Origin of the sequence: Goodfellowiella coeruleoviolacea (assembly GCF_024171785.1) — a bacterium.
GTDB classification, from domain to species: Bacteria; Actinomycetota; Actinomycetes; order Mycobacteriales; family Pseudonocardiaceae; genus Goodfellowiella; species Goodfellowiella coeruleoviolacea.
Map to the genome: position 1 here is coordinate 1 of NZ_JAMTCK010000027.1, position 56950 is coordinate 56950.

Consider the following 56950-nt stretch of genomic DNA (forward strand, 5'->3'; position numbering starts at 1 on the left):
GTGGTCGGTGAGGTGACCACGGATGCGTACGTGGACATCCCCAGCATTGTGCGGGATGTGATCCTGCGGATCGGGTATGACTCGTCGGCCAAGGGGTTTGACGGCAACTCGTGCGGGGTGAACGTGGCCATCGGGTCGCAGTCGCCGGACATCGCGCAGGGGGTGGACGCCGCGTACGAGGCGCGGGTGGACAACGCGATCGATGAGATCGACCGGCAGGGTGCTGGTGACCAGGGGTTGATGTTCGGGTACGCGTGCACGGACACGCCGGAGTTGATGCCGTTGCCGATCGCGTTGGCGCATCGGTTGTCGCGGCGGTTGACGGCGGTGCGCAACAGTGGGGTGTTGCCGTATCTGCGGCCGGATGGCAAGACGCAGGTGACGATCGAGTACGCGGGGGATCAGCCGGTGCGGTTGGACACGGTGGTGGTGTCCACGCAGCACGCGGATGGGATTGATCTGGAGCGGATGTTGGGTGTGGACGTGCGGGAGCACGTGGTGGCGCCGGAGGTCGCGGAGTTGGGGTTGGAGACCGGGGATGTGCGGTTGTTGGTGAATCCGACGGGGCGGTTCGTGATCGGTGGTCCGATGGGGGATGCGGGTCTGACGGGTCGGAAGATCATTGTGGATACCTATGGCGGGATGGCTCGGCATGGGGGTGGGGCGTTTTCGGGTAAGGATCCGTCGAAGGTGGACCGGTCGGCGGCGTATGCGATGCGGTGGGTGGCCAAGAACGCGGTGGCGGCGGGGTTGGCGGGTCGGATCGAGGTGCAGGTGGCGTACGCGATTGGGAAGGCGGCGCCGGTGGGGTTGTTCGTGGAGACGTTCGGGACGGAGACGGTGGATCCGGTGAAGATCCAGGCGGCGATCGGTGAGGTGTTCGATCTGCGGCCGGCGGCGATCATTCGGGATCTGGATCTGTTGCGGCCGATCTACGCGCAGACGGCGGCGTATGGTCATTTCGGTCGTCCGGAGTTGGATCTGCCGTGGGAGCGCACGGATCGGGCTGAGGCGCTCAAGGCCGCAGCCGGAGCGTGATCGGACGCTGATCGTCGGTGCCATCCGGCCCGACAGGACAGCGCCCGTCTGTGGCCTGTGGATAACCGGGCCGCACGAATGGGCCGGATGAACCGCCGCCCCCGGAGTTGTCCACAGCCAGCGAGCACACCGCGATTCCCCCGTCTGACGCCGATAGGCTGGACCTGGGGTCGCCCCCCTGGGAGGGCGGGGGCTGGGTGCGTGTGGCTGGGCACGCCGGCGTGCTCGGGCCGTGCCGGGGCGTCGGGTGGCGCCGGAGGGGCGGTCGTGCGGGTGGTGCGCGCGTCGGTCGCTGTCACCGTGCTGTGGTAGACCAGCGGTGTGGCCAGGGGAAAGACTCAGACGCGGCGAGGTGAGCGGCAGCCGGCGGCCGTGCTGCCGATCGCCAGGGTGTGCGTGGACGTTCCACTGGCTCACCTGGACCGGCCGTTCGACTACCAGGTGCCCGACCAGTTCGCCGACACCGCCGTGCCCGGCTGCCGGGTTCGCGTCCGCTTCGCCGGACAACTGGTGGACGGGTTCGTCCTGGACCGCGTGGCCACCTCCGAGGTGCCGGCCGCGCGGCTGATGTTCCTCGAACGCGTGGTCTCGGCCGAGCCCGCGCTGTCCCCGGAGATCGCCACCCTGGCCCGGGTGGTCGCCGACCGGTACGCGGGCACCCTGATCGACGTGCTCCGGCTGGCCGTGCCGCCCCGGCACGCCCGAGCGGAGGGCCAGGCCCCGGCCGCCCCGGCGCCCGTGCCGGACCCGCCGGACAACCTCGACGCCTGGTCCCGCTACCCCCGGGGCCAGTCCTACCTGGAGGCGCTGCGGGCCGGTCGGCCCGCGCACGCCGTGTGGCAGGCCCTGCCCGACGAGGACTGGCCGGCCCGGCTGGCCGAGGCGGCAGCCGTGGTCGCCGCCACCGGCCGCGGCGTGGTCCTGGTGGTGCCCGACTACCGGGATGTGGCGCGGGTGCACGCCGCGTGCGTCGCGCTGCTCGGCGCGGACGGGGTGGTCGCGCTGTCCGCCGGACTCGGCCCGGCCGAGCGGTACCGGCGCTGGCTGGCGGTGCGGCGCGGCGCCGCCCGCGTGGTCGTCGGCACCAGGGCGGCGGCCTTCGCGCCCGTTGCCGACCCCGGGCTGTTCGTGATCTGGGACGACGGCGACGACCTGCACGCCGAACCCCGGTCGCCCTACCCGCACGTGCGCGACGTGCTCGTGCAGCGCGCCCACCTGACCGGGGCGGCGCTGCTGGTCGCCGGGTTCGTCCGCACCGCCGAGGCCGCGCTGCTGATCGAGACCGGCTGGGCCCACGAGGTGGTGGCCGACCGGGCGGCCGTCCGAGCCACCGCGCCTCGGGTGACCGCCATCGGCGAGGACGACGAACAGCTGGCCAGGGACCCGGCCGCCCGGGCAGCCCGGCTGCCCTCGGTGGCCTTCACCGCGGCCAGGCAGGCGCTCCAGGCCGGCGCGCCCGTGCTGGTGCAGGTGCCCCGGCGCGGGTACGTGCCCGCACTGACCTGCGGCACCTGCCGGGCGCCGGCCCGCTGCCGCCGCTGCGCCGGGCCACTGGCCCTGCCCGGCGTCAGCGCGGACGGCCTGCCCCGACCGCCGGCCTGCCGGTGGTGCGGCACGGCCGAGGCCGCCTACCACTGCCCCGCCTGTGGATCGCGGCGGCTGCGGGCCGTGGTCATCGGCGCCCGGCGCACCGCCGAGGAACTGGGCCGGGCCTTCGCCGGGGTGGCCGTGCGCACCTCCGGGGGCGACGAGGTGCTGGCCACCGTGCCCGCCCGGCCCGCCCTGGTGGTGTCCACCCCCGGCGCCGAGCCAGTGGCCGAGGGCGGCTACGGCGCGGCCCTGCTGCTGGACGGGTGGGCCCTGCTCGGTCGGGCCGACCTGCGCGCGGCCGAGGAGACCCTGCGGCGGTGGACGACCGCCGCGGCCCTGGTCCGCCCCGCCGGGCAGGGCGGCCGGGTGGTGGTCGTCGCCGACTCGTCGCTGGCCCCGGTGCAGGCGCTCATCCGCTGGGACCCGGCCTGGCACGCCGGGCTGGAACTGGCCGGCCGCACCGAACTGGGGTTCCCGCCCGCGGTGCGGATGGCCACCGCGGACGGAACACCCCAGGCGCTGGCCGGGCTGCTGGACGAACTGCGCCTGCCCGAGACCGGCGAGGTGCTCGGCCCGGTGCCGCTGGGGGAGATCGCCGAGGACGGCACGGCCGAACGGGAACGGGTGCTGATCCGGGTGGTCCGGGCCGAAGGGCGGGCCCTGGCCGCCGCGCTGGCCGCCGCCCAGGCCGTGCGCACCGCCCGCAAGGAAGCCGACCCGGTGCGGATCCGGTTGGACCCCGTCGACCTGGTGTGAGGCCGGCCGGGCCGGCGCTCAGCGGCGGATCACCGGCGTGCCCTCGTAGAGCAGGTTGCCGGCCGCGTCAAAGGCGCGCAGCACGTTGCGGGTCTCCCACCCCGCGGCGTCGGTCACCCCGGCCAGCTGCACCGCGAACGTGCCGTCGACCACCTCGCCGGTCGCGGTGGTGTTCTCCCCGACCAGTTCCACCCGGGCCACCCGGGGTCCGACCGCGCCCCACACCGTGAGGAACCGCCAGGACAGGTCCACGGCCGTCACCGGCACGTCCGGGTTGGCCGTCCGGTCCGGCGCGAAGATCCTGGTGGCCAGCTGGAGTTCGGCGCCGTGCTGGTCGGCCAGCGCACACGCCACGAGCTGCCCGTCGTCGCGGTGGGCCACCAGCACCCCCTCCTGGTCGGCGGCCGAGCCGACGCGCGCGCCCGGCTGCCAGCCCTCGGCGTCGGTCCCGGGCAAGCCGTTGACCAGGGCGCGGTCCAGACAGCGGTCGAGCTGGTTGCGCCGGCTGGTGGGGTCGGAATCACCGCTGGGCCACACGTCCACCGTCGTGCCCTGCCACACCCGTCCGTCCGGCACCGGGCCCGAGCCGGTGAGCGTCCCGGTCGGCGTCGTCGCGCTGAGCAGCAGCCGGCCGCCCTGGGCGGCACCGCGCTCCGACAGCGGCAGATTGGCCACGAACACCCCGTCCATCAGGGCGGCGCGCCCGAGCACCCCGTTGCTGCCGTCGGCGTTGGCGAGCCCCAGTTCGAGCCCGGTGACCTGGCTGTCCACCGTGCCCGCGAGGGTGTGGTTCGCCGTCTGGAACAGACTGGTCACCCTGGCCGCGCTGGCCGGGGCCGACACGTCCAGCACCTGCGGTGCCGCGACCGCCGGGGACACCGTGACCGTGGTGCGGGTGAGTTCGCAGAACACCGGCCCGGCCGCGTCGAAGACCGCGACCTCCCGCCCGGGCAGCGACACCGAGAACCGCGGCCGCCACCGGTCGGGCTCGGCGTAGTCGCCCGGCGTGGTCTGGGCGAACGCCACCGCCTGGCACTTGTCCACCGCGCTCTGGGCCACCCCGGGGACCAGGAGCGGACCGAGCTGCTGACTCGGCCGGGTGGTGGTGGCCTGACCGCCCGCCGTGGGCTGCCCGCCACCGCCCTGCACCGACTGGAGCAGGGTGACGCCACCGGCCACCAGCACCACCACGGCGGCGGCCACCGCGATCGGCGCCCGGCCGCGCACCGTCACCGTCCACCGGGGCCGCTGGTCCGGCTCACCCAGCCCCTCCCACACCCGGGTCCGCATCCGCTGCCTGATCTCGTCGGGCAGCCGGCGGCGCGGTGGCAGCTCGAACTTGTCGTTCATCAGATGGCCTCCTCTGCAAGCAGGACCCGGAGTCGGCTGCGGGCTCGGGATATCCGCGATCGCACGCTGGTCTCGGCCACCCCGAGCACCTTGGCGGCGTCGGCCGTGGACAGCTCGCCCAGCAGGCACAGCCGCACGGCTTCCCGCTCCGACCGGGGCAACCGGTCCACGGCGGCGAGCACCGCGCGCAGGCGGCGGTCCCCGTCCAGGCGACCCACCACCTGGTCGGCGTGGTCGGGCTCGGTGCGCTCGGCCGGCAGCCGGCGCAGCAGCCGGGCGAACCGGGTGGCCGTGCGGTGCTCACCGCGCACCAGGTTGGTGGCCACCGCGTAAAGCCAGGGCAGGGCGCTGTCCCGGACCAGGGTGATCTCCGCCCGGCGCCGCCACGCGATGAGGAACGTGTTCGACGCGATGTCCTCGGCCTGCGACCAGGAGGCGGTGAGCCGGTAGGCGTGGTTCCACAACGCCTCGACGTGTCGGTTGAACAGCTCACCGAACGCGGCGCGGTCGCCGTTCTGGGCGCGCTCCCACAGCTCCGCGTCGGTTCGGGCCGCCGGTCTGGCGGTTGGCTCGACCACCGGTCCGGCCTCCCCCTCGGTCTTGACGATGACCTTCATGCCCTACAGGTGTCCGACACCGCACCGTGGTTGCCTGCCCGCCGGGTTTCTTGGCCGGGTTGCAACCTGGCGGGGTGGGCAGTAGACCGGGGACGCAGGTGACCCGTATCGGCTCCCGCCGGCCCCGGCGGCCGCTAGGACGGAGCGAGTCGGGGCGGGTCGGGGCGAGCAGGCGGAGGTGAGCCGTGCGGGCGGTGGTGCGGTGGTGCGTCGCGGTGGTGAGCCTGGCCGCACTGGTCGTCGCGGCCCCGCCGGGCAGCGCCGGGGCCGCCCCGGCGGCGGGCAAGGCCGCCACGGCCGTCGGCCACGGCGGGGCGGTGGCCACCGTCGACCAGGACGCCACCGCCGCCGGCGTCGAGGTGCTCCGGCAGGGCGGCAACGCGGTCGACGCGGCCGTGGCCGCCGCCGCGGCACTGGGCGTGACCGAGCCGTACTCCGCCGGCGTGGGCGGCGGCGGGTTCCTCGTGTACTACGAGGCCGCCACCGGCCGGGTGCACACCGTGGACGGCCGGGAGACCGCGCCCAGCGCCGCCACCGAGAACCTGTTCCTGGAGGACGGCACACCCATCCCGTTCGCCGAGGCGGTCACCAGCGGACTGGGCGTCGGCGTGCCAGGCACGCCCCTGCTGTGGCAGCACGTGCTGGACCAGTGGGGCCGGCGCCGGCTCGACCAGGTGCTGCGCCCGGCCCGGGAGCTGGCCGAGCACGGGTTCGTGGTCGACCAGACCTTCCAGGACCAGACCGCGGCCAACGCCCAGCGGTTCGCCGCGTTCCCCGCGACCCGACAGCTGTTCCTGCCCGGCGGCGCGCCACCGGCCGTGGGCAGCGTGCTGCGCAACCCCGACCTGGCCGCCACCTACGCGCTGCTGGCCGACAAGGGGCCGGCCGCGCTCTACCAGGGCGAGATCGGCCGGGACCTGGTGGCCGCGGTGCGCCGGCCGCCGGTGGACCCCGCCGCCGGCCAGCGGGTGCGGCCCGGCCTGCTCACCGAGCAGGACCTGCGCGGCTACCGGATCGTGGACCGGGCGCCCACCCACATCCGCTACCGCGGCCTGGACGTGTACGGCATGGCGCCGCCGGCCTCCGGTGGCACCACCGTGGGCGAGGCGCTGAACATCCTGGAGCACACCGACCTGGCCGCCGCCGGGCAGACCCAGTACCTGCACCACTACCTGGAGGCGAGCCGGCTCGCCTTCGCCGACCGCAACCGCTGGGTCGGCGACCCGGCCGAGGTGGACGTGCCCACCGGCGCACTGCTGTCCCAGCGCTTCGCCGCCACCAGGGCCTGCCTGATCAGCCCGGGCGCGGTGCTGGCCAGCCCGGCCCCCGCCGGTGACCCGCGGGCCCCGCGCGCCTGCCAGGGCGGCGGCGCGGGCGTGCCCTCCGCGCCGGAGGGCCCCAACACCACCCACCTGACCGTGGCCGACCAGTGGGGCAACGTGGTCGCCTACACCCTGACCATCGAACAGACCGGCGGCAGCGGGATCGTGGTGCCCGGACGCGGGTTCCTGCTCAACAACGAGCTGACCGACTTCTCGTTCACCCCGGTCAGCCCTGGCCTGCCCGACCCGAACCTGCCCGGCCCCGGCAAGCGGCCCCGCTCGTCCATGGCCCCCACCGTCGTGCTGGCGCACGGCCGGCCGGTGCTGGCCCTGGGCTCACCCGGCGGCGCCACCATCATCAGCACCGTGACCCAGGTGCTGCTCAACCGGCTGGACCGGCGACTGCCCCTGGCCGAGGCGATCGCCGCGCCCAGGGCGTCCCAGCGCAACGCCGCCAGCACCGAGGCCGAACCGGGCTTCCTGGCCACCCCGGCCGCCGCCGACCTGGCCGCGCTCGGGCACCGGTTCACCCGCATCGCGGAGATCGGCGCGGCCACCGGCGTGGAGCGGCTGCCCGACGGCCGGTGGCTGGCCGCGGCCGAACCCGCCCGGCGCGGCGGCGGCGCGGCCATGGTGGTGCACCCGGCCCCGCGGTAGCGGCGAGGGCGCGCGGCCGCCGCCCTGGGGGTTTTGGGAGGATGGGCGGCGGCGGTGACCGACGGTCACCACGCCGAAGACGAGTCTGGGAGGAGACTGGCGTGACGGTTCAGCCCGTTCGGTTGTTCGGTGACCCGGTCCTGCGCACCAGGGCCGCCGAGGTGACCGACTTCGACCGGGAGCTCCGCAACCTGGTCAAGGACCTGTGGGACACCATGGAGGACCAGGGCGGGGCCGGGTTGGCCGCCCCACAGCTGGGCGTGAGCCTGCGGGTGTTCACCTACCACTGCGACGGCTTTGCCGGACACCTGGTCAACCCCACCTTCGACGTGGTCGGCGACGAGTACCAGGACGGCCCCGAGGGCTGCCTGTCCATCCCCGGCATGAGCTGGGACTGCCGCCGGCACCTGAACGTGGTGGCCAAGGGCTGGAACATGCACGGCGAGCCGGTCGAGGTGGAGGGCAGCCACCTGCTGGCGCGGTGCATCCAGCACGAGACCGACCACCTGGACGGCGTGCTGTTCGTGGACCGGCTCGACGCGCAGACGCGCAAGGCCGCCATGAAGGCCATCCGCGAGGCCGAGTGGTTCGATGGGGCGATGCCCACGATCAAACAGGACCCGCACCCGCTCTTCGGTGGAGCGCACTGATGAAACTGGTCTTCGCGGGAACCCCGCAGGCGGCCGTGCCCGCGCTGCGCGCGCTGATCGACTCGTCCCGGCACGAGGTGGCCGCCGTGGTCACCCGGCCGGACGCCCCGGCCGGCCGGGGTCGGCGCCTGGTCCGCTCCCCGGTGGGCGCCCTGGCCGACGAGCACGGCATCGAGGTGCTCACCCCGCAGCGGGTGCGCGACCCCGAGTTCCTGGCCCGGCTCACCGAGATCGGCCCGGACTGCTGCCCGGTGGTCGCCTACGGCGCGCTGCTGCCGCAACGGGCGCTGGACATCCCCCGGCACGGCTGGGTGAACCTGCACTTCTCCCTGCTGCCGGCCTGGCGCGGCGCGGCGCCGGTGCAGGCCGCGGTGCGCGCCGGTGACGAGATCACCGGGGCCAGCACCTTCCGCATCGTGCGGGAACTCGACGCCGGGCCGGTGTTCGGGGTGATCACCGAGGCGATCAAGCCCAGGGACACCGCCGGCGAGCTGCTGGACCGGCTCGCCGTGTCCGGGGCGGGTCTGCTGGTGTCCACACTGGACGGCATCGAGGACGGCACGCTGCGCGCGGTGGACCAGCCCGCCGAGGGGATCAGCTACGCGGGCAAGGTCACCGTGGACGACGCGCGGGTGGACTTCACCGAACCCGCCTTCGCCGTGGACCGGCTGGTCCGCGCGGTCACCCCCGACCCGGGGGCGTGGACCGAGTTCCGCGGTGAACGGCTCAAGCTCGGTCCGGTGGAACCGGTGTCCGGGGAGCGGCTGGCGGCCGGGGAGATCCGGGTGGAGCGCCGGCAGGTGCTGGTGGGCACGGCCACCGACCCGGTGCGCCTGGGCCAGGTGCAGGCCCAGGGCAAGAAGCAGATGGCGGCGACGGACTGGGCGCGGGGCAGCCGCATCGCGCCAGGGGAGCGGGTGCGGTGAACGACAGGGCACGCCGATCGTCCGGGCCGGCCGGCCCACGCCGCCCCCGGCCGGGCGGCCGGCGACCGGGGCCGGCCCGGCCACCCGTGGTGGACCCGGCGCGCGAGGCCGCGCTGGACACGCTGATCGCGGTGCGGGAGCGGGACGCCTACGCCAACCTGGTGCTGCCCGGTCTGCTGCGGCAGCGCCGGATCAGCGGCCGCGACGCCGGACTGGCCACCGAACTCGCCTACGGCTCGGCCCGCGCCAGGGGACTGCTGGACGCGGTGCTGGACGCCTGCGTGGACCGGCCACTGTCCCAGGTGGACGGTCTGCTGCTGGACGCGCTGCGCCTGGGCACCTACCAGTTGCTGCGCACCAGGATTCCGGTGCACGCGGCCGTGGACTCCACAGTGGACCTGGTGCGCGCCAGGCAGGGTTCCGGACCGGCCGGCTTCGTCAACGCGGTGCTGCGCCGGGTGGCCGAGCAGGACGAGGCGGCCTGGGTGGCCCAGCTGGCCCCGGACGAGCAGGCCGACCCCGTCGGCCACCTCGCGCTGCGCAGCGCCCACCCGCGCTGGATCGCGCAGGCGTTCGCCGAGGCGCTGGGCAGCAAGGGTGAGCCGTTGGCCGCGGCGCTGGCCGCGGACGACGCCCGGCCCGCCGTGCACCTGACCGCCCGGCCCGGCGAGGTCAGCGCGGACGAGCTGGCCGCCATGACCGGTGGCGAGCCCGCGCCGTACTCGCCGTACGGGGTGCGGCTGGACGCCGGCGCCGGCGACCCGGGCGAGCTGGACCCGGTGCGGGAGAAGCTGGCCGCGGTGCAGGACGAGGGCAGCCAGCTGTGCGCGCTCGCCCTGACCCGGGTGCCCCCGACCGACGGCGAGGGCGAGCGCTGGCTGGACCTGTGCGCTGGCCCCGGGGGCAAGGCCACGCTGCTCGGCGCCCTGGTCGGGCTGTCCGGCGGCACACTGGACGCGGTGGAGAAGGCCCCGCACCGCGCCGAACTGGTCCGACGCGCCACCGAGGGGCTGCCGGTCACCGTGCACGTCGGCGACGGCCGCGACCCCGGGCTGGCCGAGTCCAGCTACGACCGGGTGCTGGTGGACGCGCCGTGCACCGGGTTGGGCGCGCTGCGCCGCCGGCCCGAGGCGCGCTGGCGGCGCCAGCCCTCGGACCTGCCCGAACTCACCAGGCTGCAACGCGAGCTGCTGGCCTCGGCGCTGCGCCTGGTGCGGCCCGGCGGGGTGGTCGGCTACGTGGTGTGCTCGCCGCACCTGTCCGAGACCGTGGGCGTGGTCTCCGACGCCGTCCGGCGCGGCCTGGCCGAACCCCTGGACACCCGTGAGTTCTTCCCGGGCGTGCCCGACCTGGGCGCGGGGCCGCACGTGCAGCTGTGGCCGCACCTGCACGGCACGGACGGCATGTTCTGCGCGCTGCTGCGCCGCCCCTAACCGCCGCCGGCGCGGCGCCCGCCCGCCGCTGACGCATCCCCGGCCGCGGTCAGGGAGGACCCGGAGATGATTCCAGGCGCCTCCCAGGGGTATCCCCGACTCGGCGCGGCACACGATCGACCACCCTGGGTGATGGACGATCCGAGGTGACCGGGGAGCGGCTAGTGGGCGGGTTCTTCAACGATCTGGTGGCGCGGTTCGACGCGGTGCCGCCGGCGGTGGTGGTGGTCCTGGTGCTGGGCATCATGGTGCTGGAGACCTCCGTGCTGGTCGGCCTGGTGGTGCCCGGCGATGTCGCGGTGGTGTTCGCCGCCGCGGTGCTGCCGGTGCGCTGGGCCGTGCTGATCGCCGCCGTCGCGTTCGCCGGCACCCTGCTCGGCCAGAGCGGCGGCTACCTGCTCGGCCGCACCGTGGGGCCGGCCATCAGGGCCGGCTGGCTGGGCCGGCGCATCGGCCCGGACCGGTGGCGGCGAGCCGAGGAGCTGGCCAACGGCCCGGCCGCCAGGGCCATGGTCAGCACCAGGTTCGTGGCCGTGCTGCACTCGCTGGTGCCGATCATGGCCGGCTGCGTCGGCATGGGCTACGCCCGGTTCCTGCGCATCACCACGCTCGGCGCGGCCGTGTGGGCGGTGCTCTGGACCGGGGTCGGCGTGCTGGCCAGGCAGGCCGGCCTGGCGTCCGGCCACCCCGGTCTCGGCCTGGTGTTCGCGCTGCTCGGGCTGGCCGTGTCCGCGGTCATCGCCCACCGGGTGGTGCGCGCCGAACGCGCCCGCGCGGCGGCTGTCCAGCGTGGGGTGATCACGAGAAGCAAAGAGGACGTACTAAGGTGATCAGTAATCTGAACTACCCGGTTAAATAGCCGCGTCGCGGGTGCCGCGAGCGGTGGCGAGAGGCGGCGGGCTGACATGGTCGAGATTCACGGGGACGTCACACCGGGCTTCGGCGCGGTGGCCGACGCGTTCGCCGAGAACTTCGCCCGGCACGGGGAGGTGGGCGCCGGGGTGGCCATCTACCTGGACGGCCACCCCGTCGTCGAGCTGTGGGGCGGCAGCGACGCGGTCCGCGCCCGTCCGTTCACCGAGGACTCGTTGGTGGTCGTCCAGTCCGCCACCAAGGGCGCCACCGCCACCTGCCTGGCCCTGCTGGTGCAGCGCGGCCTGCTCGACCCCGACGCGCCGGTGGCCGCCTACTGGCCGGAGTTCGGCCAGGCGGGAAAGCAGGACATCCCGGTCAGGTGGGTGCTCGGCCACCTGGCCGGCCTGCCCGACGTGGACCCGTCGGCGGGCCTGCGCGGCCTGGCCACGATGACCGGCCCGGCCCTGGTCGACGCCCTGGCCGGGGCCGAGCCCTGGTGGGTGCCGGGCACCGCCTGGGCCTATCACGCCACCACGTTCGGCACCCTGGCCGGTGAACTGGTGCGCCGGGTCACCGGCACCTCGATCGGCCAGTTCCTCGCCACTGAGATCGCCGCACCGCTCGGCCTGGACTTCTGGATCGGCCTGCCCGAGCGGCACCACCACCGGGTGGCGCCGGCCGGGCCGCCCGCCGGCGCCGGCGGCCCGGATCTGGCGGCGGTCGAGCCGGGCACCGTCCGGCACCGGATCGCCCAGGCCGCGCTGGCCTCGTTCGCGGCCTTCCACGCGGCCACCGACCCCGCTGATCCGCGCGCGTGGCGGGCCTACCTCGCGGCGGAGATCCCGGCGGCCGGCGGGGTGACCAACGCCCGGTCGCTGGCCCGGATGTACGCGGCCACGGTGAGCGAGGTCGACGGTGTCCGGCTGCTCACCGACGCCACCGTGGACCGGGCTCGCGCGCCGCAGACCGACGGCGTGGCCAACGTGGGTTTGTTCGGCGCCCAGTTCCGCTACGGCTGGGGCTTCCAACTGCCCAGCCCCACCATGCCCGGGCTGACCGCGCGTTCCTTCGGCCATCCCGGGGCCGGCGGCCACCTGGGTTTCGCCGACCCGCAGCACCGCGTCGGCTTCGGCTACGTGTGCACCAGCCCGCGCTGGCCCGGCGCGGACAGCGACCCCCGCTGGTTGAACCTCCTCGCGGCGCTGCGGGCGGCACTGGCCTGACAGGATCGCCGGCACGTGTGGTGATCGGGGTGAGGAGGCGGCGTGCCCGGTGTGCTCGGCGTGGTGGCTTCGGGGGCCGGTGGCGTGGAACAGCGGTTGCGCGTCGAACTGGTGGCGCCGGCCGTGCGGCGGGGTTGGCGGGTGGCGGTCACGCTGACCCCGACCGCGGCCAGGTGGCTGGCGGACAACGGTGAACTGGACCGGCTGGCCGAACTGTCCGACCTGCCGGTGCGCAGCACGTCCCGGCTGCCCAACCAGCCCAAGCCGCACCCGGTGCCCGACTGCTTCCTGTTCGCCCCGGCCACCGCCAACTCGGTGGCCAAGCTCGCCCTGGGCATCGCCGACAACCAGGCGCTGACCGTGCTGTGCGAGGCGCTGGGCACGCCGGGGCTGCCAGTGGTGCTGCACCCCCAGGTCAACCAGGCGCACGCGGCGCATCCCGCCTACCCGGGACACCTGGCCGTGCTGGCCGCGGCCGGGGTGCGGATCGTGTCCGGAGAGTCGGCCCAGCCGTGGCAGCGGCTGCTGGACGTGGTCGACGAGGTGACCGGGCGCGCTCACCGGGGTGTGTGAGGCGTTGGGCACACCCGGCCCGCCCCTGGTGGGGCGGCCCCGGGCCGACGCGGCGGTGCCACCGGGCGGGTACCTAGACTGGCGGACGTGGTCCACCAGCCGATGATCGCCCCCAGCATCCTGTCCGCGGACTTCGCGCGCCTGGCCGAGGAGGCGGCCGCGGTCGCCCGAGGCGAGGGCCGACCCGGCTCGGACTGGCTGCACGTCGACGTGATGGACGGGCACTTCGTGCCCAACCTGACGCTGGGCCTGCCCGTGGTCCGGTCGCTGCTGGCGGCCACCGACATCCCGCTCGACTGCCACCTGATGATCGAGGACCCGGACCGCTGGGCGGTCGGCTACGCCGAGGCCGGCGCGCACAACGTCACCGTGCACGTGGAGGCCGCGGCCGACCCGGTGCGGCTGGCCAAGGACATCCGTGCGGCCGGCGCCAGGGCCGGGCTGTCGATCAAGCCGGGCACGCCGCTGGAGCCGTACCTCGACGTGCTCCGGCACTACGACACACTGCTGGTGATGTCGGTCGAACCGGGCTTCGGCGGACAGAGCTTCATCCCCGACGTGCTGGACAAGGTGCGCACCGCGCGCCGACTCGTCGACACCGGCCACCTGAAGCTGCTGGTGGAGATCGACGGCGGCATCAACGCCGACACCATCGCCGCCGCGGCCGAGGCCGGCGTGGACTGCTTCGTGGCCGGGTCGGCCGTGTACGACGCGGACGACCCCGGGCGCGCCGTCGAGCGGCTGCGTCAGGCCGCGCTGGCCGCGGGCCACCGGTCGGAGTGGACCGCGGCGGACGCGGACGGCACGTCGTCGCCGTGACCGGCGTGGCGCCGCTGCCCGGAGCCGGTGTCCGGGCAGGGTTCCCGGTGCACGGGGATGTGCCCGCCAGGACTAGCGCCCGTCGCCAGCGGCCGACGGGCGCACCAGATCACCAGGCCGGAGCAGCGGCGCAGCGCCCGCTCCGGCGGTAGCCAGGAGGAGGGCGTCGTGTTCACCGGGATCGTCGAAGAGGTGGGCGAGATCACCGCCGTGGAGTCGCGACAGGAGGCCGCCCGGGTCAGCATCCGGGGGCCGCTGGTCACGTCGGACGCGCGGCACGGGGACTCGATCGCGGTCAACGGCGTGTGCCTGACCGTGGTCGAGGTGGTGGGGGACACCTTCGTGGTGGACGCGGTCTACGAGACGCTGCGCCGCAGCAGCCTGGACAAGGTGCACGTGGGCGACCGGGTCAACCTGGAGCGGGCCGCCGCGGTGGGTCAGCGGCTGGGCGGCCACGTGGTGCAGGGGCACGTGGACGGCACGGGCCGGCTGGTGTCCAGGGACGCCTCCGGGCTCACCCGGTTCGCCATCCCCCAGCGCCTGGCCCGCTACCTGGTGGAGAAGGGCTCCATCGCGGTCGACGGGGTCTCGCTGACCGTGGTCGAGGTCACCGACGACGAGTTCACCGTCGCGCTCATCCCGACCACCCTGGCCGACACCACCCTGGGGGCCCTCGATCCGGGCGCCGTGGTCAACATCGAGGTGGACGTGCTCGCCAAGTACGTGGAGAAGCTCACGGCCGCCCGGCTGGCCGGTCTGACCGCCGCCCCGGTGGAGGACAATGGCGCGGGGACCAAGGAGGCCCAGTGACCGAACCAGCCGAACCCGTCGAGCCCGCCGAGCCCGCCGAGCCAGTTGAACCGCCGGCCGCCGCCGCGCCGAGCCGTGACCAGGCGCCGCAGCGCGACTTCCGGGAGATCGAGCGCGCCATCGCCGACATCGCGGCCGGCCGCCCCGTGATCGTGGTCGACGACGAGGACCGGGAGAACGAGGGTGACCTGATCTTCGCCGCCGAGAAGGCCACACCCGAGCTGATCGCCTTCATGGTCCGCTACACGTCGGGCTACATCTGCGTGCCGCTCACCGAGGCCGACTGCGACCGGCTCGACCTGCCGCCGATGTACCACACCTACCAGGACCAGCGGCAGACCGCGTACGCCGTGACCGTGGACGCCAGGCAGGGGGTGAGCACCGGCATCTCCGCCGCCGACCGGGCCCGCACCATCCGGCTGCTGGCCGCGGCGGACACCGTGCCCGGCGACCTGGTCCGGCCCGGACACGTGGTGCCGCTGCGCGCCAAGGACGGCGGGGTGCTGCGCCGCTGCGGCCACACCGAGGCCGCCGTGGACCTGGCCCGGATGGCCGGGCTGCGGCCGGCCGGCGTGCTCTGCGAGATCGTCTCGCAGAAGGACGAGAGCGGCATGGCCCGCCGGGACGAGCTGGCGGTCTTCGCCGAGGAACACGACCTGCGGCTGATCACCATCGCCGACCTGGTCGCCTACCGGCGCCGCACCGAGAAGCAGGTGCAGCGGGTGGCCGAGGCCCGCATCCCCACCGCGCACGGCAACTTCCGCGCGGTCGGCTACGACAGCCTGCTGGACGGCATCGAGCACATCGCGCTGGTCTACGGCGACCTGGGCGACGGGGAGGACGTGCTGGTCCGGGTGCACTCGGAGTGCCTGACCGGCGACGTGTTCGGCTCGCTGCGCTGCGACTGCGGCCCGCAGTTGGACGCCGCCCTGGAGGCGGTGGCGGCCGAGGGCCGGGGCGTGGTGCTCTACATGCGCGGCCACGAGGGGCGCGGCATCGGGCTGATCCACAAGCTGCAGGCCTACCAGTTACAGGACAGCGGCGCCGACACGGTGGACGCCAACCTGGCGCTGGGCATGCCCGCGGACGCCAGGGACTACGGCACGGGCGCGCAGATCCTGGTCGACCTGGGCATCCGGTCGATGCGGCTGCTGACCAACAACCCGGCCAAGCGGGTCGGCCTGGAGGGCTACGGCCTGCGCGTGGTGGACCGGGTCCCGCTGTCGGTGTGGCCCAACCCCGAGAACCTGCGCTACCTGCGCACCAAACGGGACCGGATGGGCCATGACCTCGCCCACCTGGACCAGTACGTGACCAGGGAGAACACAACGTGAGTGGAACTGGACGACCTGAGATCGCGGTGCCGGACGCCACCGGGCTGCGCCTGGCCGTCGTCGCCACCCGGTGGCACGCCACCATCACCGACGCGCTGCTGGAGCGCGCGCTGGCCGCGGCCGGCAAGGCCGGGATCAGCGACCCGACCGTGGTCCGGGTGGCCGGCTCGGTCGAACTCCCCGTGGTGTGTCAGGAACTGGCGCGCAGCCACGACGCGGTGGTCGCGCTCGGCGTGGTGATCCGCGGTGGCACCCCGCACTTCGAGTACGTGTGCGACGCGGTGACCGCCGGACTGACCAGGGTCAGCCTCGACGAGTCCACGCCGATCGGCAACGGGGTGCTCACCTGTGACACCGAGCAGCAGGCCGTGGACCGCTGCGGGCTGCCGGGCTCGACGGAGGACAAGGGCTTCGAGGCGTGCGCGGCGGCCCTGGACACCGCCCTGACCCTGCGGGAACTGCGTGCGGCCGACCCGGGGCGGAGGACGCTGTGATGACCGAGACCGAACCGTCGGCGGACCTCGCCGGCGAGCAGCCGCTGACCGTCCGGCCGCGGCGCGCCCGCGTGGTGGCCGGCTGCGTGGCCGTGCTGCTGGTCGTGGTGTTCGCCGTGGTGGCCGTGCTGCTGCGGGCACCGGACGGGGAGAAGTCCTCGACCGGGGTGTACTTCCGCCCCTCCGACCAGGTGGCCATGCTGGGCCTCGGCGTGCTGCTGGCGGTCGGGGCGCTGTTGTTCACCCGGCCCCGGGTCCGCGCCGACGCCACCGGCATCGAGGTGCGCAACATCTTCACCACCCAGCGCTTCGCCTGGACCGACGTGCTGTACCTGAGCTTCCCGGACGGGGCTGCCTGGGCCCGGCTGGAACTGCCCGACGACGAGTACATCTCGGTGATGGCCGTGCAGGCCGCCGACCGCGAGCACGCCGTCCAGGCCATGCGGTCACTGCGCGGGTTGCACCGCAAGGCAACCGAGGCGTAGCCGAGGGCGCCTTGCGTCAGGTGTCTTGTAAGGGGCGCGGCAACCGGGGCGTAGCCGAGGGCGCCTTGCGTCAGGTGTTTTGAAGGGGGCGCGGCAACCGGGGCGTAGCCGAGGGCGCCTTGCGTCAGGTGTTTTGAAGGGGGCGCGGCGACCGGGGCGTAGCCGAGGGCGCCTTGCGTCAGGTGTCTTGTAAAGGGCGCGGCGACCGGGGCGTAGTCGAGGGCGCCTTGCGTGGTGCAACGCGCTGCTGGTCAGCGGTCCAGGTGCCGCAGCGCCGCGACGATCCGGCCAGCGCCGTCCTCGGCCCGGACCCGCTCGGCGACCGCCTGGGCGCGGCGCCGGTGTGACTCGTCGGTGACGGCCCGCCGGATCAGCTCGGCCAGGCGGTCGGCGGTGAGCCCGCGCAGGGGTAGCCACCCGGGGCTCACACCCAGCTTGACCAGCCGGCGCGCCCAGAACGGCTGGTCGCCGAGGACCGCCACGGGCACCGCGGGCACGCCGGCGCGCAGTCCCGCACCGGTGGTGCCCGCGCCGGCGTGGTGCACCACCGCGGCCATCCGGGGGAACAGCCACTCGTGCGGCACGTCGCCGACGGAGCACACGTCGTCGCCGCTGCCGGCCAGGCCCGACCAGCCGGCCTGGACCACCGCGCGCACCCGTGCCCGGCGCAGTGCCGAGGTCACGGTCTCGGCCAGGGCGGCGCCGTCCGGGTGGGACATGCTGCCGAAGCCGACGAACACCGGGGGCGGGCCGGCGGCCAGGAAGTCGGCCAGTTCCGCCGGCGGCCGCCAGTCCTCGGGTGGGGCCGGTGGCCACCAGTACCCGTCCACGGTCACACCGGGCCGCCAGTCCGCCGGCCGGGGCACGATGGCCTGGCTGAAGCCGTGGCGGATCGGCCAGGCCGGGTCGTCGAGCATGGCCGCCCGGACCGCGGCCAGGCTGGTGCGTGGCAGGCCCAGTTCCCGCTGGAGGTCGCGCACGGTGTCGTCCAGCGGGGTGCGCACCAGCTTGCCCAGGCCGAAGGCCAGGCGCGGGAGGGCGCGGTTGCCCCACCGGCCGAACAGTTCGACGCCCAGCGAGGGCAGGGCGAAGTCGGCGCTGGGCACGCCGGGGAACAGTTCCAGGGCCATGCCGGGAACGCCCGTGGCCGTGGCGACCAGGTAGCCGTGCACCAGGGCGGTGCGCTGCAACAACAGCACGTCCGCGCCCTCGGCCGCGGCCACGACCCCCCGACCCACGTCGGCCAGCAACTGCCGGCCCATCTCGATGTTGGTGCGCAACGCGCCGAGCCGGCCGGTGCCGCGGCGCTGCCAGTCCTGGCCCCGCGTGGAGGCCAGGTCGGCGCGCACGTCCCCGGGGACCAGCCGGAACTCGCACCCGGCCGCGCGCACCAGGTCGGCGAACGCCGCCTGGGTGGCGATGGCCACGTCGTGGCCGGCGGCGCGCAGCCGAGCGGCCAGGCCGGTGAACGGCGCGATGTCACCGCGTGAGCCGGTGGTGATGATGACGGCCTTCATGTCCGTGCTGCTTTCTGCGAGGTCACCTCGCGGGTGGGCCGGGGCCCGCGTTCACTCCTCGGCGCGGGCCCCGGCTGCCTGCTGTGCCTGTTCGACCGAGTCGACAAGCAGGGCGATCGACTTCTGGGCGGAGCGGATGCGCCTGGTGCGCGCCTCGGTCAGGCCGCGAAGGCGCAGCGCCTCCTCGGCCACGTCGTGGAACGCGGCGAACGCGGCCAGGCGCTGTCGGACGACCTTCTCCCAGGCGTCGTCCTCCATCCGGTAGTAGGCGGTGCGCTCGCCCGACCTGGTGTGCCTGCGCACCAGCCGCATGGCGGTGAGCAGCCGCAGGTTGGCGGTGAGCGAGGCCCGGCTGGCGCCGATCGCGTCGGCGATGTCACCGGCGGACTGCTCGGGCGGGTCGCAGATCATCAGCCAGCCGAGGATGCGTCCGGTGATCGGCGCCAGCCCCCACGCCTCGTTGCAGAACGTCGCCACCCGCTCGACCCAGCGCAGTGCCTCGTCGCGCTCCAGGTTCCCGGCGTTGTCGCGGCCGGGGTCGCGGGTGTGGTCGGCGGCGTCGTGCCGGTCGGCGGGCATGCGGGTGCTCCTTCGCGATCAGGGACGGTGCCGTGCCCACCCGGTCGGGCCGGGCGAGTGGCGGCTGGCGGTCACTGATCCTCGCCGACGGGCAGGTCGTCGGTGGGAGCGGGCGTCGGCCGGACCAGGTGCAGGTCACCGGCCCGGCGGACGCCCCCGCTGGGGAACATCACCTGCTCGACCCGAACGGCCGACTGCGAGGACACCACAAGTCACAACCTTCCGAAGTTGCTAGGAATTTCAGGCTAAACTAAAATTCGTGGCAACAGCAAGGGCCGGTGATCGTCGAGAGCGTCGAGTCCCGGCTCAGCCGCCCCGGTCCAGCGCGGACCAGCCGGGTCAGCTCAGCTCACTCCAGGTCAGGTCAGGTCAGTCCAGGCGAGGTCAGGACAGGCGAGGTCAGTCGCGGGCGGCGCCGGCGGGCCAGACGACCCGCACCGGCAGCCCGGCCGCCCTGGCGCGCGCCACCACGTCGCCGGTGCCCCCGGCACCGCCGGCCGGCTGGCCGTCCCACACCGCGACCAGGTGGTCGACCCGGTCGAGGACGCGCTGGTTGGCGGCCACGTAGGCGCGCCGGCCGGACCGCGCGAACGGCAGCACCGTCACTGCCGAGGCGGCGGCGCGCAGCGCGTCGAAGTCGGCCACGTGCTCGGGGGCCAGCCGGTCCCGGTAGTCCAACGCCGGCAGCACCACCTCCAGTCGCCCGCCCAGTTCCAGCAGCACCCTGGCGAACACCTGGTCGGCGCCGGGCGCCAGGCAGCTCACCCCGGTCAGCGCGCCGGACGCCGCACCGAGTTCGCGCAGTGCCGCCCCCAGTTCGGCGGCCACCACCGGCAGGCACGCCGGGGCCAGGTTGGAGTGCCCGGTGACGCCCACGGTGCTCGTTGTCACCCGGGAACCCTCGTGGAGCAAGCCGACCACCGCGACTCCCTTGCCTAGGCCGTCCGCACCGTGCGGATGGCGTCCCTGGTCTCCCGCACCGCGGGCAGCTGCCGGTGCCGCGCCGACTCCCTGGCGAAGTCCTGGAGCTTGCGCAGCACCCGGCCGGAGCGCAGTTTCACGGCGGTCGGCAGCACGCTCTTGATCAGCGCGCACGCCTCCTCCGGATCACCGGCCACCACCCTGGTCCTGGCCAGCCCGATCACGTCGAACGCGCGGTTGCGCAGCCGGGACGGGTCGCGCAGCGCCAGGGCCCGGCGGATGTGCTGCTCGGCCAGTGGTGCCTGGCGCGGGTCGTGGGCGGCCAGGTCGCGCAGGCGAGCGCCGATCACGCCCTCCAGCTCGGCCTCGTCGAAGTTGTGCAGCCAGTGCGGCTCGGCGCTGGCGTTGCGGTTGGTGAAGCACTCCTGGGCCATGCCGATCGCGCGGTGGAACTCCCGGACCTGGCCCATCTGCGCGTACGCCCACGCCTCCCTGGTCAGCAGCACCGCGCGCAGCGTCGGCGTCGCCGTGCGCCTGGTCCCGTACTGGCCCAGCTGCACCAGGTCCAGGCCGTCCTCGGGGCGGCCCAGGTCGAACATCTGGCGCGCCATGGCCGCCAGGCACATGGCGGCGAACGGGTCGTTGCGGCCGGCCTTGGCCATCCGCACGGCCAGCACGTAGTAGCGCTGGGCCGCGTCGTGCAGGCCGGCGTCCCAGGACATGCTCGCCGCCACCTTGGCCAGCTCCGCCCCGATGAAGAACGCGCGCTCGGTGGTGGGGCCGGCCGGCGCCCGCTGCAGTCGCTCGGCCAGTTCGTCGAGCTGCCCGAGCACGGCCTTGCGGGCCAGCCCGGCACCACCCCGGCCGCCCCAGCCGCGCAGCCCCTCGCTGACGCGCTGGAGCGCGGCGAGTTCGTCCTCGGAGACGGCCGCCCCGGAGGACCAGCGGGACATGGACGGGACCGGGTTGAGCCACCGCTGCAGCGGTTCCACCAGGGCGGAGCCCACTGTGACCGCGGCCGCCCCGGTGAGCGCGGCCCTTCTGCTGATTGCCAAGTCGCTCCTTGTCGTCTCCTCAACCGACCGAGCGATGCTCGGCGCGTCCCAGGCCGCGCTGAACACGTCGGGCGCCGGGTCTCGGTCGGCATCGGCTCTGCCCGTGGCACCGGTCCGGTCGAACCACAGCCGGTCGGCGGGCACGCGCAGCACCTCGGCGAAGTGCTTGAGCTTGTCCATCCGGTCGATCGGGTTCTCACCGGTCTCGTAGCGGCTCAGCTGCGCCTGGCTGATGCCCAGCCAGGTCGCCAGCCGGTCCTGGGTGATCCGGTTGACGTGGTGCGGGTGGTGCCGGTAGGCCGCCAGCAGCGCGCCCATGTCCCGGTCGGCGAACGCGCCGGCCAGCACCGAGTGGCTCCAGAACGACTCGGGCACCTCGGGTGGGCCGAAGACCTGTGGGCGCGCGTTGCGGCGGCAGCGGTTGCACAACCGGTCCGAGTTGTCGGAAGCGATCAGGGCCCCGCACGGGCAGGCGCGCCGGATGCTGGACCCCCGTAATCCGAACGATTCCATGGCCTCGCCCCCGTCACTGAGCGTGCTGGCAGTGTAATCACTGGTTACCGGCTGTCCATGCAGCTCACGTATAAAAACGCGGACCTGGGCGCACCGAAATACGCCGATCGCATGAGGTTCACTCGTTCGAGGAGTGGTATCCGGCCCGGGCCAGCCGGACGCTGTGCGGCAGCGCCACTCGGGACGATCCGCACACCGAGCCTGCCCGCCGCTGGCGGACCGCCGGACCGGAAGGACGTGGAGTCCGAATGACCATCACATCGATCAGCGAGCGTGACGTGCGACCCGAGCCGGGCCCCCGGCGAGCCCTGGGCGAGGCCCTGGCCGGCTACCGGGTGCTCGGCTGGCAGGTGAGCGCCTCCGAACAGGGGGTGTTCCTCCCCCTCGGCCCGGCCACCACCGGGCTGGTCATGCCGGCCCGCACCGGCTCCCGCGTGCTCGCCGACCTCAAGGCGCGGATGCTGGCCGGGCCGGTGATCGCCATCCCCGGCCCCCGGGAGCAGTGGATCTTCCTGGCCGAGCTGGTCGCCCTGCTGCCCGCCCACCTGCGCGCGCCCGCCCAGGTGCAGTTCGTCCGCTCCCCGCAGCGCGTGGTGCTGCCGCCGACCGCCACCCGCTACGGGCCGGTGCGCTGGGCCAACCCGCCGTCACCCAGCCGGCACTGGTTCCCGCCGTTCACCGCGGTGCTGGCGCTGGCCAGGAGCGCGGCCAACGCCGACCAGGACTGACGCCGCACGCCCCCGCCGGACGGCCCGAGCGGGTGCCCCGCCCCGGATACTCCCAGCTCACCTGGTGCATGTGAGGATGGCGTCCACTCGCAGACCAGGGAGGCCAGAGTGGACGACACCACGACCGGGCCGGCGCGCCGGTCCGTGCTGTGCGGGCTGGCGGTGGGGCTGCTCGCGCCCGGCGTGCTGGCCGCGTGCGGCACGAGCCCGGCCACGAACACCGGGACCACGAGCACCGGCACGGGCAAGCCGGGCGACCAGGTCGCCGCGCTCGCCGACGTGCCGGTGGGCGGTGGGCTGCTGGTCAACATGGCCGGCAACGGCCGGCTGCTGGTGGTCCGCCCGACCGACAACGAGGTCAGGGCCTACAACCCGACCTGCCCGCACCTGGGCAGCACGGTGAGCCCGCCGGCCGGCGGCGTGATCACCTGCCCGACCCACGGCAGCCAGTTCGACCCGGCCACCGGCGCGGTCCGCAAGGGCCCGGCGACCACCGGCCTGACCGAGGTCAAGGTGCGCGTCGACGGCGATCGGGTGCTGCTGGTCTGAGCCGGAACCGGCGCCGATCGCCGTCGTTCTAGCCAGCGGGAATGCCGTCGGCGCCCCAGCGCACCCAGTTCGTCAACCCGGAACTGGGCCACGTGGGCGTGCAGTTCCTGGTGCTCGGCCTGAGCGCGGTGCTGGTCGGGTTGAGCACCGACGGCTCGATCGGCCTGCTGGCCGGCCGGATCGGCGGCCTGTTGCGGCGCAGCCGCCGGTTCGCCCGCTGGCTGAACCTGTTCGCCGGCACCGTGTTCGCCGCCCTGGCCGCACGCCTGGTCGCGGCACCCGAACAGGACGGTGCATCCCCCGCCCGCCCGCCCGGCTGGTGCCGGGCGACGGTGGCATTGCGGCTCTCGCCGCCCGGCGATGGTGGGATTCGCGGATCGCCAGGCTGGCGCCGGGCAATCCGCGGTGTCGGTGGGGAAACGTAGGCTTGCGGGGTGGCCGACCCGTCAACCTATCGACCCGCACCAGGGACCATCCCCGACGCACCCGGTGTGTACAAGTTCCGGGACGCCGGCGGCAGGGTGATCTACGTCGGCAAGGCGAAAAGCCTGCGCAGCCGGCTGTCGTCGTACTTCGCCGACCTCGCCACCCTGCACCCGCGCACCCGGCAGATGGTGACCACCGCCGCCGGGGTCGAGTGGACCGTGGTCGGCACCGAGGTCGAGGCGCTGCAGCTGGAGTACTCCTGGATCAAGGAGTTCGACCCCAGGTTCAACGTCCGCTACCGGGACGACAAGTCCTACCCGGTGCTCGCGGTCACGCTCAACGAGGAGGTGCCGCGGATCTCGGTCACCCGGGGCGCGCGGCGCAAGGGGGTGCGCTACTTCGGCCCCTACTCGCACGCCTGGGCCATCCGCGAGACCGTGGACCTGCTGCTGCGCGTGTTCCCGGCGCGCACCTGCAAGGACAGCGAGTTCAAGCAGTGCGCCCAGCGGGGCCGGCCCTGCCTGCTCGGCGACATCGGCAAGTGCTCGGCGCCCTGCGTCGGCCGGGTCTCGCCCGGCGAGCACCGGGAGATCGTGAACTCGTTCTGCGAGTTCATGGCCGGCCGCACCGACGTCATGGTGCGCCGGCTGGAGCGGGAGATGACCGAGGCGGCCGAGCAACTGGAGTTCGAGCGGGCCGCCCGGCTGCGCGACGACCTGACCGCGCTGCGCCGGGCCATGGAGAAGCAGGCCGTGGTGTTCGGCGACGGCACCGACGCCGACGTGGTGGCCTTCGCCCAGGACGAGCTGGAGGCCGCCGTCCAGGTCTTCCACGTGCGCGGCGGCCGGGTGCGCGGCCAGCGCGGCTGGGTGGTCGAGAAGGTCGAGGACATGGACGTGCCCGGCCTGGTCGACCAGTTCATCACCCAGTTCTACGGCGAGCAGGTCGAGTCGTCCGAGGCGGGCTCGCCCGGCACGCCGGACGCGGTCGGGGCCGAGCCGGCCGGTCCGGTGCCGCGCGAGGTGCTGGTCCCGGAGCTGCCCACCGACGTCGAGGCGCTCACCGACTGGCTGTCCGGCCTGCGTGGCGCCCGGGTGCACATCCGCGTGCCGCAGCGCGGCGACAAGCGGGCCCTGATGGAGACGGTCGCCCGCAACGCGGCCGAGGCGTTCGTGCAGCACAAGCTGCGCCGGGCCGGCGACCTGACCGCGCGCTCGGCCGCGCTGGAGGAACTGCAGCAGGCACTGGACCTGGACACCGCGCCACTGCGCATCGAGTGCGTCGACGTCAGCCACGTGCAGGGCACCGACGTGGTGGCCTCCCTGGTGGTCTTCGAGGACGGCCTGCCGCGCAAGTCCGAGTACCGCAAGTTCGCCGTGCGCGAGGGCGCGCAGCGCGGTGACGTCGGCTCCATCGCCGAGGTGGTGCGCCGTCGCTTCGCCCGCTACCGCGCCGAGACCGGCCTGGCCGCGACCACCCCGACCGACCCCGCGTCGACCGACGTCATGCCCGGCGACCAGGTGTCACCAGGTGACCCCGCGCCGGTCGACACAGCACCAGTCGACACAGCACCGGTCGACACAGCACCGACCGGAGAGGCGGTCGGCGGCACCCCGCCCGGCATCGACCCGGAGACCGGGCGGCCCCGCAAGTTCGCCTACCGGCCCAACCTGCTGGTGGTCGACGGCGGCGCGCCGCAGGCCGCGGCGGCTGCCGAGGTGCTCGCCGACCTCGGGGTGACCGACATCGCGGTGATCGGCCTGGCCAAGCGGATGGAGGAGGTGTGGGTGCCGGGCGAGCCCGATCCGGTGATCCTGCCCCGCAACAGCGAGGCCATGTACCTGATGCAGCGGGTGCGTGACGAGTCGCACAACTTCGCCATCCGCTACCACCGGCAGAAGCGGTCCAAGCGGATGGTCGCCTCCGAACTGGACGCCGTGCCCGGCCTCGGCCAGGCCCGGAAAACCGCGCTGCTCAAGCACTTCGGCTCGGTGCGGCGGCTGCGCGAGGCCAGTGTGGCGGAGATCGCGGCGGTGCCCGGGTTCGGGCAGCGGACCGCGGAGACCGTGCACGCGGCCCTGGCCGGAGGGCAGCCCGGTGCGGCCCCGGGCGAGCCCGCTGGAAACAATGGTGGGCACGGGGTCGAGCAGTTGACTAAGGGGGAACAGACGTGACGAGACAAGCCGGGGCGAGCACCACCGGCATCGAGGTGGCCGTGGTCACCGGCCTGTCCGGGGCCGGCCGCAGCACCGCCGCCAAGTGCCTGGAGGATCTCGGCTGGTTCGTGGTGGACAACCTGCCGCCCGAGCTGATCGCCACCATGGTGGAACTCGGCGCGCAGGCCAGGGGCGCGATCACCAGGGTCGCCGTGGTGATGGACGTGCGCAGCCGGGCGTTCACCGACGACCTGGCCTCCATCATCAAGGACCTGGACGCGCGCGGCTACAAGCCGAGGGTGCTCTTCCTGGAGGCCACCGACGAGGTGCTGATCCGGCGCTTCGAGCAGGTCCGGCGCTCCCACCCGATGCAGGGCGACGGCCGGCTGGCCGACGGCATCAAGGCCGAGCGGCACCTGCTCACGCCGCTGCGCGAGGAGGCCGACCTGGTGCTGGACAGCTCGGCGCTGTCCGTGCACCAGTTGCGCGCCAAGATCGAGGACGCGTTCGGCACCGAGTCGGCCACCCGCACCAGGGTCACCGTGCTGTCCTTCGGCTACAAGTACGGCCTGCCCATGGACGCGGACCTGGTGATGGACGTGCGGTTCCTGCCCAACCCGTTCTGGATACCCGAGCTGCGGGAACAGACCGGGCTGGACGCGGAGGTGCGCAACTACGTGCTCAGCCAGGAGGGCGCCGAGGAGTTCCTGGACCGCTACCACGACCTGCTGCGGCTGATCGGCGCCGGCTACCACCGCGAGGGCAAGCGCTACCTCACCCTCGCCGTCGGCTGCACCGGCGGCAAGCACCGCAGCGTGGCCATCTCCGAGGACCTGGCGGCCCGGCTGGCCAACGAGGACGGCATGGCGGTCAAGGTCGTGCACCGGGACCTGGGGCGGGAGTGACGGACACAGCACCGACAGGCACCACCGCACCGGCCGCGTCGCCGACACCGGCCGGCGCGGGCCTGGGCGAGAGGGCGAACGGGAGCACCGAGGCGGACGCGCCGCTGCGCGCGGTCGCGCTCGGCGGCGGGCACGGGCTGCAGGCCACGCTCACCGCGCTGCGGCGGATCACCACCGCGGTGACCGCCGTGGTGACCGTGGCCGACGACGGCGGCTCCTCCGGGCGGCTGCGCCGCGAACTGGGCCTGCTGCCACCGGGCGACCTGCGCAAGGCACTGGAGGCGCTGGCCGCCGCCGACGACGAGGGCCAGCTGTGGCGGCGGGTGTTCCAACGCCGCTTCGGCGGCAACGGGGCACTGGCCGGGCACGCCGTGGGCAACCTGCTGCTGGCCGGGCTGCTGGAGGAGCTGGGCGACCCGGTCGCCGCGCTGGACCAGGCCCGCCAGCTGCTCGGCGTGCGCGGCCGGGTGCTGCCCATGTGCACCGACCCGCTGGACATCGAGGCCGACGTGGTCGGCCTGGACGAGGACGCCTCGGCGGTGCGCCGCATCCGCGGCCAGGTCGCCGTGGCCACCACACCCGGGCTGGTGCGCCGCATCCGGCTGCACACCGCCGGTCGACCCGGCCAGCTGCCCAGGGCCTGCCCGCAGGCGGTGGCCGCGGTGCGGGAGGCCGACGTGGTGCTGCTCGGTCCGGGCTCGTGGTTCACCAGCGTGCTGCCGCACCTGCTGGTGCCCGAACTGCACGAGGCGCTGGTGGACACCTCGGCCCGCAAGGTCGTCGTGCTCAACCTCGTGCCGCAGCCGGGGGAGACCGCCGGGTTCTCCCCGGAACGGCACCTGGACGTGCTGTGCGAGCACGCGCCCCGGCTGCGGGTGGACGCGGTCATCGCCGACACCGACTCGGTGCCCACGCCCGACCGGCTGCGCCGGGCGGCGGCGGAACTCGGCGCCCAGGCCCACCTGGCCAGGATCGCCACCCGGCAGGCGCCGGACCGGCATGACCCGGAAGCGTTGGCTGTCAGCCTTCTGGCCGCGCTCGGCAGGCGAACCAGCGCCCCGAGCAGCACACTGATCGGCGCCAAGGTCAAGACCGCCGAGCGCGACACCGCCGTCGCCCCCGGTGAGCGCCAGGGCCGAGGCAGTACCGATTCCGAACGGAGAGGGGAGGACCCGTGGCGATGACCGCGGCGGTCAAGGACGAGTTGAGCCGCTTGGCGGTGTCCAAGACCTGTTGTCGCCGGGCCGAGGTCTCCTCCTTGCTGCGGTTCGCCGGTGGTCTGCACATCGTGGCCGGACGGGTGGTCGTGGAGGCCGAGCTGGACATGGGCTCGGCGGCCAGGCGACTGCGCAAGGAGATCCACGAGCTGTTCGGCCACCACTCGGAGGTACACATGATCACCTCCGGCGGGCTGCGCAAGGGCACCCGCTACGTGGTCAGGGTGGCCAAGGACGGCGAGGGGCTGGCCAGACAGACCGGCCTGCTCGACCTGCGCGGCCGCCCGGTGCGCGGCCTGCCCGCGGCCGTGGTCTCCGGCGGCACCTGCGACGCCGAGGCGGCCTGGCGGGGCGCGTTCCTGGCGCACGGCTCGCTCACCGAGCCGGGGCGCTCCTCCGCGCTGGAGGTCACCTGCCCCGGGCCGGAGGCGGCGCTCGCGCTGGTCGGTGCGGCCCGGCGGCTGAGCATCCAGGCCAAGTCCCGGGAGGTGCGCGGCGCCGACCGGGTGGTGGTGCGCGACGGTGACGCCATCGGCGCCATGCTCACCAGGCTCGGCGCCCACGACAGCGTGCTGGCCTGGGAGGAGCGGCGGATGCGCCGCGAGGTGCGGGCCACCGCCAACCGGCTGGCCAACTTCGACGACGCCAACCTGCGCCGCTCGGCCAGGGCCGCGGTGGCCGCCGCCGCCCGGGTGGAGCGGGCCCTGGACATCCTCGGCTCGGAGGCGCCCCGGCACCTGGTCGCGGCCGGGCAGCTGCGGCTGGCCCACCGCCAGGCGTCCCTGGAGGAACTGGGCCAGCTGTCCGACCCGCAGATGACCAAGGACGCGGTGGCCGGCCGCATCCGCCGGCTGCTCGCCATGGCGGACAAGCGGGCCAGGGAACTCGGCCTGCCCGACACCGAGTCCGCGGTCACCCCGGAGATGCTGGAAGCCGAGGTCTGAGCGCCCGAGCGGCGGCTCGCCCCGGCCGGGCCCGCGCGTCGGTCCGGACCAGCCCAGTCCAGCCCGTCCCCGGCGGCTGGGTCCAGTGCGGTCATCCGCGCCGCGGATAGCGGTGATGCGGGTCCCCGCATGCGGTTGACCCGGCCGCCGCGTGGTGTCCGGTCCCGGCCGCCCCCACCCTGGCCTGGCCACGGGCCGCTGTCCGGGACAGCCCTGCCCGGCGGCAGCACGCGACGCCGCGAGCGGCCAGGGAGGACGAGGCCATGCCGGAGCAGCCGGGGCACGGGGGAGACCACGCGGACCGGGGCGGGACGGGCGGGGCCGCCGCGCCCGCCGACCTCGCCGCCCGGGCCGGCGAGTACGGGCAGCGGCTGGGCTGGCCGACCCGGCTGGCCGGCACCGAGCTGCACCTGCTGCTCGGTCGCGGGCTGGTCGGCGTGGCCCTGGCCAACCCCGGGGTGGCCGAGGAGATCCTCGGCGTGCTCACCCGCCGCGGCCTGGACGGCCCGGTGGTGGTGCTCCCCGGATCCCCGGCCCGGTGGGTGTTCCTGGCCGGGGCGGACCCGGCGGTCGACCACACCGCCGCGCTGGTGCCACCCGGCGTCGACCTGGTGCGCGACCAGGTGGCCCTGCCGCCCAGCCGGACCCCGCACGGCCGGGTCGCCTGGGCGCGTCCGCCCAGCCCGCACCGGGCGCTGCCCAGCGCGTTGGTGGTGCTGGCGGCGGCCCGGCTGACCATCGGCTGAAGCGCGGATCGCTGACTCGATAAAGAAAATCGCCCGCCCCTCTGACCAGGGACGGACCGTGAGCGCTAGGGTTGCGACCGATAGGAGAAACAACTCTTGCATGCCCCGGTAACACCGGGTGGAGCCACGAGGAGACGCATCGTGACAGTTCGCGTAGGTGTCAACGGCTTCGGTCGCATCGGTCGCAACTTCTGGCGTGCGGTGCAGGCCAGCGACCACGACATCGAGATCGTGGCCTTCAACGACCTGGGCGACGTGGCGACCATGGCGCACCTGCTCAAGTACGACAGCGTGCTGGGCAAGCTGGCCGAGGACGTCCGGGCGACCGACGAGGGCATCGAGGTCAACGGCAAGACCATCAAGGCGCTGGCCGAGCGCGACCCGGGCAAGCTGCCGTGGAAGGACCTCGGCGTCGACGTGGTGGTCGAGTCGACCGGCTTCTTCACCAAGGCCGACGACGCCCGCCGGCACGTGGACGAGGGTGGCGCCAAGAAGGTCATCATCTCCGCGCCGGCCAAGGGCGAGGACCTGACCGTCGTGCTCGGGGCCAACGAGAACAAGTACGACGGCTCGCAGACGGTCATCTCCAACGCGTCCTGCACCACCAACTGCCTGGCCCCGCTGGCCAAGGTGCTGCACGACAGCTTCACCGTCGAGCGCGGCCTGATGACCACCATCCACGCCTACACCCAGGACCAGAACCTGCAGGACGGTCCGCACAAGGACCTGCGCAGGGCCAGGGCCGCCGCGCTGAACATCGTGCCGACCAGCACGGGCGCGGCCAAGGCGATCGGCCTGGTGCTGCCCGAGCTGAACGGCAAGCTGGACGGGTACGCGCTGCGCGTGCCGGTGCCCACCGGCTCGGCCACCGACCTCACCGTCACCGTGGCGCGGGAGACCACGGTGGACGAGGTCAACGCCGCCTTCCGGGCCGCGGCTGACGGGCCGCTCAAGGGCATCCTCCGCTACAACGAGGACCCGATCGTGTCCACCGACATCGTCACCGACCCGGCGTCCTGCATCTACGACGCGCCGCTGACCAAGGTGATCGGCAACCAGGTCAAGGTGGTCGGCTGGTACGACAACGAGTGGGGCTACTCCAACCGCCTGGCCGACCTGGTCGCCCTGGTCGGCTCGAAGCTGGCCTGAACCGGCGGGGAGCTGGATCAGACGTGAAGACACTCGACGACCTGCTCGCCGAGGGTGTCTCGGGTCGGCGCGTGCTGGTGCGCGCCGACCTGAACGTCCCCCTGGACGGCGACAGGATCACCGACGACGGCCGGGTCCGGGCCTCGCTGCCGACGCTGCGGGCGCTGACCCAGGCCGGCGCCCGGGTCGTGGTGGCCGCGCACCTGGGCCGCCCCAAGGGCGCACCCGACCCGAAGTACTCGCTGGCCCCGGTCGCCGCGCGGCTGGGTGAGCTGCTGGACGGCCCGGTCACCCTCGCCTCGGACGTGGTGGGCGACGGCGCCCGCGCCGCGGTGGACGCGCTGGCCGACGGCGGCGTGGTGCTGCTGGAGAACGTGCGCTTCGACGCCCGCGAGACCAGCAAGGACGCGGCCGAGCGCGGCGCGCTGGCCGACGAGCTGGCCGCGCTGGTCGGCGGTGCGGCATCCGGCGCGTTCGTCTCCGACGGCTTCGGTGTGGTGCACCGCAAGCAGGCCTCGGTCTACGACGTGGCCCAGCGGCTGCCGCACTACGCGGGCGGGCTGGTGCTGGCCGAGGTCGAGGTGCTGCGCAAGCTCACCGGTGAGCCGGAGCGGCCCTACGTGGTGGTGCTCGGCGGGGCCAAGGTCTCGGACAAGCTGGGCGTGATCGCCAACCTGCTGACCAAGGTCGACCGGCTGATCATCGGCGGCGGCATGGCCTACACCTTCCTCAAGGCCAAGGGCTACGAGGTGGGCCGGTCGCTGCTGCAGGAGGACCAGCTGGAGCAGGTCGCCGGTTTCCTCGCCGAGGCGGACAAGCGCGGCGTGGAGCTGGTGCTGCCGGTGGACGTGCTGGCCGCCACCACCTTCGCCGCCGACGCCGAGCACGAGGCGGTCGCGGTGGACGCCATCCCGGCCGACCGGGAGGGGCTGGACATCGGCCCGCGCACCCGGGAGCTGTTCGCGGCCAAGCTCGCGGACGCGGCCACGGTGTTCTGGAACGGCCCGATGGGCGTGTTCGAGTTCGCGGCGTTCGCCGGCGGCACCAGGGCGGTGGCCGAGGCGATCGTGGCCTCGTCGGCGTACAGCGTGGTCGGCGGCGGTGACTCGGCCGCGGCCGTGCGCCAGCTGGGCCTGCCCGAGGACGGCTTCTCGCACATCTCCACCGGTGGCGGGGCGTCCCTGGAGTTCCTGGAGGGCAAGGAACTCCCGGGCGTGGCCGTGTTGGAGGAGGACTGATGGCCACGCGCCAGCCGCTGATCGCCGGCAACTGGAAGATGAACCTCAACCACCTTGAGGCCATCGCGCTGGTCCAGAAGATCGCCTTCGCGCTGCCGGAGAAGTACTTCGCCAAGGTCGAGGTGGCGGTGCTGCCGCCGTTCACCGACATCCGCAGCGTGCAGACGCTGGTGGACGGGGACAAGCTGCTGCTCCGCTACGGCGCGCAGGACCTGTCCCCGCACGACTCGGGCGCGCACACCGGTGACGTGTCCGGTCCGATGCTGGCCAAGCTCGGCTGCACGTACGTGACCGTGGGCCACTCCGAGCGCCGCGAGCACCACGGCGAGGACGACGACCTGGTCAACCGCAAGGTCCGGGCCGCGCTCAAGCACGGCATCACCCCGATCCTGTGCGTGGGTGAGCAGCTGGAGGTGCGCGAGCAGGGCGGACACGTCGAGCACTGCAACAGCCAGCTGATCGCCGGCCTCAAGGGCCTCAAGGCCGAGCAGGTGCGCGACGTGGTGATCGCCTACGAGCCGGTGTGGGCGATCGGCACCGGCCGGGTGGCCACCCCGGCCGACGCCCAGGAGGTCTGCGCCGCGCTGCGGGCCAGGCTGGCCGAGAAGTACGGCGACGAGATCGCCGGCGGCGTGCGCATCCTCTACGGCGGCTCGGTGAAGTCCGGCAACATCGGCGATCTGGTCAAGCAGGATGATGTTGACGGGGCGCTCGTCGGCGGTGCCAGCCTGGACGGCGAGGAGTTCGCCAAGCTCTGCGCGCTCGCTGCGGGCGGCCCCCTGCCCTAAGCAGATCCACCTGGCGGTCCACTCTCGGCACCGGAACCGGTACCCTGTGACGTCGACCGCCCGACAGCGAGGAAGAAATGAAGCTGTTTCTACAGATACTGGTGATCGTCTCCAGTGTGCTGCTGGCGCTGCTCGTGTTGTTGCACCGTGGCCGAGGAGGCGGGTTGTCCTCGCTGTTCGGTGGCGGCATGCAGTCCAGCCTGGCCGGGTCCAGCGTCGTCGAGAAGAACTTGGATCGGATGACCCTGTTCGTCGGCGTGGTCTGGCTGATCTCCATCGTGGGGATCGGCCTGCTGGTCAAGGTTGGATAGGCACCGGCCGAGAGTGAGTCGATCGAACACTAGGGGCAACCACGTGGTGGGGGTGTAAGGGTCGATGTCAGGTGGCAACGCGATTCGCGGAACCCGCGTCGGCGCAGGCCCGATGGGAGAGTCGGAGCGCGGCGAGTCCGCGCCCCGGCGCCGGGTTTCGTACTGGTGCGCCAACGGGCACGAGTCACGCCCGTCGTTCGCACTGGATGCGGAAGAACCAGAGCACTGGGACTGCCCGCGCTGCGGGTTCCCGGCCGGGCGGAACGAGCAGAGTCCGCCGGCTCCACCGCGCAACGAGCCCTACAAGACGCACCTGGCGTACGTGAAGGAGCGCCGGTCCGACGCCGATGGCGAGGCCATCCTGCAGGAGGCGTTGGCCAAGCTCCGCAAGCAGCGCGAGGGCGACTTCTAGGGATTCTGGAACGAACCCAGAACCGGGGCGGTCCGGTCGGGCACTTCTCGGTGCTCCGCCGGGCCGCCCCGGTGTCTTCTCCGGGTGCCGCTCGACGGTGTGTTGCTCGTGCGCGTCGCTGCCGCGCTGCGGGGCGCGCGCGGGTCGCCGCCTCACGTGCGCAGGGCCAGCAGCAGCGGCCCGAGGTCCGCGTCGTGCTCGATCCGGTCGAAGGTGCTGGCCAGGGTGGCCTCGTAGATCTCGGCCGCGGCCTGGAAGACCTGCCGGCCCAGCGGGGTGACCCCGGTGTACACGCCGCGCCGGTCGGTCTCGCAGAGCCGGCGCGCGGCCAGGCCGGCCTGTTCCAGTCGGGCGACCAGGCGGCTCACCGAACTCTGGTTCAGCCCCACGATGTCGGTCAGGTCCTGCATGCGCAGGTCACCGGTGGGTGCCTCGACCAGTGCCCGGATCGCGGTGAACTCGGAGAGCCCGAAGCTGAACCGCCGCTGCAGTGTCCGTTCCAGTGCTGACTCGACCCTGGTGGTGAGCGCCCGCAGTCGGTCCCACAGCACCCGGTCGGCCGACGGCTCCCGCCGCTCGGCGTCGGCGCTGGTACCGCCGCTCCCGCCCTCGCTCGCCTCGGCGCCCATCGCGCACCTCGCATTCCAAGAGGGCACGACCGGACAGGAATCACGTCGGCGCGGTCGGAATCACGTCAGTGCGCCAGCGACCCGGCTGGCGCGGGAGGTGGCTCGCGACCGCCGCAGCTGGCGGTCGGGCCGGTACCGGGAGGAGTGGAGACGTTCCGTCACCGGATGACGTGATTCAGTGTCGCGGTGTGCACGAAACATGGTAGCTGTCCACCAGGTCACGATTGGGTGAAAAGCCTGCCCTGCCGCGGCAACCGCGCGAACACCCGGCCGGCAACCGGACGAGCACCGGGCCCACCAGTGGATGGGCCCGCTACGGGGAACTCCACGCCGCACGCGGTCGCCCGTGTTCGAGGTAGCGGGTCGTGCCCGACGTGACGCCGTGCTGGCCGCCGGACGACAAGGGCCGGCCGGCACCGGTGGTTCCAGTGCTGGCCGGCCCGTGCCGGTTGACTCGCCTAGCCCAGCTTGGCCGCGGCCGAGGTGTCCAGCAGCCACAGGGTGCGCTGCTGGCCGCGGGCGCCGGCCGCGGGCAGGGTGACCTCGTCGGCCCCGCCCAGCGCGGTGGCCACCGCGTCGGCCTTGGCCTGGCCGGTGGTCATCAGCCAGACCTGCCTGGCCGCGCGGATGGTGGGCAGGGTCAGGCTGACCCTGGTCGGCGGCGGCTTGGGGCAGTCGCGCACGGCCACCACGGTGCGGTTGGTCTCGTGCACGGCGGGTGAGTCGGGGAACACCGACGCGGTGTGCCCCTCCTCGCCGACCCCGAGCAGGCACACGTCGAACGCGGGCACGTCCGCCCCGGCCGGCGCCCGCTGCGCGAGCAGCCGGGCGTAGGCGGCGGCCGCCGCGTCCGGGTCGTCACCGAACTCGCCGTCCGAGGGGGCCATCACGTGGACCCGCTCGGCCGGGACGCCGATGTGGTCCAGCAGGGCCTCCCTGGCCTGGGTCTCGTTGCGGTCCGGGTGCCCGGCGGGCAGGAACCGCTCGTCCCCCCAGTACAGGTCGACCCGGGACCAGTCGACCGCGTCCCTGGCCGGCGCGTCGCGCACCTGCTCCAGCACGGCCACGCCGGTGCGACCCCCGGTCAGCACCAGCGAGGCGCCGCCCTGGGCGCGCTGCACGTCGGACAGGGTGGTGATCAGGCGGGCGGCGGTGGCCGCGGCCAGCAGGTCGCCGTCCGCGTACACCACCACCTCGGGGTCGGTCATGACTCGCTCGCCTTGCTGGCCTTGCCGCTCCGGCTGGCCCTGGTGCTGGTCGTGGCCTTGGCCGCACCGGTCTTGGCCGCCGCGGTCTTGGCGGACGCCGCGCGCTTGGCCGGCTTCGGGGTGCGCTTGCCGGCCGTGCCCGCCACCTTCGCGCGCACCGAGGTGCGCCGGGCCGTGGTCTTGGCCGCGGCGCTGGCTGGCGCGGACGCCGACTGCTCGGCACCGGCCACGGTGTCGGCCTCGGTGCCCGGCTTGCCCTCCGCGCCCGCGTCGGCCGCCGTGGCGGCCCGGCCCCGGCCCGCGGTCCGGCGGGTGGTGGTCTTGCGGCCACCGGCCGCCGCCTTGACACCGGCCCGGGCGGTCGCGGTCCGGCCGGCGCCCCGGGCGGCGGTCACCTTGCCCAGTGCCTTGAGGCTGGTCTCGTAGACCTCGTCCGGGTCGAGCCGGCGCAGCTCCTCGATCAGGCAGTCCTCGGTGCTGCGGCGCTGCAGCGCCACCCGCCGGTCCGGCTGGCCCGGCTGGGTGAGGGTGCCGGTGCGGCCGTCCGGCCGGACCAGCTCCACATTGCCGGAGCGGCGCTCCAGCACCACCGAGACGATGCCCTCACCCGAGGTGGCCTTGGCCCGCTTGACCGGGATGCGCAGGTAGGCGGCCAGCCAGGCGGCCAGCAGGCTGGTGGACGGGGAGTCGGACTCCCCGGTGACCACCGCGCCGGTCACCTTCTCGTAGGGCGGCAGGTCCAGTGCCGTGGCCAGCAGCGCCCGCCAGGTGGTCAGCCTGGCCCACGCCAGGTCGGTGTCACCGTCGGTGTAGCTCTTGCGCCGCTGCTCCAGGGCGCGGATCGGGTTGCGCTCGGCCGCCGCGTCGGTGATCCGGCGGTGGGCCAGCTGCCCGATCGGGTCCGTGGCCGGCACCGCCGGCGCCTCGTCCGGCCACCACGCCACCACCGGCGCGTCCGGCAGCAGCAGCGGGATGACGCAGCTGGCGCCCTGGTCGGCCAGTGGGCCGTACAGCCGCAGCACGACGACCTCGCTGGCACCGGCGTCGCCGCCGACCCGGATCTGCGCGTCCAGCCGCGCCGCGGCCTTGCGCGCGCCCCTGGCCACCGCGATGACCCGGCAGGGGTGCTCCCGGCTGGCGGAGTTGGCCGCCTCCACCGCCGCGTCCACCTTGGACCCGTCGTCGGTGACGATCACCAGGGTGAGCACCCGGCCCAGGGCCACCGCCCCGCCCTGCTCGCGCAGTTCGACGAGCCTGGTGTTGACCTGGGACGTGGTTGTCGAGGGCAGGTCGATGATCACGGGCGCCTCCAGTGCCTGCCGGTGCGGGCCATCATCGCGTCGGCGGAGGGCGGCCCCCAGGTGCCGGCCCGGTACTCCTCCGGCCGCTTGCCGCTGTTCTCCCAGTGCTGCAGCACCGGGTCCAGGATCTTCCAGGACAGCTCCACCTCGTCGTTCACCGGGAACAGCGAGGGCTCGCCCAGCAGCACGTCCAGCAGCAGCCGCTCGTAGGCCTCGGGCGAGGACTCGGTGAACGCGTGGCCGTAGCCGAAGTCCATGGTCACGTCCCGGACCTCCATGGTGGTGCCGGGGACCTTGGAACCGAACCGCATGGTCACGCCCTCGTCCGGCTGCACCCGGATGACCAGGGCGTTCTGCCCCAGTTCCTCGGTGGCGGTTGAGTCGAAGGGCAGGTGCGGGGCGCGCTTGAACACCACCGCGATCTCGGTGACCCGCCGGCCCAGCCGCTTGCCGGTGCGCAGGTAGAACGGCACCCCGGCCCAGCGGCGGGTGTTCACCTCCAGGGTGATCGCGGCGAAGGTCTCGGTGGTGGAGTCCTTGGCGAACCCGCCCTCCTCCACCAGGCCGGGCACCTTCTGGCCGCCCTGCCAGCCGCCGATGTACTGGCCGCGCGCGGTGGTCTCGTCGAACGGCGCCGCCGGCTTGGTGGCCGACAGCACCTTGATCTTCTCCGCCCGCAGGTCGTCCGGGCGGAAGGAGACCGGCTCCTCCATCGCGGTCAGCGCCAGCAGCTGGATCAGGTGGTTCTGGATCACGTCCCGCGCCGCGCCGATGCCGTCGTAGTAGCCGGCGCGACCACCCAGGCCGATGTCCTCGGCCATGGTGATCTGCACGTGGTCGACGAAGTTGGCGTTCCAGATCGGCTCGAACAGCTGGTTGGCGAAGCGCAGCGCCAGGATGTTCTGCACCGTCTCCTTGCCGAGGTAGTGGTCGATGCGGAACACCGACTCCTCGGGGAAGACCTCGTTGACGATCCGGTTGAGTTCCTTGGCGCTCTTCAGGTCGTGCCCGAACGGCTTCTCGATCACCACCCGCCGCCACTGGTCCGAACTCTGCGCGGACAGCCCGGAGCGGGCCAGCTGCTTGCAGACCGTGGGGAAGGCGCCCGGCGGGATGGACAGGTAGAACGCGTGGTTGCCGCCGGTGCCCCGAACCCGGTCCAGGTCGGTGATGGTGGATGTCAGGTTCTCGAAGGCGACCGGGTCGTCGAAGGTGCCCGACACGAACCGGATGCCCTCGGCCAGCCGGTCCCAGACCTCCTGGCGGAACGGGGTCCGCGCGTGCTCGCGGACCGCGTCGTAGACGACCTGCATGAAGTCCTGGTCGGCCCAGTCCCGCCGGGCGAACCCGGTGAGGGCGAAGCCCGGCGGCAGCAGACCCCGGTTGGCCAGGTCGTAGATGGCCGGCATGAGCTTCTTGCGGGACAGGTCACCGGTCACGCCGAAGATCACCAGACCGCACGGGCCGGCGATCCTGGGCAGCCGCTTGTCCCGCTCGTCGCGCAGCGGGTTGCGCCACGTCCTGGGGGCGGTCACACATCCTCCCGGGTTCGGTCGTCGTAGCTGGGTGCGGCGGCCGTCACGAGGAACCCTCCCGGGCGACCCGCTGGCTCGCCTCCACCACGTGCACCAGGCCGGCGGCCCGGTCGGTGAGGTGCAGCCGCAGCACCGGGCGACCGCGCTCGATGAGCACCTGGCCGTCGCCCAGCGCCTGCGCCAGCTGCAGCGTGCCCAGGTCGTAGGGCCGGCCCGGCACCTCGACGGTGACCTCGGAGTCCCCGGTGAGCTGCAGGAACACCCCGTTCTGGTGGCCGCCCTTGTGGTACTGGCCGGTGGAGTGCAGGAACCGGGGGCCCCAGCCGAACGTGGTCTGCAGGCCGGCGCGGCGCGCCAGCTCCGGCCGCAGCACCGCGGCCGAGGCGTCGTCCAGCCGGTCCAGGTAGGCCTGGACGGCCAGGTAGCCGTACTCCGGCGCGGCCGCGACCAGCGCGCGCAGCGCGTCGGCCACGGTGGCCGTGCCCTCGGGCAGCCAGTCGCCGCCCGCGTACACCTGGACCGGGCCGTCGGTGAACGCCGGGGCCTGCGCGGCGCCGGCGCCCGGCGCGTCCAGCAGGGACCGGGCCGCCTTCTTGGCCGCCTCCACGTCGGGCTGGTCGAACGGGTTGATGCCGAGCACCCGGCCGACCATGGCGGTGGCGTACTCCCACAGCAGGAACAGCCCGCCCAGCCGGCCCGAGGTGGCCAGCGCGGCCGCCTCGGTGGTCGGGCCCACGGCCACGGTGGTGGCGTCCGGGCCGGCGTCGGCGAAGCCGGGGGCGTCCGGGCCCTCGACCGCGACCGGCAGCAGGCCGGTGCCGTCCTTGCCGGTGGACTCCGCGATCAGCTGCTCCACCCAGTCGGGGAAGCCCTTCACCCCGGAGCCGGTGTCGGCGAACACCACCTTCTCCGCGCCCCTGGCGTGCGCCGCGCCCAGCGCGGCGGCCAGCACCAGCGCGGGGTTGTCCGCGCTGTCGTCGGACAGCGCGGTGGCGGCCTGGGCCGCGTCGTCGAGCAGCGCGGCCACGTCGGCGCCGGCCAGACCGGCCGGCACCAGGCCGAACGCGGTCAGCGCCGAGTAGCGGCCACCCACGTGCGGGTCGGCAAGGAACACCTTGCGGTAACCGGCCCGGGTGGCGCTCTCCGCCAGGGGCGAGCCCGGGTCGGTCACCACCACGAGGCGGCTGGCCGCGTCGATGCCCGCATCGGTGAACGCCTTCTCGAAGATCCGGCGGTGGCTGTCGGTCTCCACGGTGGAGCCGGACTTGGACGAGACCACCAGCAGGGTCCGGCTCAGGTCACCGGCCAGCGCGTCGGCCACCTGGCCGGGGTCGGTGGTGTCCAGCACCACCAGCGGGACCCCGGCGGTGGCCGTGATCACCTCGGGCGCCAGCGACGACCCGCCCATGCCGGCCAGCACGATCCGGTCGATGCCCTCGGCCCGCAGATCGGCGCGCAGCGCGTCGATCTCGGCCAGCAGCGGCCGGGAGGTCTCGTGCAGGGTGGTCCAGCTCAGCCGGATGGCCGACTCGGACTCGGCGGCAGGACCCCACAGCGTGGGGTCCTGCGCCGTCAACTTGCTCGCCACCCGCGCGTTGACCAGTTCGGTCACCAGCGCGGTGGCCTCGTCGTCGTTCGGGGAACTGACGACCTCTACGGAGATGACGTCGGACATCGGCGGCGTCAGCTCCCCGCCCCGGCCAGCTGCTGGGTGACCGTGTCGAGCAGTTCCGCCCAGGACTTCTCGAACTTCTCCACGCCCTCGCGCTCCAGCACCGCGTAGACGTCGTCGAGGTCGATGCCCAGCCCCTCCAGGGTCTGGAACACCTGGCGGGCCTGGTCGGCCTTGCCGGTCACGGCGTCACCGTGCACCTCGGCGTGGTCGGCCGCGGCCTCCAGCGTCTTCTCCGGCATGGTGTTGACCGTGCCGGCCACCACCAGGTCCACCACGTAGCGGGTGTCCGGGTAGTTCGGGTCCTTCACGCCGGTGGACGCCCACAGCGGGCGCTGCGGCTTGGCGCCGGCCCGCTCCAGCGCCTTCCACCGGTCGCTGGAGAACACCTCCTGGTAGGCGGCGTAGGCCAGCTGGGCGTTGGCCACGGCCGCCTGGCCGCGCACGGCCCTGGCCTCGGGCGTGCCCAGCGCGTCCAGCCGCTTGTCCACCTCGCTGTCCACCCGGGACACGAAGAACGAGGCGACCGAGGAGATCGAGGACAGGTCGTGGCCCCGCTCCCTGGCCTGCTCCAGACCGGTCAGGTAGGCGTCCATGACCTCCCGGTAGCGCTGCACCGAGAAGATCAGGGTCACGTTCACGCTGACCCCCTCGGCCAGCGTCTTGGTGATCGCGGGCAGGCCCTCGACCGTGCCGGGGATCTTGACCAGCAGGTTGGGCCGGTCCACGGTCTTCCACAGGTCCAGCGCCTCGGCCGCGGTGCGCTCGCTGTCGTGCGCCAGCCTCGGGTCCACCTCGATGGACACCCGCCCGTCCACGCCGCCGGTCGCCTCGAAGGTCTCCCGGAACAGGTCGCAGGCGTTGCGCACGTCCGTGGTGGTGATCTCGCGCACCGCGTCGTGGGTGGACGCCCCGCGCGCGGCCAGCTCACGGATCTGCTCGTCGTAGGCGCTGCCCTTGGACAGGGCCGTGGCGAAGATGGTGGGGTTGGTGGTGACGCCCACCACGTGCTTGTCCCTGATCAGGCTGGCCAGGTTGCCCGAGTTCAGCCGCTCCCGGGACAGGTCGTCCAGCCAGATGGACACCCCGGCCGCGCTGAGTGCGGCCAACGGGTCGTTGTTCGTCATTTGTTTCCCTCCGCTCGCGCGATGCTGCCCGCGCGTTCGACAGAGCGCCGCGCCGCGTCCACAACGGCTTCCGGGGTGAAACCGAACTCGCGGAACAGAGTCTGGTAGTCGGCCGAGGCACCGAAGTGCTCGATCGAGACGATCTCGCCGGCGTCGCCGACGAACCGGTACCACGGCTGGGCGATCCCGGCCTCCACGGCCACCCGGGCCCGAACCGAGGGCGGGATCACCTGGTTGCGGTAGGTCTCGGGCTGCGCGTCGAACCACTCCACGCTGGGCATCGAGACCACACGAGTGGCAACGCCGTCGGCCTCCAGGATCTTCCTGGCCGCCACGGCCAGCTGCAGCTCCGAGCCAGTGGCGATGATCACCACGTCCGGCTCGCCCGAGGAGGCGTCGGCCAGCACGTAGCCGCCCCTGGCCACGCCCTCGGCGTCGGTGCCTTCGAGCACCGGCAGGTTCTGCCTGGTCAGCGCCAGGCCGACCGGGCCCTCGGGCCGTTCCAGCGCGGCCTTCCACGCGAACGCCGTCTCGTTGGCGTCACCCGGCCGGACCACGGTCAGCCCAGGGATGGCGCGCAGCGACGCCAGGTGCTCGATGGGCTGGTGGGTGGGGCCGTCCTCACCAAGGCCGATCGAGTCGTGCGTCCACACGTAGATCACCGCGGACTTCATCAGCGCGCCCAGCCGGACCGCCGGCCGCATGTAGTCGCTGAACACCAGGAAGGTGCCGCCGTAGGGGCGGGTCGGGCCGTGCAGGGCGATGCCGTTGAGGATCGAGCCCATGGCGTGCTCGCGCACGCCGAAGTGCAGGGTCCGGCCGTAGGGGTGGGCGGTCCACTCCTTGGTGGAGGTCTCGGCGGGACCGAACGAGTCCGCGCCCTTCATCGTGGTGTTGTTGCTCTCGGCCAGGTCGGCCGAGCCGCCCCACAGCTCGGGCAGCACGTCGGCCAGCGCGTTGAGCACCTCGCCGGAGGCCTTGCGGGTGGCCACGCCCTTGGGGTCGGGCTCCCAGGTGGGCAGCTTGGCGGCCCAGCCCTCGGGCAGCGAGCGGCCGATCAGCCGGTCCAGCAGGGCCTTGCGCTCCGGGTTGGCCTGCGCCCACTGGTCGAAGGCGCGCTGCCACTCGGCCTTGGCCTGCTCGCCGCGGTCGATCACCTTGCGGGCGTGCGCCAGCACCTCGTCGTCGACCTGGAAGGTGCGCTCCGGGTCGAACCCGAGGATCTTCTTGACCTCGGCGACCTCGTCGGCACCCAGGGCCGAGCCGTGCGCCTTGCCGGTGTTCATCTTGTTCGGCGCGGGGAAGCCGATCACGGTGCGCAGCAGGATCAGCGACGGCCGGTCGGTCTCGGCCTTGGCCCGCTCCAGCGCGGCGAGGATCTCGGTGACGTTCTCGCCACCCTCCACCACCTGCACGTGCCAGCCGTAGGCCTCGTAGCGCTTGGCGGTGTCCTCGGACAGCGCGATGGCGGTGTCGTCCTCGATGGAGATCTTGTTGTCGTCGTAGATCACCACCAGGTTGCCCAGCCGCTGGTGGCCGGCGATCGAGGACGCCTCGGAGGTCACGCCCTCCTCGATGTCCCCGTCGGAGGCGATCACGAAGATGTGGTGGTCGAACGGGCTCTGTCCGGCCGGGGTGTCCGGGTCGAACAGGCCGCGCTCGCGGCGGGCGGCCATGGCCATGCCCACCGCGGAGGCCAGGCCCTGGCCCAGCGGGCCGGTGGTGATCTCCACGCCGGGGGTGTGCCGGTGCTCGGGGTGGCCGGGGGTCTTCGAGCCCCAGGTGCGCAGCGCGGCGATGTCCTCCAGCTCCAGCCCGTACCCGGACAGGTACAGCTGGATGTAGAGGGTCAGGCTGGAGTGACCGGCCGACAGCACGAACCGGTCACGACCGATCCAGTCCGGGTCCCTCGGGTCGTGTCGCATGACCCGCTGGAACAGCGCGTAGGCGGTCGGCGCCAGGCTCATGGCGGTACCCGGGTGGCCGTTGCCCACCTTCTGCACCGCGTCGGCGGCGAGCACTCGGACCGTGTCGACCGCGCGCTTGTCTAGCTCGGTCCAGTCCTCGGGAAGGTTGGCCTCGGTCAGCCGGGTGAGATCGTCGGTGACGGACACGGACGCAGCTCCCACTTCTCACGTAAGGCGGGGGATCGGGTACCAGCGTGATCACTCACACGAACGAGGGCATCTCGATCGATCCCGTTGGTTCGCGATCGACGCTCCCCCGATCCGACCCGCTCGTTGTCCCTCGTCCGAGGCCAGCCTAGTCCGACATGGACGAACGTGTGATCCCGCGCGGCCACGGACGGGGGACTGAGTGACGTCTCACGGCGCGCCCGCCGCGGACCCGGCCGGCCTTCGGTTGAGTAGCGCGGCTACCATTCGCTACGGCCAGGTGAACAGGACCGGGCAGGCTGCACGTGCCAGGTTGTGTGTGCTGCCAAGTTGTGTGATGGCCCAATCCCACAAGACCCCGAGGAGCGAGATGTCGTCGGTGAGCGCTGCGCGCGGCGCCGTCAGCGGCACCGCCGACACGTCGGATGGCGACACCCCCCGTGGTCGGCGTGGGCCCGGCGAGTTGGTCAGGACCTATCTGGCGCTGACCAAGCCCAGGGTCATCGAGCAGCTGCTGGTGACCACGATCCCGGCCATGCTGCTCGCCCAGCGCGGTGTGCCCAGCCTGTGGCTGGTGCTGACCACGCTGATCGGCGGAACCATGGCCGCTGGCAGCGCGAACACCCTCAACTGCGTGGTGGACGCGGACATCGACGCGGTGATGAACCGCACCAAGGCCCGGCCGCTGGTTACCCACGCGGTCGGCCGGCGAAACGCCCTGGTGTTCGGCGTGGTGCTGGGGCTGGTCTCGTTCGGCTGGCTGTGGCTGACCACCAACCTGCTGTCCGCGGCGCTGGCCGTGGCCACCATCCTGTTCTACGTCCTGGTCTACACGATGGTGCTCAAGCGGCGGACCGCGCAGAACATCATCTGGGGCGGGGCGGCCGGCTGCATGCCGGTGGTGATCGGCTGGTCCGCGGTGACCAACAGCCTGGACTGGCCGGTGCTGGTGATGTTCGGGGTGATCTTCTTCTGGACCCCGCCGCACACCTGGGCGCTGGCGATGAAGTTCCGCGAGGACTACGAGCGCGCCGGCGTGCCCATGCTGCCCGTGGTGGCCACCGCCACCCACGTGTCCAGGCAGATCGTGATCTTCACCTGGGTGCTGGTGCTCTGGTCGCTGCTGCTGGCGCCGGCCACCAGCTGGCTCTACCTGTCCATGGCCGTGCTGGCCGGCGGCTGGTTCCTGGTGATGGCGCACCGGCTGCACGCGGCCGTGGTGCGGGGTGAGAAGACCAACCCGATGAAGCTGTTCCACCTGTCCAACACCTACCTGGTGCTGGTGTTCGTGGGACTGGCCGTGGACTCGGTGCTCGGTCTGCCGGTGCTCGGCTGGCCCTTCTGAGGGCGCGGCCGACCGCGCCGGCACCGCCGCCCGGCTGACCGGGCCGCGATCGCCGCCCACCCACACGCGCGGCGGGCGGCGACGGGTGGCTAGCGGCCGCCGCTGGCGTCCACGGCCTCGATCAGCTCCTCCACCGTGGGGTCGTCGAGCGCCTCCACGATGCACTGCCACAGTTCGAGGTTGGCCAGGGCCCACCGCGAGTAGGTGGCCGCGGCCTGCGGGTTGTAGAAGTAGTAGCCCTCGTCGTGGATGCCGCGCTGCTCACCCACGATCTTGGTGGCCAGCTCGCGCAGGCTGACCCCGTTCTCCACCAGGTAGCGGTGGGCCAGCACCACCGGGGTCACCGGCAGCGCCTTGAACAGGGTGTCGGCGTCGCTGAGCGCCTGGGCCTCCAGGCAGATGTCGCGCTGCCGGTCGCGCATCTCCGCGGCGCACACGACCGCGTCGATCCGCTCGGCCGCGCGCGCGCCGACACCGGCCTCGGCCAGGATGTCCATGCGCAGGTCGCGGCCGGCCCTGGCCAGCGAGTTGCGCCGGACCATGTAGTTGACGTCGTGCACCAGGGCGGCCACCTCGACCACGCGCACGTCGGCCCCGTTGTGCCTGGCGAAGCCCACGGCCTTGTCCCGGACGAAGCTCACGTGGTGCCAGCCGTGGAACGGCAGGTTGGCGGCCAGCTCCTGGCACAGCCGCCACACCCGCGCCTCCACCGCGGTGATGGCCGACTGCGTGATCTCGTCGGTCCGGGCGTGGCCCGACGTCGTGGTGCGACTCGCGGTGCTGGGACGTGCCGTGGTGAGGCTGCTGCCAGTGGTGTGACTTTCCCCGTACATCTCGTACCCTCCGATCACCGCCGGGCGGCGGAGCGAAGGACGAGCGTAGAGGCGGGGAAACGGCTGTTCGGTCGGACAAACCGGCCAGCGGGCGGCGGGCGGGGCCGGCAGGGGATGGCCGCTGGGCGCCACCCCCTGTCCGGGGTGGCCCTAGAGCCGGTCGATCAGCTCGCCGAGGCGGGCCTCGACCGGCACGTGCCGCCGGCTGGTGCGGGTCTCCGGGTCGAACGACAGGCTCCACGACGTGACCGGCCGCGACTTCACCAGGAACGTCATGGTGCCGTTGCTGACCACGGGGATGCGGTGGAACTCGTGGGACAGCAGGGAGCCGGTGGCACCCGCGTGCCAGGTGCTGCTGTGGGTGCGCGTGGCGGAGTTGACCCGCTGCCCGCCCGCGTCCAGTTCCACGGCGAACCGCTCGTGCACGTAGGAGCCGTACAGAATCGTGGTGCAGAAGTGGTACCGGTGGTTGTGGACGGAATCGGCGTAACCGGGCCGCCAGTCGTGCCACGGTTTGTACTCGTGCAACCACAGGGAGAAAGGATCGCCGGGTTCGTCCTGGAGGCACCAGGCGAAGTGCGTGGTGGTCTCCCGGGATCGGGCGATCATCGCCGCGGCGCGGTCAGCGGGCAGTTTTCGGAGATAGGACCGCAGTTCCGCGCGCAGCGCGGGGTGCTGTGCCCATCTTCGGAACCACCGATCCACGTCGGTCCAGGTACTGGAATCGGACACATCGATCTCGCGAATTCCCCGAGTCAGTTCGGGTAGGGCGGAAAGGCCAGCGAGCACCGTGATCAGCTCCCCAAGTCGGCTGAAGTCGAGAACTCTCGACGGAAGTTGTGGAACTTGCTCTCCAGGGCGGAGAGACCATCAGTGGACAGAGGAGAGCCGGTGATCTTCTCGAACAACGTCAAGAACTCCTGCCGGCTGGTGTCCGGTGTGATGACGAAGTGGTGCGCGGTGCGGGAGTTGGAGATCCGCAGGAACTCCGTCCGCTCCATGTTGTAGATGAACGAGCCCTCGGAGAACCGCAGTGTTCTCGGGTAGAGCGTGGGCTCGCCGGCGGTGTCGCTGTAGAGGGTCAGCCAGACGCTGTCGTCGAACATCTCCAACCGGTCCAGCGGGGGATCGGACACCACGGTCACGTCCACCCGGCTGCACCTGCTGCGGGCCAGGAACAGGCCGACCAGGCCGGTGCTGATCTCGTCCTGCAGGCGTTCGTGCACGGCGTCGTAGTCGTTCTCGGCGCCCTTGTGCCGCAGCAGGTGCCTGGCCCGGCCGCTGACCGCGTTGGGGTCGCGCGGGTTGGCCACGATCGCGCGCAGTTCCCACTCCGCGTGGGACAGCAGCAGCCGGGCCGCCGCGTGCCGTCCGGAGAAGCCCCGGAAGAAGTACTGCCGGGTGCGGTGCAGGTCCTGCATCATCAGGTGGTTGAACGCCGGATCGGGTTCCGCGGTCGGTTCGAAGACGTGGGTGGGGAAGAACTCCCGGTCCAGTGCGCGGTATTCGGCGCTCAGTTCTTGCAACGCCCGCCGGCTCTCTTCGATCAATGGCGCCACCAACGCCCGTTGGGACGCGGTGGCGGTCACCAGGGTCTGGCCGAAGCTGACCACCGCGGAGACCATCGTGCCGGTGCCCACCGAGAGAACGAAGTTCTTCAGCGGGCTGGGATCCATGATGGACGAAATGGCGAGGCTCGCACCGGAAGTGACGATCAGGAGCAGCAGCAGCAGACCGGTTCTGGTCCAGAAAAGCTCTTGTAGCGGATTGTTGCGGATGCCTTTGGCGTCCGCGGGCACAGGGGTCACCTCCTTGGCTGACACCTGAACGGATGAATATCTTTTACCGTCGCTCAGGTGTGCGGAGTTACTGTACGCGGGGCACCTGAGATGCGGAAGAAGCATTTCCTGGAATGTTACGGGGTCGCTGTTGATGTTTCCCCGAACATTCCGAGACAACGGGAATCTTGCTGCGTTCGGGGGACGTTTTCGGCGGAATTCGCCGGCGCGGGCGGCCCGGTCGCCCCGCCGGGTGCGGCCCGACGGCCTCACCCAGCGCCCCCGGTCTGGTCCGTTCCGGGGGCCGCCAGTGAGCCGGCACACCCCGGTATGGCCGCCGGTGTTCCAGATGGTGAGCGGGTTCGTCCCGGCCAGCAGGAACTCCGGGGTGGCCGCCGGCTGGCCCGCCGCGCCGTCCCGGGCGGCGCAGGCACTCCCGCGTGCCCCGGGTGAGGCGCTGACCAGGGCGGGTGTTGATCGGCTCCGGTGACCGGTCACGTAGGCTCGGTGACCATGCGTAGACCGCTCCGTGCCGGTTTTGTCCTGATGGCCGCGCTGTCGCTGTCCCTGACCGCCTGCGGCGGCTCGGGCAACACCAACAGCGGCACCTCGGCCAGCCCCACCGCCAAGTCCTCGTCAGCCGCGCAGAAGCCGCCGTGCACGGTGGACGCGGTCAAGGTGTCCGGCGCGGCCGGGCAGAAGCCGGTGATCACCATCCCGGACAACTGCTCGCCGCCGCAGCAGATGCTCACCGCCGACCTGACCGCCGGGTCCGACCCCGCGGTCAAGCAGGGTGACCACGTCGAGGCCAACTACGTGCTGGTGACCTGGTCGAACAAGAAGGAGGTCGACTCCTCCTGGGAGAGCAGCCCGCCCAAGCCGCTCGCCCTGGACAACATCGGCCAGGCCAGCGTGATCCCGGCCTGGAACGAGGGGCTGATCGGCATGAAGCAGGGCGGCCGGCGGCTGCTGGTGGTGCCACCCGCCAAGGGCTACGGCGAGAAGGGCACCGGGCCGATCAAGGGCAACGAGACCCTGGTCTTCGTGGTCGACATGGCCAAGGTCGGCGCCTGACCGGCCGCTGACCACCACCGCGTGGCGTTCGGGTGGGCACCGGTTGCGGTGCCCACCCGCCGGGTTCCGGCCGCTCAGTGCGGCAGCAGCACCAGCTTGCCGGTGGTGCGCCGGCCCTCCAGGTCCTCGTGCGCCCGCCTGGCCTCGCTGAGCGGGTAGCGCCCGCCGACGCGCACCGACAGCGACCCGTCGGCGACGGCGTCGAACAGCTCCTTGGCCCGCCAGTCCAGTTCCGCCCGGTCAGCGGCGTAGTGGGCCAGGGTCGGCCGGGTCAGGAACAGCGAGCCGCCCGCGTTCAGCCGCTGCGGGTCCACCGGCGGCACCGGCCCGCTGGACGCGCCGAACAGCACGAGCGTGCCGCGGGGCCGCAGGCTGGCCAGGCTGCCGTCGAACGTGGTCCGGCCCACCCCGTCGTAGACCACGGCCACGCCCTGGCCGTCGGTCAGCCGCCGCACCTGCTCGGTGAAGTCGACCTCGGTGTACCGGATCACCTCGTCCGCGCCGGCCTGCCGGGCCAGTCGCTCCTTCTCCTCGGTGGAGACCGTGCCGATCACCCGCGCGCCCCTGGCCTTGGCCAGCTGGATGAGCAGCAGGCCCACCCCACCGGCGGCGGCGTGCACCAGGATGGTGTCCCCGGCCTGGACCGGGTAGGTGGACGCGACCAGGTAGTGGGCGGTCATGCCCTGGAGCATGATGGCTGCGGCGACCTCGTCGCTCACCCCGTCGGGCACGGCCACGGCCTCGGCGGCCCGCACCACGACCTGCTCGGCGTAGCTGCCCGGCGCCTGCTTCCAGGCCACCCGGTCGCCGACCGAGAACCCGGTCACCTCCGGCCCGACCGCGCTGACCCGGCCCGCGCCCTCCAGGCCCAGGCCGAACGGCAGCGGCAGCGGGTACAGCCCGGAGCGGTGGTAGGTGTCGATGTAGTTCACCCCGGCCGCGCCCACCTCGACCAGCAGTTCCCCCGCGCCCGGTCGGGGCTGGTCCACCTCGACCAGTTCCAGCACCTCGGGACCACCCGTGCTGCTGACCCGCACTGCCTTGGGCATGCGCTCCTCCTCAGACACTCCTGCGACACGATCTCGTCGTGGGTGGGCAACCGCTGGGCGCCCGTCCGTGTTCCCACCCGGCGCCGTCGCCGACGGTCGCGGCGCGGCCGGGCCGGCCGTCACGAGCCCAACGCCACCCGCCGGGCCAGGCCGAGAGGCAGCGCGCCCGACCCGGCGATGGTGTCGTGGAAGGACCGCAGCACCGCGTTGCCGCCCCGGTCCCCGCCCGGTGCCCGGCTACCCGCGTTGGCCGCCAGGTAGTCGGCCCGGATCTGGTTGATCTCCAGCGCGCCGGTCAGGTAGGCCGGGGCCTGGGTCGGCCACGCGCAGTACCGGCTGACCTCGGCGGCGGCGGTCTCCGGCGGCAGCGACGCCTTGCCGCTCATGTGCGCCTCGGCCTGCTCCACGGTCATGTCGCCGCAGTGCAGCGCGGTGTCCACCACGATCCGGGCGGCCCGGAAGATCCGCGCCTCCAGGTGGCCCAGCTGCTGGCCCAGGTCGGTGAAGAAGCCGTGCTCGGCCAGCAGTTGCTCGGCGTACAGCGCCCAGCCCTCGGAGAAGTACGGCGTGCGGAACACCTTGCGGACCGTGCGGGGGTTGCCGGCCAGCCAGGACAGGTGCCAGTGGTGGCCGGGGTAGGCCTCGTGCACCGCGATGGTCACCAGCTGGCTGCGCGAGTTGCCGCGCAGCCGGGCCCGCACCTGCTCCTCGGTGTGCCCGTCCGGCGGGTACGGCACGAAGAAGTGGCCCACCCGCGACGCGGGCGCCAGCGGCGGCGGCGCCAGGTAGGCGGGCACCGCCAGCATGGGCCGCTGGAACACCGGTGCCGGCACCACCCGGCACTGCTCGCCCTCGGCCAGGGTGACCAGGCCGTGCTCGACCAGGAACGCCCTGGCGCGCTCGGCCGTGGCCGCGTACTCCGCGCGCATGGCCTCCAGGGTGGGCGGGTGGTCGTCCTGCAGGTCGGCCATGGCCCGGTGCCAGTCGGTGGGCTCCCGGTCGCTGGTGCGCGGCAGCCGCGCGGCCAGCTCCCGCATCCGCTGGTCGAGTTCCTCGTAGGCGGCCACGCCACGGCGGTGCAGTTCGGCCGCGTCGTAGCCGAGCAGCTCCCGCTCGGTCAGCAGGGTCGAGTACAGCCGCTCACCCATCCGCCAGTCGCCGCGCGCCCGGGTGGCGAAGTCGGTGAGAAAGCCCACCAGCTCGTCGAACGCCTCGGCCGCGGGTTCGGCCGCCGCGGCCAGCCGGGCCCGCAGCCGCTCGTCCGCCACTTCCGCGGGCAGCGTCCGGGTCAGGAAGCCCCGGGCGGTGCGGGCCTGGTCCAGGGCCCGCCGCACCAGCAGCGGCGCGGCCAGGTCGGGGTCCAGGTTGCGCCGGCACTCGGCCAGCACCCCGGGGACCTCGGCGAGCCTGGCCTCGGCCGAGGCCACCAGCTCCGGCTCCGGCCGCAACCGGTGCAGGAACGCGTTGAACAGCGTGGTGAACACCGGCCGCAGGTAGACCACGGGGTCGCGGCGCCACTCCGGCCAGCCCGCCATGGCCCGCTCGCCGCGCAGCACCGCCACGAGCAGGTCGCGGTCCACCACGTCGGCCGGGTCCACCCCGTCGGTGGCGGCCGCGTCCAGCCTGGTCAGCCACTGCGCTGCGGCCTGCTCGCGGGCGGTGAAGCCGGTGGCGGAGAAGTCACCGAGGGTGTGGTCGTGCGCGAGCGAGCCCAGCGCGGTCGCCACCGCCGGGTGACTGTCCAGGTACCAGTCGAGAAAGCCGGACACCAGGTCGGCAAGGGCAGTTCGATCTGTCACAGGAGCGAAACTAGTGCCCCCGCCGGCCGATTAAGCTTCGATGCGTGGCAGATCAGGATGCGTCAGACACCGAGACGACCACGCCCGGCGCGCCCCCGCGCGCGGTGCGCACCGCGACCGAGTTCGTCGCCGCCCACGGCGCGCCAGCCCGTGCCGTGGTGGAGCGCCTTGGCCGGGCCGGCGCGCGGGTCGTGCTGGTCGGCGCGGACGGCGCGCTCGGCGACGTGGTGGTGCCCGACGTCGCCACCGGCGAGGCGGTCTGCGCGGCCGTGCCCGACCTGAAGCTGACCGAGTGGGACCGGGACACCACGGCCGCCGTGACCATCGGCGCTGAGCACCGCCGTCGCATGGCCGGCCCGAGGGCACGCCGATGAGCCTGACCGCCGCGACCACCGCCGCACCACCCGTCAGACCCGGTCCGCCCACGGTGGTGCTGGCCAGCTGCCGGGACCTGCCCACCGGCGACGGTGACGAGAGCGCGCTGCTGCCCGCGCTGGCCGAGATCGGCGTGCACGTGGAGTGGGCCGCCTGGGACGAGCGGCCCGAGCGGTTCGACAGCGCCGACCTGGTGGTGCTGCGCGCCACCTGGGACTACCCGCAGCGCCGGGACGAGTTCCTGGCCTGGTGCGACTCGGTGCCGACGCTGGTCAACCCGGCCGAGGTGGCCCGCTGGAACACCGACAAGAGCTACCTGGTCGACCTGGCCAGGGCCGGGGTGCCGGTGGTGCCCACCGAGGTGGTCGCGCCGGGTGAGACGCCCCGCTGGCCGCTGGGCGAGTTCGTGGTCAAGCCGGCCGTGGGCGCCGGCTCCCGAGGTGCCGCGCGGTTCGCCGAGGACACCCACCAGGCCGCCGCCGACCACCTGGCCGACCTGCACGCGCGGGGCGGTGCCGCCATCGTGCAGCCCTACCAGCCCTCGGTGGACGTGGAGGGCGAGATGGCGCTGGTCTTCTTCGCCGGCACGTACTCGCACGCGTTCGCCAAGGGTCCGATGCTGCGCCGGGACGCGGCCACCGACGGCTCCGGCCTGTTCGTCACCGAGCGGCTGGCCCCGGCCGAACCCGACCCGGCGCGCCGGCGGGTGGCCGAGGACGCCATGGACGCGGCCAGCCACCTGCTCGGCCTGCGCCGCACCGACCTGCTCTACGCGCGCGTGGACGTGGTGCGCGACCACAACGGCCGGCCCATGGTCCTGGAACTGGAGCTGACCGAGCCCTCCCTGGGCCTGCGCCAGACCGACCCGGCCGCGGCACTGCGCCTGGCCTCGGCCATCCGCGCCGCCCTGACCCAGCGCTGACCCCGCCCGCCCACCCGGGTGTGCGGGGGCTCGCCCCACCCGTCGATCTTCGATACGCTCCTCTCACATTGCGTGTTCAGTGTGAACTGAAGTCGATCGGAGGGGTCGTGAGCGTCGAACGGGAGACTCGGCTGTCCGCCTGGGTCGAGCGGGTGGCCGCGCACTTCACGCAGGAGGGCATCCCGCTGATCGGGGGCCGGATCATGGGCTACCTGCTGGTGTGCGACCCGCCGGAGCGGACCGCGGCCGAGCTGTCCGAGGAGCTGGAGGCCAGCAGCGGCTCGATCAGCACCAACCTCAAGCTGCTGGTCAACATGGAACTGGTGACCAAGAAGACCAGGCGGGGCCGGGACGCCGCGCTGTACCGGATCGACGAGAAGCGCTGGGCCGACATGGTGCAGCGCCGGCTGGACGCCATGATCGGGGTGCGCGAGCTGACCAGGGCGGGCATGCAGTTGCTCTCCGGTGACCCGCACCGCGCCCACCGGCTGCGCACCGTGGACGAGCTGTACACCTGGCTGGCCGGTGAACTGACCGAGCTGTGGGAGCGCCGGCCGCAGCCACCCCGCTGACCCGTGCGCGAGGACCCGTGAGCGCGGCGGGCCGACCCGAGCGCGGCCGAGTGCCGGTGCGGTGCGGTCAGGCCGAGATCGGCGTGCTGTCGACCCGCTCGGCGGCCACGTCCTGCTGTGCGGCGGCCGGTCCCGCCGGCGGGGTCGGGGCGGGCACCGGCCCCCGGTCGCGGCAGGCCACCCACACCGCGGTGGTGGCCATCACCACCAGGGTCGCACCCAGCACGTGCAGCACGACCATCACCTCGGGCACCCCGGCCAGGTACTGGACCATGCCCAGCGCGCCCTGGGCCAGCACGACCGCGACCAGCACCCAGTAGCTGCGGCGCAGCGCGGTGTGGGCGGCGACGGCACGCAGGGTGAAGCCCAGCGCGACCAGCATGCCCAGGTACACGAACAGCAGGTCGGCGTGCAGCTGGGCGAGCGAGGACACCGGCAGCTCCAGCCGGGGGGTGTCGGCGTCGCCGCCGTGCGGGCCGGCCGCGGTCACCAGGGTCCCGGCCACCAGCATCGCGTACAGCACCACCACGAACACCCAGCGCAGCGCCAGCAGCGGGCGGGGCACCAGCGGCCGCGGTGGCTCGTCGCCCTCACCCACGGCCTTGACCAGCAGCGCGGCCAGCCAGATCAGCACCATGGACGGCAGGAAGTGCAGCGCCACGGTCCACCAGACCAGGCCGGCCAGCACGGTGATGCCGCCCACCACGGCCTGGACCACCACACCCAGCGGCATGGTCAGCGACAGCAGCAGCACCCGGCGCCGCCTCGGCCTGGCCAGCAGCGCCGCGATGAAGCACAGCGCGCCGGCGATGCCGACCACGCCGAACAGCAGGCGGTTGCCGAACTCCACCCACTGGTGGAACGCGCTCAGTTCGGGGTGGGCGACCGGCACCCAGCTGCCCGGCACGCACTCCGGCCAGGTCGGACAGCCCAGTCCGGACCCGGTCACGCGAACCACCGAACCGGTCACCGAGACCACGGAGTTCGCGACCAGCGCGGCGATGGCGAAGCCGCGCTGCAGCCGGACGCTGGGGGAGGGGAGACGGGACAACCACGACGAGCCGGGCACGGGCCGATGGTAGGTCGCACCAGCTGAGAGCCGGTGCCCGGCCACCCCCAAGGGTGACACCGGTCTCACCGACCGTCAGGTGAGCCTGGTGGTGCGGGAGGCGACCAGCGCGCCGACCGCGGTCCAGGCCAGCAGGGCGACGACCGGCTGCCAGCCGGGCGCGGCGGCCTCGGCCAGCGCCGCCTGCAGGCCGTTGACGAGCGCACCCGAGGGCAGCCACGCCACCAGGTCGGTGGCCCAGCCGGGCAGCGTGCCCGGTGCCAGGGCGATGCCGCCGACCATGAGCAGCACGAACCACAGGACGTTGGCCAGCGCCAGCACCAGCTCCGCCTTGAGCGCGCCGCCGACGAGCACGCCCAGCGCGCCGAAGGCCAGGGTGCCGAGCAGGACCAGCGGCACGGTCCAGGCCAGCCCCACCAGGGTGGGCTGCCAGCCGAGGGCCAGGGCGATCGCGCCGAGCACGACCAGCTGCACCACGACCACGAGCACGGCGGCCACCAGCCGGCCGGCCACCAGCAGCCAGCGGGGCAGCGCGGTGGCGGCGAGCCGTTTGAGCACGCCGTAGCGGCGGTCGAAGCCCAGTGCGATGGCCTGTCCGGTGAACGCCGAGGACATCACCGCCAGCGCGAAGATCCGCGCGGTGACCGAGGCCACCCGGGGCTCGGGCATCGGCAGGACCCGCAGCAGGCTCAGGCCGACCAGCAGGGCCGCCGGGATCAGCAGGGTGAGCAGCACCTGTTCCCCGTTGCGCAGGGTCAGCCGCGCCTCGGTGCGGGCGTGGGCCAGCAGCATCCGGCCCAGTGCGCCACGCCCGGGGGCCGGTCGGAACGTGCCCCGCTGGAACCTCGCCGCCTGCGCCACCCGTTCTCCTTGCACCTGGCTGTTCATCAGCGAAGCTCCCGGCCGGTGAGTTCGAGGAACACGTCCTCCAGACTGCGCTTGGCCACGTGCATCTCCTCGGCGAGCACCCCGTGCTGCGCGCACCACGCGGTGACGGTGGACACCACCTGCGGGTCGATCCGGCCCTCCACCAGGTACCCGCCCGGGGTGATCTCGCGGACCGCGCACCCCTCGGGCAGGGCGTCGCGCAGCAACCGCACGTCCAGTCCGGTGCGGGCGCGGAAGCGCAGCTGCTGGTGGTCGCTGTCGCCGGCGGTCAGCTCCGCCGGGGTGCCCGCGGCCACCACCTGGCCGCGGTCCACGATCACCACCTGGTCGGCCAGTGCCTCGGCCTCGTCCATCAGGTGGGTGGTGAGCAGCACGCTCACCCCGTCGGCGCGCAGCGCGGTGACCAGGTCCCAGACCAGCCGCCGGGCCTGCGGGTCCATTCCGGCGGTCGGCTCGTCCAGGAACACCAGCTCGGGCCGGCCGACCAGGGCGCAGGCCAGGGACAGCCGCTGCTGCTGCCCGCCGGACAGCCGCTTGTAGGGGGTGCGCCCGGCCGAGGTCAGGCCGAGGGTGTCGAGCAGCCACCCGGGGTCGATGGGATTGGCGGCGCACGCGGCGACCAGGCGCAGCATCTCCTCGGCCCGCACCCCGGGGTAGGCGCCGCCGCCCTGCGGCATCACCCCGATCCGGGGTCGCAGGGCGGAGCCCTGGGCGAGCGGGTCAAGGCCGAGCACGCGGACGGTGCCGGCGTCGGGGCGCAGGAAGCCCTCGCACACCTCGACCGTGGTGGTCTTGCCGGCCCCGTTGGGGCCGAGCAGGGCGAGCACCGAGCCGCGGTCGACGACCAGGTCGAGCCCGTCGACGGCGACCGTTGATCCGTAGCGCTTGACCAGCCCGGACACCTCAACGGCGGTGTGCTGCTGGTTCGAACTCACGGGCCGACAGCCTAGGGCGTGGGCCTGCCGGCCCGGTCGGCAGCCTGGCCGCACCGGGCGGGGTGTCCGGTCGCGGACCACCCGCCGCACATGTCTGACGCGGTCGATTCCGTCAGATATGCCCGGACTGGCCCTGACATCGCTGGTGGCCGGGGCCCTGCCGACGTGGCCGGGCTGGGAGAACATGAATTGATGTCATGATTTTTGGTGTTCCGGACAGGGGTGACCGGATCTGTTTCTCCGTTTGTCGGGATGTTGTTTGTCCGACGCCGTCGGTGTTTCACCCGAACGTGTCATTGCGAGCCTCGAAACAGCCGCGCCGCGATAGGCCTGAACGGGCTCGCCGGTCTGGTCCGACCTGCCGTTCGCATTTCGTTGGGGCCCTGTTCACCGCATTGATTTCCGGCGGCTTACCGCTCGATGCGTGGGAGCTGTCAGCGTAGACAACAGCTGCCGGCATGGTCGCTGACCTGGCCGGTGGCCAGGCGAACCCGGTCCGCCACTCAGGGGGAGATCAGGGTCGAGCCAGGGTTGTTCCCGATAGTCCGAGCAGACCGTTCCGGCACAGGATTGGGGCGTGGCGGAGATGAGGGAAGCCAACAAGCCGAGGGCGGTGCCGTTATCCGGTGCCCACCGGCCCGTCGACGCGGATAGCGGGGCGGTGATCGAACGGGAAAGCGCCGATCCGGTCGCGGTTTCCGCGCGCCGCGTCTCACCCTTTTCCGCCTTTCTCGCGATCACCGGCGCGGCCCTGTGCCCGCTGCCCGTGGTCTACCTGCACATGTCCTCCAGCGGTCAGATCAGTCCGGTCGACCTGACCGTCAGCGACTACGTGTCGGTCCCCCACGGCGGCGAGCTGCTCGCGGTGAGCATCCTGTCCCTGGTCGTGTCCTCGCTGGCGCTGCTGGCCGGCCTGGCCGCGAGCGCCGTTCCCCGGCTGGGGGCGGTGCGCGCCCTCTGCTACGCGTGGTGCCTCGGCCTGGTCACCGCCCTGGTCTTCCCCACCGACCCGATCGGCAGCCCGATCTCCTGGATGGGCGTGGTGCACCGGTACGCCGGCGGCATCTTCTTCGCCTGCGTGCCGGTGGCCGGCTGGCTGCTGCACTCCCGGTTCCGGGAGAGCCCGCACTGGAGCGGCGTGGCCACCACCACCAGGCGGCTGGCCATGGCCAGCGGCGTGATCAGCGTCGCGTTCCTGCTCAGCCACGTGCCGGCCACCCTTCCCGGCCTGCCCGGCGCCGAGGTGATCGGGCACGTGCTCCAGCGCGGCGTGTGCGAACGCGTGCTGCTGCTCACCAACATCTGGCTGATGCTGGCGCTGGGCGTCCACCTGCTGCGGCTGGCCAGGGACCACCAGCACACCGGCGTCCGGTGGGCGCCGGCCGGCCCCGGTGAGACCGGCGGCGAGCCGCACCACCCCACTGCCGGGGGGTGGCGGCGATGACGCTGGTCGTGGGCGTGCTCCTGGCCACGCTGGGTGCCGCCGCCAACGCCGTGGCCGCGCTGCTGCAGCACAACGCGGTGCGCGCCACCGCCGAGCAGAGCGCACTGCGCCTGGCCGCGCTGCGCCGACTGCTGGCGAACCGCCGCTGGCTGGCCGGACTGGCCGCGCTGGTCACCGGCGCCGGCCTGCACGCGA

General features: G+C 73.4%; 55 protein-coding genes and 1 pseudogene (1 of these 56 cut by a window edge). 34 read left to right on the forward strand and 22 right to left on the reverse strand.

The window, feature by feature from the left end; all coding sequences use genetic code 11:
• Positions 1-1038 (forward strand): methionine adenosyltransferase (gene metK / locus LX83_RS35970; RefSeq protein WP_253780207.1); only part of this gene is annotated, 1038 nt, incomplete at its 5' end.
• A 321-nt stretch (positions 1039-1359) separates the two neighbouring features.
• Positions 1360-3384: a primosomal protein N' gene (locus LX83_RS35975; protein WP_253780209.1), complete on the forward strand. Its 2025-nt coding sequence runs from the start codon at positions 1360-1362 to the stop codon at positions 3382-3384.
• Positions 3385-3402: 18 nt separating this feature from the next.
• On the opposite strand, the gene LX83_RS35980 is transcribed toward LX83_RS35975, so the two are convergent.
• Together LX83_RS35980 and LX83_RS35985 are read right to left on the reverse strand one after the other, a co-directional pair.
• On the reverse strand, positions 3403-4734 hold the full coding sequence (locus tag LX83_RS35980; RefSeq protein ID WP_253780211.1) for a hypothetical protein: 1332 nt from the start codon (positions 4732-4734) through the stop codon (positions 3403-3405).
• Positions 4734-5351, reverse strand: a complete 618-nt coding sequence (locus tag LX83_RS35985) for an RNA polymerase sigma factor (protein WP_253780213.1) — start codon at positions 5349-5351, stop codon at positions 4734-4736. The genes LX83_RS35980 and LX83_RS35985 overlap by 1 nt, the downstream gene beginning before the upstream one ends.
• Positions 5352-5536: 185 nt before the next feature.
• Here LX83_RS35985 and ggt point away from each other — a divergent pair, with 185 nt between their 5' ends.
• From ggt to LX83_RS36045, 12 genes are all read left to right on the forward strand, one after another.
• Positions 5537-7330, forward strand: a complete 1794-nt coding sequence (gene ggt, locus LX83_RS35990; protein WP_253780216.1) for a gamma-glutamyltransferase — start codon at positions 5537-5539, stop codon at positions 7328-7330.
• A gap of 101 nt (positions 7331-7431) precedes the next feature.
• The gene (gene def, locus LX83_RS35995; protein WP_253780218.1) at positions 7432-7980 is read left to right on the forward strand and encodes a peptide deformylase; all 549 of its coding nucleotides are present in this window, start codon (positions 7432-7434) and stop codon (positions 7978-7980) included.
• Positions 7980-8906: a methionyl-tRNA formyltransferase gene (fmt, locus tag LX83_RS36000; RefSeq protein WP_253780220.1), complete on the forward strand. Its 927-nt coding sequence runs from the start codon at positions 7980-7982 to the stop codon at positions 8904-8906. The genes def and fmt overlap by 1 nt, the downstream gene beginning before the upstream one ends.
• Positions 8903-10339, forward strand: a complete 1437-nt coding sequence (locus LX83_RS36005; protein WP_253780222.1) for an RsmB/NOP family class I SAM-dependent RNA methyltransferase — start codon at positions 8903-8905, stop codon at positions 10337-10339. Before fmt ends, LX83_RS36005 begins: the two co-directional genes overlap by 4 nt.
• Positions 10340-10485: 146 nt before the next feature.
• Entirely contained in the window at positions 10486-11169 is a 684-nt protein-coding gene (locus LX83_RS36010) for a DedA family protein (RefSeq protein WP_253780224.1), read from the forward strand.
• Between the two features lie 75 nt (positions 11170-11244).
• On the forward strand, positions 11245-12417 hold the full coding sequence (locus LX83_RS36015) for a serine hydrolase domain-containing protein (RefSeq protein ID WP_253780226.1): 1173 nt from the start codon (positions 11245-11247) through the stop codon (positions 12415-12417).
• A gap of 42 nt (positions 12418-12459) precedes the next feature.
• A complete protein-coding gene (locus LX83_RS36020) occupies positions 12460-12990 on the forward strand; it encodes a flavoprotein (RefSeq protein WP_253780228.1) in 531 nt (176 codons plus the stop codon).
• Positions 12991-13092: 102 nt separating this feature from the next.
• Entirely contained in the window at positions 13093-13809 is a 717-nt protein-coding gene (gene rpe, locus LX83_RS36025) for a ribulose-phosphate 3-epimerase (protein WP_301329506.1), read from the forward strand.
• Between the two features lie 168 nt (positions 13810-13977).
• Positions 13978-14619: a riboflavin synthase gene (locus tag LX83_RS36030; protein ID WP_253780233.1), complete on the forward strand. Its 642-nt coding sequence runs from the start codon at positions 13978-13980 to the stop codon at positions 14617-14619.
• Positions 14616-15953, forward strand: coding sequence for a bifunctional 3,4-dihydroxy-2-butanone-4-phosphate synthase/GTP cyclohydrolase II (locus LX83_RS36035; RefSeq protein ID WP_308204124.1), 1338 nt, complete (start codon positions 14616-14618; stop codon positions 15951-15953). The genes LX83_RS36030 and LX83_RS36035 overlap by 4 nt, the downstream gene beginning before the upstream one ends.
• Positions 15950-16447 carry a 6,7-dimethyl-8-ribityllumazine synthase gene (gene ribH, locus LX83_RS36040; protein WP_253780235.1) on the forward strand — a complete coding sequence of 166 codons (498 nt, stop codon included), beginning with the start codon at positions 15950-15952 and terminating at the stop codon, positions 16445-16447. The genes LX83_RS36035 and ribH overlap by 4 nt, the downstream gene beginning before the upstream one ends.
• On the forward strand, positions 16447-16932 hold the full coding sequence (locus LX83_RS36045; RefSeq protein WP_253780236.1) for a PH domain-containing protein: 486 nt from the start codon (positions 16447-16449) through the stop codon (positions 16930-16932). Before ribH ends, LX83_RS36045 begins: the two co-directional genes overlap by 1 nt.
• Before the next feature lie 251 nt (positions 16933-17183).
• Here LX83_RS36045 and LX83_RS36050 read toward each other — a convergent pair whose 3' ends face one another.
• The 5 genes from LX83_RS36050 to LX83_RS36065 all read right to left on the reverse strand — a co-directional run bounded on the left by LX83_RS36050 (position 17184) and on the right by LX83_RS36065 (position 21517).
• Positions 17184-18449, reverse strand: a complete 1266-nt coding sequence (locus LX83_RS36050) for a glycosyltransferase (RefSeq protein ID WP_253780238.1) — start codon at positions 18447-18449, stop codon at positions 17184-17186.
• Between the two features lie 51 nt (positions 18450-18500).
• Entirely contained in the window at positions 18501-19028 is a 528-nt protein-coding gene (locus tag LX83_RS36055) for a GbsR/MarR family transcriptional regulator (RefSeq protein ID WP_253780239.1), read from the reverse strand.
• Positions 19029-19099: 71 nt separating this feature from the next.
• Positions 19100-19234, reverse strand: a complete 135-nt coding sequence (locus LX83_RS38225; protein WP_301329500.1) for a hypothetical protein — start codon at positions 19232-19234, stop codon at positions 19100-19102.
• A gap of 193 nt (positions 19235-19427) precedes the next feature.
• Positions 19428-19919, reverse strand: a complete 492-nt coding sequence (locus tag LX83_RS36060; protein WP_253780240.1) for a hypothetical protein — start codon at positions 19917-19919, stop codon at positions 19428-19430.
• Positions 19920-19963: 44 nt separating this feature from the next.
• A complete protein-coding gene (locus tag LX83_RS36065) occupies positions 19964-21517 on the reverse strand; it encodes a helix-turn-helix domain-containing protein (RefSeq protein WP_253780241.1) in 1554 nt (517 codons plus the stop codon).
• Positions 21518-21765: 248 nt separating this feature from the next.
• Between LX83_RS36065 and LX83_RS36070 the strand changes: the two genes are divergently transcribed.
• The 13 genes from LX83_RS36070 to LX83_RS36130 all read left to right on the forward strand — a co-directional run bounded on the left by LX83_RS36070 (position 21766) and on the right by LX83_RS36130 (position 33086).
• Complete coding sequence (locus LX83_RS36070) at positions 21766-22245, forward strand: hypothetical protein (protein WP_253780242.1); 480 nt, start codon at positions 21766-21768, stop codon at positions 22243-22245.
• Between the two features lie 108 nt (positions 22246-22353).
• The gene (locus tag LX83_RS36075; protein WP_253780243.1) at positions 22354-22794 is read left to right on the forward strand and encodes a Rieske (2Fe-2S) protein; all 441 of its coding nucleotides are present in this window, start codon (positions 22354-22356) and stop codon (positions 22792-22794) included.
• A gap of 41 nt (positions 22795-22835) precedes the next feature.
• A complete protein-coding gene (locus tag LX83_RS36080; protein ID WP_253780246.1) occupies positions 22836-23219 on the forward strand; it encodes a hypothetical protein in 384 nt (127 codons plus the stop codon).
• A 9-nt stretch (positions 23220-23228) separates the two neighbouring features.
• Complete coding sequence (uvrC, locus tag LX83_RS36085; protein WP_253780249.1) at positions 23229-25394, forward strand: excinuclease ABC subunit UvrC; 2166 nt, start codon at positions 23229-23231, stop codon at positions 25392-25394.
• A gap of 29 nt (positions 25395-25423) precedes the next feature.
• The gene (rapZ, locus tag LX83_RS36090) at positions 25424-26281 is read left to right on the forward strand and encodes an RNase adapter RapZ (RefSeq protein WP_253780325.1); all 858 of its coding nucleotides are present in this window, start codon (positions 25424-25426) and stop codon (positions 26279-26281) included.
• Between the two features lie 104 nt (positions 26282-26385).
• Complete coding sequence (locus LX83_RS36095; RefSeq protein ID WP_253780327.1) at positions 26386-27465, forward strand: gluconeogenesis factor YvcK family protein; 1080 nt, start codon at positions 26386-26388, stop codon at positions 27463-27465.
• Positions 27456-28442, forward strand: a complete 987-nt coding sequence (gene whiA / locus LX83_RS36100) for a DNA-binding protein WhiA (protein ID WP_253780251.1) — start codon at positions 27456-27458, stop codon at positions 28440-28442. The genes LX83_RS36095 and whiA overlap by 10 nt, the downstream gene beginning before the upstream one ends.
• 263 nt (positions 28443-28705) lie before the next feature.
• Entirely contained in the window at positions 28706-29188 is a 483-nt protein-coding gene (locus LX83_RS36105; RefSeq protein WP_253780252.1) for a hypothetical protein, read from the forward strand.
• Between the two features lie 141 nt (positions 29189-29329).
• The gene (gap, locus tag LX83_RS36110) at positions 29330-30337 is read left to right on the forward strand and encodes a type I glyceraldehyde-3-phosphate dehydrogenase (RefSeq protein ID WP_253780254.1); all 1008 of its coding nucleotides are present in this window, start codon (positions 29330-29332) and stop codon (positions 30335-30337) included.
• A gap of 23 nt (positions 30338-30360) precedes the next feature.
• Positions 30361-31575, forward strand: a complete 1215-nt coding sequence (locus LX83_RS36115; protein WP_253780256.1) for a phosphoglycerate kinase — start codon at positions 30361-30363, stop codon at positions 31573-31575.
• Positions 31575-32363: a triose-phosphate isomerase gene (gene tpiA, locus LX83_RS36120; protein ID WP_253780258.1), complete on the forward strand. Its 789-nt coding sequence runs from the start codon at positions 31575-31577 to the stop codon at positions 32361-32363. Before LX83_RS36115 ends, tpiA begins: the two co-directional genes overlap by 1 nt.
• Before the next feature lie 77 nt (positions 32364-32440).
• Entirely contained in the window at positions 32441-32674 is a 234-nt protein-coding gene (gene secG / locus LX83_RS36125; protein ID WP_253780260.1) for a preprotein translocase subunit SecG, read from the forward strand.
• Between the two features lie 64 nt (positions 32675-32738).
• On the forward strand, positions 32739-33086 hold the full coding sequence (locus LX83_RS36130) for an RNA polymerase-binding protein RbpA (RefSeq protein ID WP_253780262.1): 348 nt from the start codon (positions 32739-32741) through the stop codon (positions 33084-33086).
• A gap of 152 nt (positions 33087-33238) precedes the next feature.
• On the opposite strand, the gene LX83_RS36135 is transcribed toward LX83_RS36130, so the two are convergent.
• From LX83_RS36135 to tkt, 7 genes and pseudogenes are all read right to left on the reverse strand, one after another.
• Positions 33239-33715: a MarR family winged helix-turn-helix transcriptional regulator gene (locus LX83_RS36135; RefSeq protein WP_253780264.1), complete on the reverse strand. Its 477-nt coding sequence runs from the start codon at positions 33713-33715 to the stop codon at positions 33239-33241.
• Between the two features lie 458 nt (positions 33716-34173).
• Positions 34174-34923 (reverse strand): 6-phosphogluconolactonase, encoded by a 750-nt coding sequence (gene pgl, locus LX83_RS36140; RefSeq protein ID WP_253780267.1) that lies wholly within the window; start codon positions 34921-34923, stop codon positions 34174-34176.
• Between the two features lie 320 nt (positions 34924-35243).
• Positions 35244-36224, reverse strand: a pseudogene (gene opcA, locus LX83_RS36145) (glucose-6-phosphate dehydrogenase assembly protein OpcA); the annotation flags it as partial.
• The gene (gene zwf, locus LX83_RS36150; RefSeq protein WP_253780274.1) at positions 36221-37759 is read right to left on the reverse strand and encodes a glucose-6-phosphate dehydrogenase; all 1539 of its coding nucleotides are present in this window, start codon (positions 37757-37759) and stop codon (positions 36221-36223) included. The pseudogene opcA and the gene zwf, both read right to left, overlap by 4 nt.
• A gap of 43 nt (positions 37760-37802) precedes the next feature.
• Complete coding sequence (locus LX83_RS36155) at positions 37803-39434, reverse strand: glucose-6-phosphate isomerase (protein WP_253780278.1); 1632 nt, start codon at positions 39432-39434, stop codon at positions 37803-37805.
• 8 nt (positions 39435-39442) lie between these two features.
• Entirely contained in the window at positions 39443-40558 is a 1116-nt protein-coding gene (tal, locus tag LX83_RS36160) for a transaldolase (protein WP_253780281.1), read from the reverse strand.
• Complete coding sequence (tkt, locus tag LX83_RS36165) at positions 40555-42672, reverse strand: transketolase (protein WP_253780284.1); 2118 nt, start codon at positions 42670-42672, stop codon at positions 40555-40557. Before tkt ends, tal begins: the two co-directional genes overlap by 4 nt.
• Positions 42673-43042: 370 nt before the next feature.
• Between tkt and LX83_RS36170 the strand changes: the two genes are divergently transcribed.
• Positions 43043-44017 carry a heme o synthase gene (locus LX83_RS36170; RefSeq protein ID WP_253780287.1) on the forward strand — a complete coding sequence of 325 codons (975 nt, stop codon included), beginning with the start codon at positions 43043-43045 and terminating at the stop codon, positions 44015-44017.
• Between the two features lie 89 nt (positions 44018-44106).
• Here the strand turns inward: LX83_RS36170 and LX83_RS36175 are convergent, their stop codons facing one another.
• The 3 genes from LX83_RS36175 to LX83_RS36185 form a co-directional block, all read right to left on the reverse strand.
• Positions 44107-44850, reverse strand: coding sequence for an HD domain-containing protein (locus LX83_RS36175; protein WP_253780289.1), 744 nt, complete (start codon positions 44848-44850; stop codon positions 44107-44109).
• A 150-nt stretch (positions 44851-45000) separates the two neighbouring features.
• Positions 45001-45639, reverse strand: coding sequence for a hypothetical protein (locus LX83_RS36180; RefSeq protein ID WP_407649760.1), 639 nt, complete (start codon positions 45637-45639; stop codon positions 45001-45003).
• A 5-nt stretch (positions 45640-45644) separates the two neighbouring features.
• Positions 45645-46526, reverse strand: coding sequence for a hypothetical protein (locus LX83_RS36185; RefSeq protein ID WP_253780293.1), 882 nt, complete (start codon positions 46524-46526; stop codon positions 45645-45647).
• Positions 46527-47141: 615 nt separating this feature from the next.
• Between LX83_RS36185 and LX83_RS36190 the strand changes: the two genes are divergently transcribed.
• The gene (locus tag LX83_RS36190) at positions 47142-47702 is read left to right on the forward strand and encodes an FKBP-type peptidyl-prolyl cis-trans isomerase (protein WP_253780295.1); all 561 of its coding nucleotides are present in this window, start codon (positions 47142-47144) and stop codon (positions 47700-47702) included.
• Positions 47703-47776: 74 nt separating this feature from the next.
• On the opposite strand, the gene LX83_RS36195 is transcribed toward LX83_RS36190, so the two are convergent.
• Together LX83_RS36195 and LX83_RS36200 are read right to left on the reverse strand one after the other, a co-directional pair.
• Entirely contained in the window at positions 47777-48751 is a 975-nt protein-coding gene (locus LX83_RS36195; protein WP_253780297.1) for a quinone oxidoreductase family protein, read from the reverse strand.
• A gap of 119 nt (positions 48752-48870) precedes the next feature.
• A complete protein-coding gene (locus LX83_RS36200; RefSeq protein WP_253780299.1) occupies positions 48871-50550 on the reverse strand; it encodes a DUF885 domain-containing protein in 1680 nt (559 codons plus the stop codon).
• 44 nt (positions 50551-50594) lie between these two features.
• On the opposite strand from LX83_RS36200, the gene LX83_RS36205 reads away from it, so the two are divergent.
• The 3 genes from LX83_RS36205 (at position 50595) to LX83_RS36215 (ending at position 52419) form a co-directional block, all read left to right on the forward strand.
• Positions 50595-50924, forward strand: a complete 330-nt coding sequence (locus LX83_RS36205; protein ID WP_253780300.1) for a hypothetical protein — start codon at positions 50595-50597, stop codon at positions 50922-50924.
• Positions 50921-51847 (forward strand): ATP-grasp domain-containing protein, encoded by a 927-nt coding sequence (locus tag LX83_RS36210; protein ID WP_253780302.1) that lies wholly within the window; start codon positions 50921-50923, stop codon positions 51845-51847. The genes LX83_RS36205 and LX83_RS36210 overlap by 4 nt, the downstream gene beginning before the upstream one ends.
• Positions 51848-51954: 107 nt before the next feature.
• A complete protein-coding gene (locus tag LX83_RS36215) occupies positions 51955-52419 on the forward strand; it encodes a GbsR/MarR family transcriptional regulator (RefSeq protein WP_253780305.1) in 465 nt (154 codons plus the stop codon).
• Between the two features lie 67 nt (positions 52420-52486).
• Here LX83_RS36215 and LX83_RS36220 read toward each other — a convergent pair whose 3' ends face one another.
• From LX83_RS36220 to LX83_RS36230, 3 genes are all read right to left on the reverse strand, one after another.
• Entirely contained in the window at positions 52487-53488 is a 1002-nt protein-coding gene (locus tag LX83_RS36220) for a COX15/CtaA family protein (RefSeq protein ID WP_253780307.1), read from the reverse strand.
• A gap of 75 nt (positions 53489-53563) precedes the next feature.
• Positions 53564-54376 (reverse strand): ABC transporter permease, encoded by an 813-nt coding sequence (locus LX83_RS36225; RefSeq protein ID WP_253780311.1) that lies wholly within the window; start codon positions 54374-54376, stop codon positions 53564-53566.
• Positions 54376-55311: an ABC transporter ATP-binding protein gene (locus LX83_RS36230; protein WP_253780313.1), complete on the reverse strand. Its 936-nt coding sequence runs from the start codon at positions 55309-55311 to the stop codon at positions 54376-54378. The genes LX83_RS36225 and LX83_RS36230 overlap by 1 nt, the downstream gene beginning before the upstream one ends.
• Before the next feature lie 586 nt (positions 55312-55897).
• Between LX83_RS36230 and LX83_RS36235 the strand changes: the two genes are divergently transcribed.
• Positions 55898-56755, forward strand: coding sequence for a DUF998 domain-containing protein (locus LX83_RS36235; RefSeq protein ID WP_253780328.1), 858 nt, complete (start codon positions 55898-55900; stop codon positions 56753-56755).
• On the forward strand, positions 56752-56950 hold the start of the coding sequence (locus tag LX83_RS36240) for a DMT family protein (protein ID WP_253780316.1). Its footprint extends 836 nt past the window's final position; the window shows 199 of its 1035 coding nt (coding positions 1-199); its start codon is at positions 56752-56754; its stop codon lies off the right edge, out of view. Before LX83_RS36235 ends, LX83_RS36240 begins: the two co-directional genes overlap by 4 nt.

Excerpts from the sequence above, each read along its gene's own strand:
- LX83_RS36235 (WP_253780328.1), top strand. The coding sequence starts at position 55,898 with ATGAGGGAAGCCAACAAGCCGAGGGCGGTGCCGTTATCCGGTGCCCAC.
- LX83_RS36050 (WP_253780238.1), bottom strand. The coding sequence starts at position 18,449 with ATGAAGGCCGTCATCATCACCACCGGCTCACGCGGTGACATCGCGCCG.
- LX83_RS36155 (WP_253780278.1), bottom strand. The coding sequence starts at position 39,434 with ATGTCCGACGTCATCTCCGTAGAGGTCGTCAGTTCCCCGAACGACGAC.
- LX83_RS36195 (WP_253780297.1), bottom strand. The coding sequence starts at position 48,751 with ATGCCCAAGGCAGTGCGGGTCAGCAGCACGGGTGGTCCCGAGGTGCTG.
- LX83_RS36170 (WP_253780287.1), top strand. The coding sequence starts at position 43,043 with ATGTCGTCGGTGAGCGCTGCGCGCGGCGCCGTCAGCGGCACCGCCGAC.
- LX83_RS36225 (WP_253780311.1), bottom strand. The coding sequence starts at position 54,376 with ATGAACAGCCAGGTGCAAGGAGAACGGGTGGCGCAGGCGGCGAGGTTC.
- pgl (WP_253780267.1), bottom strand. The coding sequence starts at position 34,923 with ATGACCGACCCCGAGGTGGTGGTGTACGCGGACGGCGACCTGCTGGCC.
- LX83_RS36185 (WP_253780293.1), bottom strand. The coding sequence starts at position 46,526 with ATGGATCCCAGCCCGCTGAAGAACTTCGTTCTCTCGGTGGGCACCGGC.
- LX83_RS36070 (WP_253780242.1), top strand. The coding sequence starts at position 21,766 with ATGACCATCACATCGATCAGCGAGCGTGACGTGCGACCCGAGCCGGGC.
- tpiA (WP_253780258.1), top strand. The coding sequence starts at position 31,575 with ATGGCCACGCGCCAGCCGCTGATCGCCGGCAACTGGAAGATGAACCTC.
- LX83_RS36055 (WP_253780239.1), bottom strand. The coding sequence starts at position 19,028 with ATGCCCGCCGACCGGCACGACGCCGCCGACCACACCCGCGACCCCGGC.
- LX83_RS36210 (WP_253780302.1), top strand. The coding sequence starts at position 50,921 with ATGAGCCTGACCGCCGCGACCACCGCCGCACCACCCGTCAGACCCGGT.
- fmt (WP_253780220.1), top strand. The coding sequence starts at position 7,980 with ATGAAACTGGTCTTCGCGGGAACCCCGCAGGCGGCCGTGCCCGCGCTG.
- LX83_RS36175 (WP_253780289.1), bottom strand. The coding sequence starts at position 44,850 with ATGTACGGGGAAAGTCACACCACTGGCAGCAGCCTCACCACGGCACGT.
- LX83_RS36080 (WP_253780246.1), top strand. The coding sequence starts at position 22,836 with ATGCCGTCGGCGCCCCAGCGCACCCAGTTCGTCAACCCGGAACTGGGC.
- LX83_RS36135 (WP_253780264.1), bottom strand. The coding sequence starts at position 33,715 with ATGGGCGCCGAGGCGAGCGAGGGCGGGAGCGGCGGTACCAGCGCCGAC.
- LX83_RS35985 (WP_253780213.1), bottom strand. The coding sequence starts at position 5,351 with ATGAAGGTCATCGTCAAGACCGAGGGGGAGGCCGGACCGGTGGTCGAG.
- rpe (WP_301329506.1), top strand. The coding sequence starts at position 13,093 with ATGATCGCCCCCAGCATCCTGTCCGCGGACTTCGCGCGCCTGGCCGAG.
- LX83_RS36045 (WP_253780236.1), top strand. The coding sequence starts at position 16,447 with ATGACCGAGACCGAACCGTCGGCGGACCTCGCCGGCGAGCAGCCGCTG.
- LX83_RS36065 (WP_253780241.1), bottom strand. The coding sequence starts at position 21,517 with ATGGAATCGTTCGGATTACGGGGGTCCAGCATCCGGCGCGCCTGCCCG.
- LX83_RS35980 (WP_253780211.1), bottom strand. The coding sequence starts at position 4,734 with ATGAACGACAAGTTCGAGCTGCCACCGCGCCGCCGGCTGCCCGACGAG.
- LX83_RS36130 (WP_253780262.1), top strand. The coding sequence starts at position 32,739 with ATGTCAGGTGGCAACGCGATTCGCGGAACCCGCGTCGGCGCAGGCCCG.
- LX83_RS36015 (WP_253780226.1), top strand. The coding sequence starts at position 11,245 with ATGGTCGAGATTCACGGGGACGTCACACCGGGCTTCGGCGCGGTGGCC.
- tal (WP_253780281.1), bottom strand. The coding sequence starts at position 40,558 with ATGACGAACAACGACCCGTTGGCCGCACTCAGCGCGGCCGGGGTGTCC.
- LX83_RS36190 (WP_253780295.1), top strand. The coding sequence starts at position 47,142 with ATGCGTAGACCGCTCCGTGCCGGTTTTGTCCTGATGGCCGCGCTGTCG.
- secG (WP_253780260.1), top strand. The coding sequence starts at position 32,441 with ATGAAGCTGTTTCTACAGATACTGGTGATCGTCTCCAGTGTGCTGCTG.
- LX83_RS36105 (WP_253780252.1), top strand. The coding sequence starts at position 28,706 with ATGCCGGAGCAGCCGGGGCACGGGGGAGACCACGCGGACCGGGGCGGG.